The organism is Nonomuraea sp. NPDC049655, assembly GCF_044465465.1.
Taxonomy (GTDB): domain Bacteria; phylum Actinomycetota; class Actinomycetes; order Streptosporangiales; family Streptosporangiaceae; genus Nonomuraea.
Map to the genome: position 1 here is coordinate 225780 of NZ_JBITLS010000014.1, position 57671 is coordinate 283450.

Below are 57671 nucleotides of genomic sequence, written 5' to 3' on the forward strand. Positions count from 1 at the left end.
GGGCACGAGTCCTGCGTCTGGGCCGGGGACTTCACCTCCGGCGACGGGCGGATCCGGCGGCGCGACGTCGAGCTGTACGGCAGCGACCGCGGCACCCTGGCGGCGGGACAGGCCACCGCGGCCGTGGACACCGGCCGCCTGACCCGCGTCTACGGGCCGGAGGGCTCGGACGAGTGGCTGTTCACCGCGCTGCTCACGCTGGCCGGGGCGGCCGTGCTGACGGTGGCGGCCAGACGGGCGCGCAGGCCGTACCGCCCGGCGCCTGAACCCGTGCCTGAACCCGTGCCTGAACCCGTGCCTGAACCGCGCACTTGAACCCCGCGGTGCCGCGTGCGGGCGATCGCCCGTACGATTCCTCCAGCGTTTTCCGGATCTTGTGAGGTTCGTGTGTTCGGGATCATCCGTCCGTGCGGTGAGCACGGGTGCGCGGCGGTACGCGCGGCGTGGCGGGCACACCTGTGCGGGCTCTGCCTGACACTGCGGGACGGGCAGGGGCACGCCGCCCGGCTGACCACCAACTACGACACGCTGATCCTCTCGGTGCTGACCGAGGCCCAGCTCCCGGCCGCCGTGCCGCACCGGACGGCCGGGCCGTGCGCGCTGCGCGGGTTCCGCTCCGCCGACGTGGTGGACGCCCGCGGTCGCGGCGCCCGGCTGGCGGCGGGGGTGTCGCTCGTCCTGGCCGCGGGCAGGCTGCGCGACCAGGTGGCCGACGGGGACGCCGCCCCGGCCACGGCTCCGGCCCGCCGCCTGCTCGCGGCCCGCTGGCAGGCGGGCGGCGCCAGGCTGGCGTCCGGCGTCGGCTTCGACACCGCCGTGTTGTCGGCGACGGTCGACCGGCAGCTCGAACGCGAGCGCCGGGCCCTGGCCATCCCCATGGACGTGCTCGACCTCACGGCGCCCGCCGAGGAGGCGGTGGCGGCGGCCTTCGCCCACACCGCGCTGCTGGCCGGACGGCCGGGCAACGCGGCGGCGCTGGCCGAGGCCGGCCGGTTCTTCGGCCGCATCGCACACCTTCTGGACGCCGTCGAGGACCAGGCGGCCGACGACGAGCGGGGCGCGTTCAACCCGCTGACCGCCACCGGCACCGGCCGCGAGCGGGCGCGGCAACTGTGCGACGACGCCGCCCACGGGCTCGCCCTCGCCGTGGCCGACCTGGAGCTGGACGAGCGGCACCTGGTGGAGCGGCTGCTCGGCGCCGAGGTGCGCCGGGCGGTCGAGCGCTCGTTCGGCGCGGCCTCCTACCGGCGTCCCGGCTGGATCCGCAGGTCGGGGGCAGGGGTGGCGACGTTCCTGACCTGCGGGCTCTGGCGGCCGAGGTGGAGCAAGAAGGCCGGGCGGCCCTGCTGCGAACGCTGCTACCTGGACAACTGCAGCAGCTGCGACTGCCCCGACTGCGGCGGCTGCTGCGACTGCGGCTGAGCCGGCGGCCGGGGCGGCGGCGAGCGGGTCAGGGAGCCGAGATGTGCAGGACCTCGCCCGCCTTGTGGTAGCCGACGCGGGCGTAGACGCGGCCCGCGGCGTCGTCGGCCGGGGTGAGGAACGGCATGGTGATGCCGGCGTCGACGCCCGCCCTGGTCAGCAGCGCGGTGACGGCTCCGCCGATGCCGCGCCGCCGGTGCGTGTCGCGCACGGCGATGCCGGCGACCTCGGCCACGCCCTCCTGGGGGCCGCCGAGCTGCCCGGCGCCGACGACCTCGCCGGTGGCGACGTCGGTGGCCGCGGCCACGAGGCCGCCGCGGTCGAGCACGCCGCGCAGCCGCGCGACGTCGTGCTCGGTGGCCTCGGGCGCGTCGAAGGCCGCGTTCATCACCCGCGCGACCTGCCACAGGCCCGGGTCGTCGGTCACCAGCGCGAGGCGTACGGCGGCGTCGGCGGGCGGCTCGGCAAGCGACCCGGCCGGGCACACCAGCAGCGGGAAGCGCCCCTCGACGGCGAACCCGGCGGCCAGCAGGGCGTCCTCCACCTTGGGCGCGACCTGCGGCACGTACTCCAGCCGGGGTGTCCTGCCGCGCTCGCGGAAGGCGGCGGCCAGCGCGGCCACCTGCTCGCCGGTGGGCGCGAGGTCGTCGTCGGGGATGGCGTAGTTGAACGGCGGCGCGTCGTCGTGCTCGTCGAAGCGGATCAGGAACGGCCCGGCCCGGTGTGCCCGGGTTCCGGCCGCCGCTCGAAGGTATGCGTGCACGCGGGCGCCCAGCAAGTGAAGTCCTCTCGGTTGACGTGACCGTCACAAGGTAGGGCCGCGCCCACCGCCGGACAAGCGGTTTTCCACCTGCGACCGCCGCGGGTCAGGCGGTCAGGCGCATGTCCTCACCTCGGGCGCCCCCGGAGGGTCGCCGGGTCACCAGCGGTCGAGATGCAGCACCTCGTCGAGCGGCTGCCGCGCGGCGGGCCGGAAGCTCTCCCCCGTGAAGTACGCGGTGGGCAGCAGCACGCCCTGGCGCACCTCGGCCGGGATGCCGAGCAGCTCGGCGATCTCGCTCTCGTACTCCAGGTGCAGGGTGGTCCACGCGCTGCCCAGGCCGCGGGCGCGGGCGGCGAGCATGTAGCTCCACGCGGCGGGCAGCAGCGAGCCCCACAGCCCGGCCTGGTTGCCCTCGGGCAGGCGGCCGCCGGGCAGCTCGATCGCGCCGATCACCAGCACCGGGACGTCGCCCATGTGCTCGGCCAGGTAGGCGGCGCTGCCGCTGACGCGCTCCTGGACGGCCGCGCGCGCCGGGTCGTCCCGGAACATCGAGCGGGCCGAGCCGTCGGAGGTGTGGTAGCTGTTCCACGACCGCCGGTAGTAGTCGCCGATCACCTTGCGCCGCTCGGGGTCGGTGACCACGATCCAGTGCCATCCCTGCCGGTTGCCGCCGCTCGGCGCCTGGAGCGCGACCTCCAGGCTCTGGCGGACCAGCTCCGCCGGGACCGGGCGGGACAGGTCGAGGCGCCTGCGCACGCTGCGGGTGGTGGTGAGCAGGGTGTCCGGGGCCAGTGGTTCGATCGTCATGGGCTCATCATGTCAACGCGGGCCGCCGGAATCCCGTAGCCCGTACGGCCCGGCCCGGGCCTGATTTTTCCGCGCCCCTGGACGTATGATCACGCCAGCCGGACTCGCCCGACGCAACCGAAGGAGCCGACCGTGGCCGACGACGAGCAGGACGCGCCCGCCCTCGGCGTGGACACCACCAAGCCCAGCGTCGCCCGGGTCTACGACTACATGCTCGGCGGCAAGGACAACTTCGAGATCGACCGCGAGGTGGCCCAGATGGCGCTCCGGATCGCCCCGGACGCCCCGCAGGCGGCCCGGTCGAACCGGGACTTCCTGGCCCGCGTCGTCCGCGACCTGGTCGTCGAGGCCGGTATCCGCCAGTTCCTGGACATCGGGTCGGGGCTGCCCACGCAGGGCAACGTGCACGAGATCGCCCAGGCGGCCGCGCCGGGCTGCCGGGTGGTCTACGTCGACCACGACCCGATCGTGCTGGTCCACGGCCGGGCCCTGCTGGCCGTCGACGACAGCACCACCGTCATCGAGGCCGACATCCGCCGCCCCGACGACGTCCTCGACCACCCCGAGACCAGGCAGCTCCTCGACCTCGACGAGCCGGTGGGCCTGCTGCTGTTCGGGATCCTGCACCACCTGTCGGACGAGGAGGACCCGGCCGGCATCGCCGCGCGCCTGGTCGGACGGCTCGCGCCCGGCAGCCACGTCGCCGTCTCGCACTTCCACAACCCGATGGAGGAGCGCCCGGAGGTGTCGCGGCAGGCGTTCGAGGCCGAGCGGCTGTTCAACGACACCATGGGCACCGGGCGCTGGCGCACCCGCGAGGAGATCCTCGGCTTCTTCGACGGCCTGGAGCTGCTGGAGCCGGGCCTGGTGCCGCTGGCCGAGTGGCGGCCGGAGCCGGGCTACCGGCCGGCCCTGGGCATCACGTACCACACCTTCCTGGGCGGGGTCGGGCGCAAGCCGTGACGGTCAGCAGACCGCGTCCGGCAGGGCGATCGGCACCTGCTGCCGGTCGCCGGGCGTGAAGCGGCGGCCGAACACCTCGCACAACCGGGCCCGCCAGCTGCCGGGGTCGAGCCGGAGCAGGTCGGTGGAGTAGCCCGTGCGGCCGTCGCCGCCCTTGAGGCGCAGCAGCAGCGAGCCGTCGGGCGAGATGTCGAGGAAGTCCTGGGCCTGGCGGAAGGTGTAGCCCTCCTCGTAGGACACCCCGGTCCCGCCGAGCCCGTAGACGCTGATCTCCCGCTCGCGGAACAGGAACAGCCGGCCCGCGTTCTCCGGCATGATCGAGGTCATGCGCTCGCCGCCGCGGATGTTCTCGCCCGACGAGCGCAGCGGGCCGAGCACCTTCCTGAGCGGGTGGGTGAGCCACACCTCGGGCAGCATGCCGCTGCGGAACAGCAGCAGGTGGGTGCCCGTGCGGTCGAAGACGAACCCGCTGACGACGTCGGCGCCCACGGTCAGCCGCCGGTCCTTGACCTCCTCGCCGGTACGCAGGTCGATCGTGCGCAGATGGTCGGCGCCCTGCACGGCGACCATCAGGTGGCCGGCGCTCCACGGGCTGACCTGCACCTCGGTGACGACCGCGCCGGGGCCTGCGACGTCGAAGGCGCTCTTGCGGCGGCCGGTGGCCGGCTCCCAGCGCTCCAGGCGGCGGCCGGCGACGGTGAACAGGTCGCCGTCCTTGAAGAAGTAGGTCAGGTGCGTGCCCTCGGGCGGCCGGGCGGTGGTGACCTCGGTGAGGGGGGACAGCGAGGGCAGCGCGCGGACGGCGACCCTGGTCGGGGCGACGGCGTCGGCGAGCAGGCGTCCCGACTCGTCCGCCACGGGGTCGCCGTCGGCGTCGAGGCCCTTCGGGCTCTTGGCGCGGGAGACGTCGGCCAGGGTGCGCTGCGGATCGCCGGTCTCCATGAGGCGCAGCCGGGCGCCGCCGTCGGCCTGGGCGACCATCCGGGTGCCGCCCTGGAGCAGCGCCGGGTTGCCGATGAGCTGCTCGCCGTCGCGCAGCGCGGTCAGCACCAGGGTGTCGGGCGACCTGGTGAGCAGCTCCTGCGCGCCGGGCGCGCCCACCAGCGCGACCGGGGCGGCACTGGTCTGGGCGTCGATCCAGGCGCGCGACAGGGTGCGGCCGGCGGCCAGGTCGACCAGCTCCCAGCCGGCGGCGCCCTGCTCGGCCACGCGCCTTCCCTCGCGGTCGACGACGAACGCGCCGCACGGGCGTCCGGCCTGGAAGCCGCCCAGCCGCTCGCCGTCGCGCACCGCGAAGCCCGTGTACGTGGCGGCGCGGCCGTCGTCGCTGCTCCGGCAGGTCACGGCGGTGGCGCCGTCGCCGGAGACGGCCAGGCCGTCGGCCGGGCCGAGCTCGCGGATGGTCAGCTGCCGCCACACCGGGCTGCCCTTGCTGCTGTACACCTTGGCCACGCCCTTCTCCCGGACGACCAGGGTGGTGGCGTCGGGGCCGAACCGGACCAGGTCGGCGGGCAGGTCGTACACCCAGGTGCGGGGGGTGCCGGCGGCGCCGAGCGACTGGAGCACGAGCTTCTTCGGGCCCGCGGTGACGATCCAGCCGTCGTCGCCGTCCGCCCTGACGTCGGCGACGGGCTCGTCGGCGGCGAGCTCGCCGGCCGGGGCGGGCCGGTCCTGGCGGGCCAGGACGTGGCCCTGGTCCAGCAGTTCGCCGTCGCGCGGGTCGACGCGGTGCCAGACCATGCCGCCGTCGTCGAGGGCGTAGGCGATCAGGCCGCCGTCGGCGGAGACGGCGGGCCGGCTGGTGCCGCCCCGGTCGGGCAGGTGGACGGGCCGGTAGCGGCCGTCGGGGCCGCGGGTGAACAGCGTGGCGCGGCCGGCGGCGGAGGTGGTGGTGGCCAGCAGGACGCGGGCGTCGTCGCTGGCGTCGGCGGCGGTGATCGAGCCGAGCGCGCCCGTGGCCACGCCTTTGGTGTACCGGTGTTCGACGTAGCGCTGCAGGAGCTGGGCCCTGGCCTCCTGGGTGGGGGCCGCGCGGTAGGCGCCGACGGCGAGCAGCGACGACAGCTCGGGGTCGCGTTCCGCCAGGTCGGCCGAGGCGCCCGCCAGGGCGCGGGAGCGGGACTCGGCGGCCCGCTGCTCGCCGATCCGGCCCTGGTAGAACGTCCAGGCGACCAGCGAGAGGACCGTCAGCAGCGCCACCCCCGCGCCGGTGATCGCGCTCCGGCGGCGCAGCGTGCGGCGTCGCTGACGGCGGCGGCCCTGGCGCAGGTAGTCGTGCTCGTCCTCGGTCAGGTCGGCGGGCCGTTCGGCGAGCCAGCGGGCGGCGGCGGCCAGCTCGGGCGGGCCGGGGAGCCGGTCGGGATCGCGCCCGGCCTGCCGCCAGCGGCCCATGTCCTGGTGGAGCAGGTCGCGCCATTCGAGGAACTTCAGGTCGGCGGCGACGATCCCGGCCAGCCGGTGCCATTCGGTGATCAGCGCCTCGTGGGCCAGTTCGACGGTCTGGCGGCCGTCCGCGCCGGTGTCCATGACGAGCAGCCGCCCGGCGGCCAGCCGGCCGGCGGTCCGCCAGCGCTGCTCCCCCGCCTCCTCGCGGGTGACCCGGCGGCGCAGCGGCGCGTGCGCCCCGGCGGTGACCCGGACGAGCCGGGACAGCAGTTCCTCCCCGGCCGCGGTGTCCTCCTCGGGCACGCACGCCGCCCAGACCTGCTCGGCCTGCGCGCCCAGGGCCCCGCGCACGCCGCGGCACGCCTCGTAGGAGGTGTGGGTGATGCGGCCGCCCTCCTGCTCGTGCCAGAGGCGGTCCAGCAGGAAGCCGATCAGCGGCAGGGCGCCGGGCGCGCCCCCGGCGTCACCCAGGATGCGGTCGACCAGGCCGGGGTCGTACGTCACGGCGGGGACGGCGTCCAGCGGCGCCTCGACGGCCTGCCTGAGCTGGTCGCGGGTCATGGGGGTGAGCCCGTAGGTCTCGCGGCCGAGCGCGCCGCCGAGCGCGGGGTGGGACAGGGCGGCGGGCAGGAAGTCGGCGCGCAGCGTGAACAGCACCCGCACGGCCGGGCAGGCGCGGGCCGCGGCCAGCAGCACGGCCGCGTCGTCGGCCTGCTCGGGGTCGCCGACCAGCAGTTCCTCGGCCTGGTCGACGACGAGCAGCAGCCCGGTCGCGCCGGTGTCGCGCAGGACCTGGGCGACGACGTCGGGCAGCCGGCCGTTCCGCAGCGGCTCGCGCAGCGCGTCGGCCCTGGCCAGCGCGTCGGCCCCGGTCAGGCCCGGGTGCGACAGGGCGGCCAGCTCGGCGGCGAGCGCGTCGGGCCAGGACCGCACGGCCGAGGGCCGCAGGACGACGACCTGGCAGCCCTGGCGGCGCATGGCGGGCACGACCCCGGCCAGCGCCAGCGACGACTTGCCGCAGCCGGACGGGCCGGTGAGCGTGACCTCGGGATGGGTCTGGAGGAGGCGGGCGATCCGGGCGGTCTCCACGTCGCGGCCGAAGAAGACGGCGGCGTCGCCCTCGCGGAAGGCCGACAGCCCGCGGAACGGCGAGGCCGGCCGTACGGTCCCCGCCAGGGCGGGGACGGCGCGGGTGAGCGACCGGGTGGGGATCACGAACGCCTGGCGGGGCCCGCCGGGCTGGGCCGCGACCACCATGCCGACGACGTCGCCGAGCTCGACGTCCCAGACGGGGCTGCCGCTGAAGCCGCTCTCGATCGGCACGCCGCGGGGGTCGTCGGGGGCGCACTGGAGCCAGCCCTGCTGGGTGCCGCCGAGCAGCCGCCCGGTGTGCCAGCCGCCGCCGCGCAGGCCGTGCGGGAACCCGGCGACGACGACCCGGTGGCCCCACAGGCTGCGCGGCTCGGCCATGCGCAGCGGGCGCCCGCCCGGGGGCGCGGCGTCCAGGCGCAGGACGGCGATGTCGCCCGAGCCGTCGGCGGCGGTGTGGACCCAGTGCTCGACGTGGGCGCGCACGGGCGCGGGGTCGCCGGCGAAGGGCAGCTCGACGGTGACCCAGGCGTCCGGCGGGGGCGGCCCGTCGGCGTGGCCCAGGGCGCCGGATACGACGTGCGCGCAGGTGAGGGCGCGGTCGGGCGCGATGAGGAAGCCCGCGCCCGCCACGGCCCCCTCGGGGCCGCGCACGCGCAGGACGGCGAGGTTCAGCGCCTCGTCGGGCCCTGTCTCCATCACTTACGGTCACCGCCCGTCACTCCAGGTCGTCAGTCGAGCCAGTATGGCCGCTGGACGTGGGCGGTGTTTGCCGTTCCTTGACATGCGAGAAGGGCGTCCCCCCGCGGGGAACGCCCTTCTCGTCGTGCGCGCGTGCTACTTCTTGACCGACACCGGGGCCGTGCCGGTGTCCTGCTGACGCCAGGCACCCGTGTCGAACGCCACCGGAGCAGCCTTCCTGCCCACACCGTCACCCCACTTGGTGACCACATACTGGATCTTGATGTGACCCTCGCCCTTCACACCGTCCACACCCAGCGTGTCCGGATTGAACCGGCCACCGGTCAGCTCGGCGAACGTCTTGGCGTCCAGGTCCAGCATCACCCCACGACTGGAGGGGTCACCAGGACCACGGTCACCCACGAAGAACGGCAGCTTCTTACCCTGATAGACCACGTAACCCTCGGTCATCAGCGGCCACGACGGCGAAGCCGCCAGCCCCTTCTGCATCGGCTTGCCGGCCGCCGGCAGACCCGTGTCACCAGCACGACCCGAGGAGTCGTCCCAGAAATAGGACGCCGTCGTCGAACCGGCCAGCACACCCCGACCGTTCACATCCGCATCAGCATGCGCGGGATGAGCGGCGGCACCGATCGTCAGCGCCGACAGAGCAGCGGCGGAAAGCATGGCGAAAGAACGCAGGCGAGCAGTCATCAGCAGTCTCCTTGGTGACATCGATCATCAGGGGGGCATGCGCTCGCTTGACTCAGACAAGACATGAACGCCGTAGCCGGGCACAAACGCCATCGGTCGCTACGTGGAGCGCAATGGGGGCGGACCCAGATGGGCCACTCACCCGCCAATAGGTAGACACTAACCCAAGAAACGGACAAACGCAAACCAAACACCCTAAAACGGGCAAAGATCTACCCCTGAACCGTAAACCCCGGGCAAGCGACCCCAACATGGGCAAAAGCCCAGGTCACTGTCGCGGGGTGTCCGTATGTAAACCCCGGGCAACGCGCGGGCATTCCCGGCCCCCGCGAACGCCATGACCTGGGCATGAGCCGCGCGGCGGTCACGGCCTCCGGTAGTCGGCCGCCACCCCCACCAGCGAGATCAGGCCCGCGGCGAACTCCATCGCCTCGGCGTGCCCCTCCTCGAACGGCGGCTGGAAGCCCACGCCCTCCCACGTCCGCGCGGTCGGGTTCCACAGGTCGGCGCCGACCTCGAAGTCCCAGCCGTAGACGCCGTGGTCGTACCAGAGCTCGTCGGCGGAGTTGCCGGCCGCCGAGTAGAGCACGTCGGTCACCGGCCCGGTCTGCTGGGGCCAGATGACCGTGCCGCGCTCGGCGGCGATGGCCTGCTCGATCGTGCGGGCCGAGCGCATGAAGTACGCCTCCTCCTGGGCGCTCGGCCTGGGCAGCGCCACGCGACCGTCGAGCTTGTACGCCCCGGGCGGCCACATGAAGTACCCGCCGTAGCTGTGCACGTTCATGGCGAACCGGATGTTGCGGTACGTCTCGGCCAGCCACATCACGTTGCGGCTCTCCGGCTCCGAGTGCTCGGCCGGACCGGCGTACGTGCCGCTCTGGCAGTTGGCCGAGGCGCCGAAGTAGCCGTCGGACAGGGAGCCGACGGCGTAGTTGCGGTTGACGTCCACGCCCCAGGTGTTGCGCTGCGCCGGGTCGGACTGCGCGGCCGGGCAGTGGTTGGTCATGTTCTTCCGCTGGCCGTTGAAGTCGTAGAAGCTGTAGTTCGCGCCGTCGGGGTTGACGGTGGGGACGATGAAGATGTCGGTGCGCTGCAGCAGCCTGCGGGTGGCGGCGTCGTGGGCGTAGTTGCGCAGCAGCCGCTCGGCGGCCTCGACGGTGACCAGCGGCGCCACCCATTCCCTGGCGTGCTCCTGGGCGTAGGCCAGCACGCCGGTGCGCGAGCCGTCACGGTGGACGCCGACGCGCAGCGCCAGCACCCGCATGGGCTTGCGGGAGACGTCGGCGGGCGCCTTGAGGGAGTCGGTGAGCCGGGTCGCGGCGGCCGCGGCCATGACGCCGGCGCCGGGGTCGGTGCGGTAGACGGCGGCCTTCAGCCCGGTGCCCGGCGCGGCGTTGATCGCGGCGACGACCTGGGCGGCGGTGCTGACCGGCGTGCCGGAGCCGTCGGTGGCCAGGCTCACCGTGACCTGCTTGCGGGCCACGCTCACCTGGAGCGGCCGGTCCGGCGCGCCCGGCGCGGCCAGCTCGACGGACAGGTCGTTGCCGCCCTCGGAGCCGTAGGCGTCGGAGGTGACCACGATCGCGGCGCCGGGCGGCGTGCCGATCAGCGCCTGGGCGTGGCGGCGGTAGCCGTTGGTGAGGTTGGGCAGCGGGATGACGTCGGTGAGCGACGGGTACCGCCGGTGCAGCGCCTGGATGCGCTCGTTGAGCTGGGCGGGCGGCATGTACTGGGTGACGAAGTCCTTCTGGTAGCCCGGCGCCCGGTGGTCGGGGCGGTCCCCGTCGGGCCATTCCCGGACGCGGGCCTCGGCCGTGCCGCCGGTCGCCGAGGTGACCGTGACGCGCTGCGGCTCGGCCGGCACCGGGGCGGGCGTGCCGAACTGGTGGCCCAGGTAGGCGCCGGCGTCGACGTACGGGACCATCGCGACCTGGCCGGTGGCGCCGCCGCGGCCCGTCCAGGTGGCGGTGAGGGCCGCCGTCTCGCCCGCGCTGCTGCTGGCCTCGACCGACAGGAAGTACCCGTCGCGGGACTTGTACCAGACGGCCCGTTCGATGACGATCTGGTCCTGCGCGGCGGTGGCGGACGGCGCCTGCCGGGCGGCGGGCGGCGTGCCGGACGCCAGGCCCACGCCGATCGCCCTCAGCTCGGCGAGCTTGCCGGCCGTGAGCACGGCGTCCACCTGGACGCTGCCGTCGGCCTGCGGACGGACCCGCTCGGTCAGGTCGGCGCCGGAGGCGACCAGCCGCTCCATCGCGGCCCTGTCGGGCACGGAGAGCGTGACCAGCGACGCCGGCTCGGGATCGCCCGGCCCCGCCACCGCCGGCAGCGACGACGGCCCGGAGGCGAGGAACGTCGAGACGACGATCATCAGGATGACTGCGGACGCCCTCAAGCCACGCATCGGCTCCTCCAGGATCACCGGTATCCCGATCATTGAAAGCCGACTTGACCCAACCGGCAAGACCCAGTTTCACCCTTCTGTGGAGGCGGCGACGTCCCGAATCGCCGTGACGACCAGATCGGGCTGCCGATACTGCACGTAGTGCTCGGAGGTGCCGGCCACCACCACCCGCCCGCGCGTGGACCTGGCGGCCACCCGCCGGGCCTGGTCGAGGGCGCTGCGCGGCCCGCCGGCCGGGATGACGACCACGACCGGCGGCCCGCCCGGCCCCTCCGCCGTCCCGGCGACCTCCCGCGCGCTGTCCAGCGAGGCCCACGCCTCGGCCCTGGCCGCGGCCATGCTGCCCGGCCCGTAGACGACGGGGGCGGCGGCGCGCGCCGCCGGGGTGGCGTCGCCGGGCACCAGGAGATCCCCGGCCAGCCGGAGCAGGCCGATCCTGGCCAGCGCCTGGTTGGCGGTGAGCTGGGCGGCCAGCAGCGGCCGGGACACCCGCATGGCCGCCACCGCCTCCTCGTCGGTGGCGTCGATCAGCACCAGGCCCGCCGTCACCTCCGGATACCGGGCGGCGAACAGGCGGACGATCTGGCCGCCGTAGGAGTGCCCGGCCAGGACGTACGGGCCGGGCTCGCCCGCGGCGGCGAGCAGCGCGCGCAGCTCCCTCGCCGCGCGGCCCGCCGTTCGCGGCCCGGGGCCCTCCTCGCTCCAGGCGTAGCCGGCCCGGTCGTATGAGCACACGCGCAGCCCGGCCGACAGCCGCCGCTGGACCACCTCCCAGCTCGCGCTCGACTCGACCAGGCCCGCCTCCAGCACCACCACCACCGGGCCGCCGGCCCCCGTGCAGCGCAGGTGCAGGCGGTGGCCGCCGACGTTCACCAGGCGGCCCGGGGGCGGGTGGCGCGTGGCGTCGCCGCGCCGGGCGGCGGTCTCGTAGCCGAGCCCCGCGCAGGCGGCCGCCAGCAGCAGCCCCGCGCACCAGGCGGCCAGCCGCCGCGCTCTTCTCATGCCACCGAATCTAGGGAGCCGGCCGCCGGGTTTCCTCGTCCTGGCGGGCGAACGCGGGCTGGGAGCGGGGTCCTGGAGGGCCGTCCTTCAGCGGGAGGAGGCCGCGCGGCAGGCCAGCTGGAGGGCCAGGCGTTGCCGCGGGTCGGCGAGGTCGGCCTGGAGCAGGGTCTCGATGCGGCGCACGTTCCTGCTGACGGCGTTGCGGTGCAGGTGCAGCTCCTCGGCGGCGCGGGCGGGCGAGCCGTTGTGGTCGAGGTAGGCGCGCAGGATGGCCAGGAGGTGGGCGGCCCGCTCGCCGCCGAGGTCGAGGATCGGTTGCAGCAGCTCCCTGACGGCGTGCTGGGCGGCGTCGGAGGCGTACCACTCCTCCAGCATCCGGTCGAGGCCGGCCAGGTCGTAGGTGGCCAGCGGCAGGGTGCTGCGGCGCAGGGCCGTACGCGCCTCGGAGGCGGAGGTGCGCAGGCCGACCAGGCCCTGGTTGGCGGTGCTGACCCCGCAGCGCAGCTCGGCGCCCGCCGGGCGGACCCGTTCGAGCAGGCGGGCGGCGTCGCGCACGGCCTCGCGCAGGCCCGCCCTGCCCTGGTCGCGCCGCTGGCTGCGGACCACGATCAGCGCGTCGCCGGCGAGCGCGGCGTTCCAGGCGGCGCCGCCCAGCTCGCGGGCCGCGCGCACGGCCCGCGAGGCGGCGGTCTCCAGCAGGGCGTAGCGTTCCTGGCCGCCTTCGGCCGGGCCGTCGGCGGGGGCGTCCGGGGTCTTCGCGGGGTCCTTCGCGGGTTCCAGGCGCAGGACGACGTGCCAGTCGTCGATCGGCAGGCCGAGGGCCCTGGCGCGGGGGGCCAGCTCCTGCGCCTGGTTCTCGGGGGCGACCAGCAGCTCGGTGAGGAGCTGGGCGCGGGACCGTCCGGGCAGCTCGTCGGACGGGCCCGCGGCGGCGGCCAGGGCGGCGACCCTGAGCACGATCCCGGCGGCCCGGTCGAAGTGCGTCCCGGCGGGCCCGCCGGCCTGGGCGGTGAACGCGCCGCCGTCGGCCCGGACGGGACGGCCGAGAGCCGCGCCGGCCGCCTCGGCGATGCGCTCGGGGACGCCGCCCGCCCCCGCCACGGCCTCCGCGGCGCGCGCCGTACGGACCAGCGCCTCGGCGGCGTCGCCCGCGATGGCCCGGTCAATGGCCACCACCAGCTCCGCCAGGTCGCCGCCGTCGGCCGCCAGCAGCGCGACCCCGCCGCGCTCGGCCAGCGCGGCGGCGCTCCGGTCGACCGCGGCCTCCAGGACCTCCAGGGCCTGCCCGGCCTCCGCGGTGAGCACGAGCGCCACGGCGCCGGCCGCGGCGGCGTCGCGCAGCGCGACGTCGAGCCGGTAGCCGGCCGCCTGCCGGGAGGCCGCGCCGGTCAGGACCAGCACCGACCCCGGCGGCTGGCCCGCGATCCCGCCCAGGTCCGCCACCAGGCGCACGCCGGAGGCCGCCGCCGGCGCCTCCGGCCCGGCCAGCGGACGCAGCTCTTCCAGCAGGAACATGCCATCAGTGTGCCATCGGCACACGAAGCCCGGCAAAAAGGTGCGGCTGGAACATCCGCCCTCGACCTGCGGCTTCGTAACCTCGACAGCATGGACATCGACACCGGGCTGCTGCCCGCCTTCGCCCGCGGCTGCGCCGTGCTGGGCTCGGGCGGCGGCGGTCCCGTGACCATCGCCCGCGCCGCGGCGCTGCAGGCGCTGGAGGACCACGGGCCGGTACGCGTCGTGCAGCCCGCCGAGCTGGACCCCGAGCTGCTGGTCATGCCCGTGGGCACCGCGGGCTCCTCGGCCGTCATGTCCGAGCGCGTCGGCGGCACCGACGAGCCCGTCTACCTGCGCGACAAGATCGAGGAGCTGTACGGCGCGCCCGTCGGCGCGGTGCTGGCGAGCGAGATCGGCGGCGCGAACGGCTGCCTGGCGGTGGCCTGGGCGGCCCGCGTCGGCCTGCCGCTGGTGGACGCCGACGGGATGAGCCGCGCCTTCCCCCGCATGGACCAGACGGTGATGCAGCTGCGCGGCATCGCGCCCACCCCGGCCGTGCTGTGCGACGAGCGCGGCCGGACCGTCGTCGTCGACCGGGTGACCGGCGGCTGGCTGGAACGGCTGGTACGGGCGTCGCTGGAGGCGTTCGGCGGCCAGGTCGCGACCAGCGAGTACATCATGCGCGGCGACCAGGTGGCCGGCGCCACCGCGCTCGGCTCCGTCACCCGGGCCGTGCGCCTCGGGACGCGGCTGCCCGACCCGCTGGTCACCGGCAAGGTCGCCGAGACGGCCGGGTCGATCCTGGTCGAAGGGCTCGGGTACGACCAGGGGCGGCTGGTGCGCGTCCAGGCGGGCAGCGAGTTCCTGGCCGTCGTCGAGGACGGCGTGCCGCTGGCCGTGGTGCCCGACGTGATCGCGATGCTGGACACGCGTACGGGCGAGGTCGTGCAGGCCGAGCAGGTCCGGTACGGGCTGCGGGTCAGCGTGGTGCGCGTCCCCTGCGACCCGGTCTGGCACACCCCCGAGGGGCTGCGGCTGGCCGGGCCGACCGCGTTCGGTCTCACCGGACTTCCCACCCCTCCCCCACCCCAGGCGCCCCCCGCCGCCGCGACGCCGGAAACCCCGGCGGACACGGCCTTCAGCCCCTCCCCCACCGGGTCCACCGGGTCCACCGGGTCTTCCGGGCCTTCCGGGCCCGCCGGACGGGAGGTGGGGGCGTGAGGGCCGGGGTGGACGTCGGGCCGACCAACACCGACGCGGCCGTCGTCGCCGACGACGGCCAGGTGCTGGCCACCGTCAAGATCGCGTCGATCCCCGGCGACCCGGTGGCCGGCGTGCGCGCCGCGCTGGCCCGCCTGCCGATGGACGGCGAGCCGGCCCAGGTCGCCGTCGGCCTGCGTGGCGCCGCGACCGCCGTGACCAGGCGGTCCGGGCTGCGCAAGGTGGCCGTGCTGCGCATCGCGGGCGTGTCGGCGACCGCGGTGCGCCCGCTGTCCGGCTGGCCGCCCGACCTGCGTGCCGCGGTGAACGCCGGCACCGCCGTCGTGGACGGCGGCGGCGGCCTCGACCGCGAGGACCGCACGCCCCTCGACCGCGACGCCGTGGCCCGCTTCGCCGCGGGCGTGGCCGGCACCGCGCAGGCCGTCGCCGTCGCGGGCCTGTTCTCGCCCCTGGACGGCGAGCAGGAGCGCGAGGCGGCCGAGATCGTCCGGGCGGAGCTGGGCGAGGGCGTGCCGATCGCGCTGTCGGCCGACCTCGGCTCGCTCGGCCTGCTGGAACGCGAGAACGCGACCGTGCTGGACGCCGCCCTGTCGGGGTTCGCGGGCGCGGTCTCCGGCGGGCTGGCCACCGCGCTGGCGGGCCTGTGCCCGGGGGCGGCGGTGTTCGTGACCCGCGGCGACGGCACGCTGATGAGCCTGGAGCACCTGGCCCGCCATCCCGGGCTCAGCCTGGGCAGCGGCCCGGCGAGCGTGCTGCGCGGCGCCGGTGCGCTGACCGGGCTCGGTGACGCGGTGGTCGCCGACGTGGGCGCCACCCGCGTCCGGGTCGGCGTGCTGGCCGGCGGCTATCCGGAGGAGGCCGTGGGCGGCGCGGACATCGGCGGCGTGCCCGTCGGGCTGCGCATCCCCGGGCTGATCAGGGTGCCGCGGCCGGTCGACCCGACCGAGCTCGCCGAGGCCGTGGACCGGCTGCAGCCGGGCGCCGGGCTGCTGCCGCTCGTGGTCGTGGGCGGCGGTGAGCACGCCGTGCCGGAGGGGCTGCATCCCGAGCACGGGCCGGCGGCCGGCGCCATCGGCGCGGCGGTCAGCCCGGTCGGCGGCCAGTACGAGCGCATCGTCCGCCTGCCGGACCGCTCGGCGCTGGCGGCGGCGCTCGAACCGGTCGCGGAGGAGGCCAGGGCGGCGGCCGTGCGCGCCGGGGCCGATCCGCGGCGGGTGCGGGTCATCGGGGTGGAGGAGATCCCGCTCGCCTACCTGCCCGGCCCGTTCGTCCGGCTGCGCGCCCGCGCCGCCGGGCCGCCCTCGCTCCTGTGACCGCCCGCCCTTTGACCGGCTGTCTGACCAGCCCTGAGACCTGCCCCGTGACCAGCCCTGTGACCAGCCCTGTGACCGCCTGCTCGTGAGCCTCCGCTCGTGAGCCCCCGCCACGACCCCCCGACGCGAAGGAAGACCACCATGACCGACTCCGACTACCCACTGGAGCGGGTGCCGCAGGCCGCCCGCTACTCCTGGTTCAACGTGGCCGTGCAGCGGTTCGGCCAGCTCTCCGACCTGACGCAGTTCCTGCTGGGCGCCACGCTCGGCGCCGGGCTGTCGTTCTGGGGGGCGTTCTGGGCGTTCACGCTCGGCTCGGTGATCCTGGAGGTGGTGTGCATCTTCGTCGGCATCGCCGGGATGCGCGAGGGCCTGTCCACCTCCATGCTGGCCCGCTGGACCGGCTTCGGCCGGTACGGCTCCACGATCATCGGCGTGATCATCGCCCTGAGCCTGTTCGGCTGGTTCGGCGTGCAGACCGCGGTGTTCGCCTCGGGGCTGCACTCGATCATGTCCTGGCTGCCGCTCTGGGCGTGGGCCATGATCGCCGGCATCGGCGTGACGCTGCTGGTCATCCGCGGGTTCAAGGCGATGGGGATGACGGCGTTCATCACCGTGCCGGCGTTCCTCGGCCTGGCCGGCTGGGCGATGTGGGTGGAAATTTCGCGACATGACCTGGGGTCGCTGGTGGCCTCGCCGCCGTTCGGCGAGCCGATCAGCATCGCGACCGGCGCCACCATCGTGGCCGGCTCCTACATCATCGGCGCGGTGACCACGCCCGACATGACCAGGTTCAACCGCAACACCGGCGACGTCGTCAAGCAGACCCTCGTCGGCATCTCCCTCGGCGAGTACGTGCTCGGCCTGGCCGGCGTGCTGCTGGCCTACGCGGTCAAGTCCTCGGACGTGATCGCGATCATCACGGCCTCCTCCGGCGTGATCGGCGTCATCGTCCTCATCTCGGCCACCGTGAAGATCAACAACTGGAACCTGTACTCCGCCGCGCTCGGCCTGCTCAACGCCGTGGAGTCCACGGTCGGGGTGCGGCTGAACCGGGTCGCCGTCACCATCGGCATCGGCGTCCTGGGCAGCGTGCTGGCCGCCGCCGGGATCCTGGAGCGCTTCACCGACTTCCTGCTGATCCTCGGCGTCATCACGCCCCCCGTCGCCGGGATCATGGTCGCCGAGTACTTCGTGGTGCGTCGCTGGCGCCCGGTGCTGGACGCCTCGCGCGCCACCGGCACGCTCCCCGAGACCGAGCCGACGTGGGTGCCCGCCACGCTGGTCATCTGGGCCGCCGCCGCGCTGGTCGGCTGGCTCAGCGACCACTACCAGTGGATCGGCATCCCCGCCCTGAACTCCCTGATCCTCGCGGGCCTGGGCTACGTCGTCGCGGGCCGGCTCGGCCTGGTCCGCGGCACCCGCGAGGTCCCCGTCGAGCGGCCCGCGCTCACCGTCTGAGAATCGCGCGGCCCCGCGCTCACCGTCCGAGAGCCGACCGGCCCGCGCTCACCGTCCGAGGGTCGCGCGGCCCGCGCTCACCGTCCGAGAAGAGAGTCCTCCTTCATGCGAATCGGCATCGACGTGGGCGGCACCAACACCGACGCCGCCCTCATCGGCGACGACGGCCAGGTGCTGGCCACCGTCAAGTCCCCCACCACCGCGGACGTCACGGGCGGCGTCGCCGCGGCCCTGGCCGGCCTGGGCGCCACCCGGGTGTCCGCGGTGATGATCGGCACCACCCACTTCGTGAACGCCCTGGTGGAGGCCGCCCGGCTGGAGCCGGTCGCGGCCGTCCGGCTCGGCCTGCCCGCCACCGCCGCGCTGCCGCCGCTGGTGGACTGGCCCGACCGCCTGCGCCAGGCGGTCGAGGGCGCGGTCTACCTGTGCCACGGCGGCTGCGAGTACGACGGCGCCCCCATCTCCCCCCTCGACCCGGACGAGCTGCGCGGCGTCGCCGCCGACATCAGGCGGCGCGGCCTGCGCACGGTCGCGATCTCCTCGGTGTTCTCCCCGGTCAGCGACGCCCACGAGCGCGAGGCCGCGCAGATCCTGGCCGCCGAGCTGGGCCCCGAGGTGCACCTGTCGCTGTCCTGCGAGATCGGCCGGGTCGGCCTGCTGGCCAGGGAGAACGCCACGATCGTGAACGCCGCCCTGCGCCCGCTGGCCGGCCGGACCGTGGCCGCCTTCGGCGAGGCGCTGCGGGTGGCCGGGATCGACGCGCCGCTGTTCCTGTCCCAGAACGACGGCACCCTCATGGACGTGGACCAGGCCCGCCGCTACCCGGTGGCCACGTTCGCGTCTGGGCCGACGAACTCGATGCGCGGCGCGGCGTACCTGTCGGGGCTGACCGACTGCGCGGTGGTGGACATCGGCGGCACCACGTCCGACGTGGGCATCCTGGTCGGCGGGTTCCCGCGCGAGGCCGCCGGCGAGGCGCTGGTCGCAGAGGTGCGCACCAACTTCCGCATCCCCGACGTGCTGTCGATCGGCATCGGCGGCGGCTCGCTGGTCGCCGAGGACGGCACCACCGGCCCGCGCAGCGTCGGCTACCGGCTGACCGAGGAGGCGCTGGTGTTCGGCGGCGGCACGCTGACCGCCACCGACCTGGCCGTGGCCGCCGGGCTGGCCGACATCGGCGACCGCGACAGGGTCGCGCACGTCGACCCGCAGCGCCCGCTCAAGCTCATCGCCGAGCGCGTCTCGGAGGCGGTCGACCGCATGCGCACCTCGTCCGCGCCGCTGCCCGTCGTGCTGGTCGGCGGCGGCAGCGTGCTCATCCAGGAGCTGCCCGGCTTCGACGACGTGCGCCGCCCGGCGCACTTCGAGGTGGCCAACGCGGTCGGCGCGGCCATCGCCCAGGTCGGCGGCGAGGTGGACCGGGTCTTCTCCGGCCCCCGCGAGCGCATCCTGGAGGAGGCCAAGAGCGAGGCGATCATCCGCGCCGAGCGCGGCGGCGCCCGCGCGGGCAGCGTGCGGATCGTGGACGTGGAGGAGCTGCCGCTCGCCTACCTGCCCGGCGACGCCACCCGGATCAGGGTGAAGGCCGTCGGCGACCTGGACCTGGAGAAGATCGATGCGTGAGATCGGAATCGACCGGCTGGACGACATGGCGCGCGGCGCCGGGATCCTCGGCACCGGCGGCGGCGGCGACCCGTACGTGGGCAAGCTGCTGGCCCGCGAGGCCATCCGCCGGCACGGCCCCGTGCCGCTGGTGGCCATCGACGAGGTGCCCGCGGACGCGACCGTCGTGGCGGTCTCGGGCATGGGGGCGCCGACCGTGCTGCTGGAGAAGCTGCCGGCGGGCACCGAGGAGCTGACCGCGCTGCGCGCCCTGGAGGCGGTGCTCGGCCGTCCGGCCACGCACATCGTGCCCATCGAGGTCGGCGGCGTGAACTCGATGATCCCGATCGCCGCCGCCGCGCAGGCGGGCCTGCCGATCGTGGACGGCGACGCGATGGGCCGCGCCTTCCCCGAGGCGCAGATGGTGCTGCCGACGCTGATCGGCGTGCCGAACACGCCGATGGCCCTGGCCGACGACAAGGGCAACACGCTGGTGCTGGAGACGGTGTCCAACGTGTGGGCCGAGCGCCTGGCCAGGGCGGCGTGCGTGCAGATGGGCTGCCAGGTCTCCTGCGCCGACACCGTCATGCGCGGCGACCAGCTGCGCGACGGTCTGGTGCCGGCCACGCTGACGCTGGCCGAGGACCTGGGCCGGGCCGTGCGGCTGGCCCGCGCCGGGCACGCCGACCCGGTGGCGGCGGCCCTGGACGTGCTGGGCGGCCTGAAGCTGTTCACCGGCAAGGTCGTGGACGTCGAGCGCCGCACCACCGGCGGCTTCGCCCGCGGCCAGGCCCGTCTGGAGGGCACCGGCACGCTGGAGCTCAGCTTCCAGAACGAGCACCTGCTGGCCCGCCGGGACGGCGAGATCGTGGCCACCACGCCCGACCTGATCTGCGTGCTGGACACCGACTCGGGCGAGCCGGTCACCACCGAGGCCATGCGCTACGGCCTGCGCGTCACGGTCATCGCCGTGCCCTGCGACCCGCGCTGGACCTCGCCGGGCGGCCTGGAACTGGCCGGGCCGCGGTACTTCGGCTACGACTGCGACTACCGGCCGCCGGCCACGACCCCGGCGTAGACCCAGCGGCCGTCCAGCCGGACGAACCTGCTGTGCTCGTCGAGCACGCCCGGCACCCGCCGGTTGACGAAGTGGGCGCGGAACCGCACGGTGCCCTCGGTGTGGACGGGGCTGCCGCCGGTGCTCTCCAGCACCTCCAGCTCCGTCCACGCGACCTTCCTGTCGAGGTCGAGGCGGGCCGGGCGGTCGGCGGGATGCCAGGTGGCCATGAGATAGGCCTCGTCGCCCACGGCGAACGCGCTGAACCTGGACCGCATGAGCGACTCCGCGGTGGGGGCCGACCCCTCACCGCGGTGGTATCTCCCGCAGCAGTCCGCGTAGGACGCGGGCAGACCGCAGGGGCATGGACGAGGAGGCATGCCCCCCATTGTGCCGCCCTCGCGCCGCCTCGCGCTCCGCCCGGCACGGGCGTGCGGGTCAGAGGCGGGCGGCCAGCTCGGTCAGGGTGGCGCCGAGCGGGGCGTCGAGCAGAAGGTCGGCGTCGGCGTCGGCGCCGGTCGGGCCCTGGTTGACGATGGCGACGGGCAGCCCGAGCTCGGCGGCCCTGGTGACGAAGCGCAGCCCCGACCTGATCGCCAGCGACGACCCCAGCACGAGCAGCGAGCGCGCCCCGCCCACGAGCGCGAAGCACTCCGCCACCCGATCCCTCGGCACGTTCTCGCCGAAGAAGATCACGTCGGGCTTGAGCAGACCGCCGCAGGAGACGCAGTCGACCACCTGGAACCCGGCGACCTGGGCGTCGGTGAGGGCGGCGTCGCCGTCGGGGTTGACGCGGCCCTCGGCGGCCCAGCGCGGGTTGGCCGCGCTGAGGCGGCGCTCCAGCTCGGCACGCGGGGTGCGTTCGCGGCACGACAGGCACACGACGCGGTCGAGGCCGCCGTGCAGCTCGATCACCCGGCGCGCCCCGGCGGCCTGGTGGAGCCCGTCGACGTTCTGGGTGACGATGCCGGCCAGCAGGCCGCGCCGCTCCAGCTCGGCCACCGCGCGATGGCCGGCGTTGGGGGCAGCCCGGCCGATCTGCCGCCAGCCGACGTGGCTGCGCGCCCAGTAGCGCCGGCGCGCCTCGGCGCTGCCGGTGAAGCGCTGGTACGTCATCGGCTCGGCACGCCGGGACCGCCCGGTCGGGCCCCGATAGTCGGGAATGCCGGACTCGGTGGACAGCCCGGCCCCGCTGAGCACCACGACGCCGCCACCGGCCACCAGCTCGGCCAGCGACGCCATCGCCGGTGCCGCCACGGGCGCCGTCGCGGGTGCCGTCACGGGTGCTGTCGCAGTCTCTTGCACACCATCCATAATGCCCGGTCAGAGATAGTTGCTGAGCTCGATCAGGTTCCCGTCGGGGTCCCGCAGGTAGACGCTCCTGATGGGGCCGAGCGCTCCGGTCCGCTCCACAGGGCCCTCCTCGATCCCGACGCCGTGCCGGGCCAGCTCGTCCATGACCGTCTCGACGGGGTCGGCGGTGATCAGGCACAGGTCGGCGCTGCCGGGCACGGGCCGGGCCGCCTTCGGCTCGAACTCGCGTCCCGCCTCGTGCAGGTTGATCTTGCTCTGCCCGAACGCCAGCGCCCGCCGCCCCGCGCCGAACGTCACCGCCTCCATCCCCAGCACCGTGGTGTAGAAGCGCACCGCGGCCTCGACGTCGGCGACGGTCAGCACCAGGTGGTCCAGGCGGTCGATCCTCATGTGGTCCCTCGCTCCTCGATCGGCTCTCCATCCCATAGTCTCCGCATCTCGGGACACATGCGCAGCAACTCCCCCAGCGGCCCGCGGCCCGCGACGCGGCCCCGGTCGAGGACGACCACCTGGTCGGCGCGTTCGAGCGCGGCCCGGCGGGAGGAGACCACCAGCAGCGTGGCGGGGCCGTACCGGGCGACGCGCTCCCACAGCAGGTTCTCGGTCCCGACGTCCAGGGCGGACGACACGTCGTCCACGACGAGCAGGTCCGGGGCGCGGACCAGGGCGCGGGCGGCGGTGGCGCGCTGCACCTGGCCGCCGGACAGACGCACGCCCCGGGGGCCGACGACGGTCTCCAGGCCGTCCGGCATGGCGGCCAGGTCGTCCTCGAAGGCGGCCAGTTCCAGGGCGCGGGCCAGGTCGGCGTCGCCCGCGGGCAGGCCGAGGAGCAGGTTCTCGCGCAGGGTCTCCGAGAACAGGCGCGGGATCTGGCTCGCGTACGCCGCCCGTCCCGGCACCAGGAACGCGCCCGGGTCGGGCACCGGGCGGCCGTTCCAGGTGATCGCCCCCGTGTCGAGGGGCAGCAGGCCGAGTACGGCGCGCACGAGCGTGGTCTTGCCCGCGCCGACGGCCCCGGTGACGACGGTGAACGTGCCGCGCCGGAGCGTCAGATCCACGTCGTGCACCCCGCGACCACCGGGGTGCACGACGCTCAACCCACGTACCTCCAGCACCTCCAGCGTCGTCGGCGCGGTCGGCGGCCCCTCCCCGCCCGAGGGCGGTTCCATGGGCGGTGCGGGGAGGCGGGGGGCGCGCCTCAGGGGCGACCTTCCCGAAGGCGGGGGCGAGGTGGGACTGAGGTGCGGGCTCGGGGGCGGTCCTTCCGGGCCTGGGGCGGGACGGAGGTGGAGGGGGTGGTCGCGGGTCAGGTCGGGGGTGTCCTGGTGGGGGGCGAGCAGGGCGGTCAGGCGTTCGGCGGAGACGTCCGCCCTGGGCAGGCGGTACAGGATGGAGCCGATGGTGCGGGGCAGCGCGGTGAGCCAGCCGACGTAGCTGGTGAACAGCGCGAGGTCGCCCACGGTGAACTCGCCGCGCCGCATCGCCCCGGCGGCCAGCAGCAGCACGACGCCGACGCCCAGCTCGACCGTGGTGCCCGTGGCGGCCTCCAGCAGGTCGGTGGCCAGGCGGCTGCCTACGGCGGCGTCCCGGCGGCGGGCGTTGAGCGTGCGCAGGCGGTCCAGCGCCGCCCGCTCGGCCCCGGCCGTCTTCAGCGTGAGCACGCCGCCGAACAGTTCGCCGACGAAGGCCGTCACGCCCGCGCCCAGTTCCCTGGCCCGCTGGTGCCGCCGTCTGATCACCCGTCCCATGAGCCTGCTCAGCACGCCGATCGCGAGCATCGGCACGACCAGCGTCACGGTGACCACGGGGTCGATCGAGACCATGACCGCCAGCGCCACCCCGCCGAACAGCACGCCTCCGGCCAGGGGGACGGACTCGTCGGCGAGCTCGACCAGCTCGGCCACGTCGTCACGCAGCCGGGCCAGCGACTCGCCCGGGGAGCGCGGCAGCCGGGCGGCGACCGGGCCGCGCGCGGTCAGCACCGAGCCCAGGACGTTGGCGCGCAGCAGCGTGGCCGCCGCGTCCCACCAGTAGGAGCCGTAGGACCAGGCGAACACCAGGACGATCCCGCGGACCAGCTCGACGCCCGCGAACGCCGCGCACAGCCACAACGACTGCCGCAACGTCGCCGGGCTGTGCCCGCTGATCTGGTCGAAGAGCTGCCGCAGCACGAGGCCGCCGCCGAGCGGCAGCACGTGGACCGGCAGCCACAGCAGGATCTGCAGCGCGTACAGGCGCACGTCGAAGCCGATCAGGCGGCCCGCCACCGCCAGGGCCCGGCGCGCGCTCACCGGCTCGTCCCGGCGGGGTCCGGGAGCCGGCCGAGCCTAGCCCGGCGCGCGTTCACCGGCTCACCCCCGCGGCGTCCAGGAGCCGGCCGAACCTGCTGCCGGGGTCGGCGGCCAGGTCGGCGCGGCGGCCGTACTCGACGAGCTTGCCGCGTTCCAGCACGGCGATCTTGTCCACGTGCGCCAGCGAGGAGAGCCGGTGCGCGATGAGCACGCCGCTCCGCCCGTCCAGCAGCCGCCGTACGCCGTCCTCGACGTGCCGTTCGGTGGCCGGGTCGAGCCTGCTGGACGCCTCGTCCAGGATCACCAGGCCGGGGTCGGCCAGGAAGGCCCGCGCGAAGGCCAGCAACTGGGCCTCCCCCGCCGACAGGCCGCCCGGCTCGCCGTCGAGCCCGCCGGGCAGCGCGGCCGGCCAGTTGCCCAGCCCCACCCCGGCCAGCACCTCCAGCAGGTGAGCGTCGTCGTGGCGGGGGTCGGTCAGGGCGCCGAACAGCGTGAGGTTGTCGCGGACGCTGCCGTCGAACAGCCGTACGTCCTGGGTGACCACGCCGACCCGGCGGCGCAGCGACTCCGGGTCGCACTCGCGCAGGTCGAGGCCGCCGATCTCGACCGTGCCGCCGGTCGGGTCGTACAGGCGCAGCAGCAGCTTGGCGAGCGTGGTCTTGCCGCTGCCGGTGCGTCCGACCAGGCCCAGGCGTTCGCCGGGGGCCAGGGTGAGGGTGATGCCCGACAGCGCGGTCTCGCCGTCGTCGGGGTAGGCGAAGCTCACGTCGTCCAGCCGCAGGCCGAGTGCGCCCGAGGCGGGCAGCGGCCGGGGCACGGCGCGGACGGGCAGCGCGGGCCGCTCGGCCAGCAGGGAGCCGATGCGGGCGAACCCGGCCAGCGCCCCCTGGAACTGCCTGAGCTGGTCGATCAGCCGCTCGAACGGCGTGCGGATCATCAGGGTGTACTGGAAGAGCAGCACGGCGGTGCCGACCGTCAGCGCCCCGGCGTCCAGCAGCCAGGCGGCCAGGGCGAGCATCAGCGCGGTCCCGGCCGCGAACGCCACGTTCGTGGCCGCGAGCAGGCCGCCCGCGATGCGCGAGCCGTGCCACTCGGCGCGGAACCAGGCCCCGGCGACCTGGTGGAAGCGGCCGAGCGCGTGCCCGCCCGCGCCGTTGGCCCGCAGGTCCTCGGCTCCGGCCAGCCGCTCTTCGAGGTGGCCGTAGAGCGCGGCGCTCGCCTCCCGCGACCGGGTCGCCGACGGCACGGCGAGCCGCTGCGCGCCCGTCATGGCGAGCCCGGTCAGCAGACAGTAGGCCAGCAGCGCCGCGCCCAGCCGCCAGTCGACGGTGAACACGACGGCGAGCACGCCGGCCAGCAGCAGCAGCCCGGCCACGACGTCGAGGACGAAGGCGACGACGAAATCGGCCACGGCCGCCACGTCGCCGTCGACGCGTTCGATCAGCTCGCCGGGCGAGTGGCGGGCGTGGAAGGCCAGGTCGAGGCCGAGCACGTGCCCGGCCAGGTGTTCGCGCAGGCGGTTGGTGCCGTCCCAGGCCAGGCGGCCGGCGAGCCAGGCGGCGGCCATGCGGGCGGCCTGACCGGCGGCGGCCAGGGCGAGGTAGCCGAGCGCGATCACGATCAGGTGGCGCAGCCCGGCGCCGCCGGCGGCGTCGTCGACGAAGCGGCGGGTGACGTGGGGCGCGGCCAGCGGCAGCGCGGTGGCCGCGGCGGTGGCGGCGCCCAGCGCGAGCGCGGCGCGCGGGCCGGGCCGCAGGTGGCGCAGGGCCTGCCGGGCGGGTCTAGCTACATGCGGACGTGTCCTGGTGAGCGGGGATCTCAAGAAGCGTCATGCCCTCTGTAGAGGTGGGTGTCCTGTGCTGGGAGGTCATGAACGCTGTCCTCATCGATCCGCTCCTTCGTCCGGCGATCGGTGCCGCCGGGAAGTACAACAGCCGCCCGCGCCGCGCCGCAACCGGTTTTGGCCGCCTACGGGATCTATACGCCGCCTATACAGCCGCTGCTCACGCTGAGCACCGAACGGCCTTACACCCCCCGCGGAGGTTGGACGGTGTTGAAGAAACCCAGGCGGCTGACTCCCTTACCGCCGCTCGTCGTCCTGTTGCTGACATCCACGGCCCTCGTGCCGCTTCCCGCGCGGGCCGCCCCGCCCGCGCCCGCCAAGGCGCGGGCGGCGGTCGCCTGCCCGGACGAGATGCCCACCGAGATCTCCGCCCGGCTGGCCGCCGCGGTCTGCGGCAAGCGGATCAGGGCGGTCTCGCTGACCACCGAGACCGACGAGTTCTTCGTCAACCCGGCCGGCACGGTCACCCAGGAGCACCGCTACCGCCCGGTCCGGGTCAAGCGGGGCGAGGCGTGGGTGCCCGCCGACCCGACGCTCGCGGCGAGCCAGGACGGCACGGTCGCGCCGAAGGCCGCAGCGGTCTCCTACAGCTTCTCCGGCGGCGGCGACGGCCCGCTGGTCACCGCCGCCGAGCGGGGCACCCGCCTCACGCTCGGCACACCGCTCGGCTCCCTGCCCGAGCCGGTGCTGGACGGCGCCACCGCCACCTACCCCGACGTGCTGCCTGGCGTGGACCTGGTGCTGACCGCGGACGTGGACGGCTTCGCCGAGAAGCTCGTCGTCAAGACCCGGCAGGCCGCGGCGAACCCGGCGCTGAAGGAGCTGACGTTCGCCACGTCGGTGAAGAAGGGCGAGGTCAGGACCGACAAGCACGGCAACGTCTCGATCCTCGACGCCAAGGGTGAGCCGGTGTTCGGCTCGGCGGCGCCGGAGATGTGGGACGCCGCCACCGAGTCGGCCATGACCCGCAACCCGGCCACCCCGGTGCTGGCCGCCCAGCCGGGCCGGCGGGCCAGGATGGGCGTGCGACTGTCGGGCCGCGAGCTGCGCGTCACCCCCGACGCCGCGCTGCTGGCCGACCCCGCCACGGTCTACCCGGTGACGATCGACCCGAGCTTCACCTCGGCCAAGTCCGGCTGGACGTACGTGGACTCGGCCTATCCCACCAGCGCGTACTGGAACTCGGCGAACGACGCGACGGCCGGCACCAGCAACGGCGGCGGCTACAAGCGGCGCTCGTTCTTCAACATGGGCCTGTCGGGCCTGGCCGGCAAGCACATCACGGCGGCCACGTTCAACATCAAGGAGACGTGGGCCTGGTCCTGCTCGGCGCGGAACGTCGAGCTGCACAGGACCGCGGCCGTCGGCTCGGGCACGACGTGGAACAACCAGCCCGCCTCGAACCTGAACATCGGCGCCAAGAACGTCGCCTACGGCTGGTCGTCGGCCGGTCAGGGCGGCGCGTCGAGCTGCCCGGCGGCCTGGGTCGGCTGGGACGTCACCAGCGCGGTGCAGAGCGTGGTGAGCGCGAACGGCACGTCGGTCACCTTCATGGTCAAGGCCGGCAGCGAGACCGACAACTACTACTGGAAGCGCTTCGCCAACAACCCCAACATCGCGATCACCTACAACTCGCTGCCGGGCACGCCGTCGGCCCTGGCCGTCGCGCCCTGCTCGGTGTGCGCCAGCCCGGCCGTGGTGGGCGCGGCGCAGCCGACGCTGTCGGCCAAGGTGAGCGACGCCGACGGGCAGGCGCAGCGGGCCGACTTCGAGATCTGGACGGCCGACCACGCGACCAAGGTGACCGGCGGCTCGGCCGCGAACGTGGCGAACGGCGCCACCGCCTCCTGGAAGGCCGGCACGGCCCTGGCGAGCACGTCGTACGCCTGGCGGGTGCGCTCGCACGACGGCACGGACTACGGCCCCTGGTCGGCGTGGTTCGCCTTCACGGTGGACGCCGCCCCGCCGCCCGCCCCCGAGGTGTCCTCGAACGACTACCCGGAGGACGCCTGGGCCAAGGGCGCCGGTCAGGCCGGCCAGTTCACCGTCACGCCGGCCTCGGCCGACGCGTCCTCGGTGTTGTGGTCGTTCGACGGCGGCGCACAGCAGTCCGCCGCCAATTCCGGCGCGCCGCACACGGTGAGCTGGACGCCGCCCGCCGACGGCCCGCACACGCTCAAGGCGTGGGTCAAGGACAAGGCGGGCAATCTGTCGGAGGCGACGACGTACGCGTTCAACGCGGGCGGCTCGGCGGTCACCTCGCCCAAGGACGGGCAGTCCACCGCCCGCCGGACGGTCCTGTCGGCCACCGGCAGCGCGGGGCTGAGCGCGGTCGCCTTCTCCTACCGGCGCGGCGAGGCCGACTCCTGGCACCAGGTGCCCGCGGCCGACGTGCGCAGGAAGTCCGACGGCTCGGCGGTCGCCTGGCCGGTGGCGATGAGCGCGGGCGCCTCACCCGAGCTGCTCTGGGACACCACGCACACGCTGACCGAGGACGGCTCGATCGAGATCAGGGCCGAGTTCGTCACCTCCTCGGGCACGGCCGCCTCCCAGCCGGTGGACCTGGTCGTGGACCGGGACGGCGAGGGCGCCTCCACCCAGCCGGTCGGCCCCGGCTCGGTCAACACGCTGACCGGCGACTTCAGGATGGCCGCCACGGACGCCAACGTGTACGGCATCGGCCTGATGCGCTCGTTCTCCTCGCGTGACCCGCGCAAGGGCTCGGCGCTGCCCGGCGTGGCGGCGATCTTCGGCACCGAGTGGACGCCGACCGGGCTCGCCCAGTCGGGTCAGGGCACGTTCGCCCAGCTCCGGGCCACCTCCGCCACCTCGGTCGAGCTGAGCGGCGAGGGCTCTGCGGTGGCCTTCACCAAGAACGCCGACGGCTCGTACGAACCGCAGCAGGACGCGGCGAGCCTGAAGCTGACCTTCGACGCCGCGGCCGACCGCTACACCCTGTCGGACACGAACTCGGCCGAGCGCACGGTGTTCGCGAAGGTGGACGCCGCCGCGCCGATCTACCTGGTGCGGGCGGTCTACCCGGCCAGCGGCAAGGGCAGCACGGCGTTCGTGTGGCAGTCGGTGACCGGCTCGGACGGCAAGGCGCTGGCCCGGCCGGTCAAGATCATCGCGCCGTCGTACACGCAGGCCGACTGCGACGTGGACACGCTGGCGAGCCTGCCGCAGGGCTGCCGCCTGATCAAGCTGGACTATGCCACGACCACGACCGCGGGCGCGCAGCTCGGCGACGTGGCCGGGCAGGTCAAGGCGATCAGCCTGTGGGAGGGCGGCGCGAGCGCGCCGCTGGGCCTGTCGGAGTACCGCTACGACGACCTGGGCCGTCTGCGCGAGCAGTGGAACCCGGCCACCCCCGACATCAGGACGCGCTACGACTACGACCTCGGCGGCCGGGTGAACCGCTACACCCCGCCCGGCGAGCTGCCGTGGACGTTCGGCTACGGCAAGGCGGGCAACGCCGACACCGCCGCGGACGGCATGCTGCTCGCGGTCTCCCGCCCGACGCTGCGGCCCGGCACGCCGAGCGAGACGAACGGCACCGCGGTCACGTCGGTGGTCTACGACGTGCCGATCAGCGGGACGGGGGCGCCGTACGGGATGAGCGAGACGGCCACGGCCGCCTGGGGGCAGAGCGACTCCCCGGTGGACGCGACCGCGATCTTCCCGGCCGACCAGGTGCCGGCCAACCACACCGGGCGCGGCGGCCTGGCCGCCTCCGACTACGGCCGGGCCACGATCACCTACCTGAACGCCTCCGGGCAGACGGTCAACCGGGTGGAGCCCGGCGGCGCGGTCTCCACCAGCCAGTACGACGCGCAGGGCAACACGGTGTTGTCGCTGTCGGCCGGCAACAGGGCGCTCGCCCTGGCCCAGACGCCGGACGCGGGCGCCGAGCTGACCCGGCTCGGGCTGCTCAACGCCTCGCCCGCCGACCGGGCGCGGCTGCTGGCCGAGGAGTCCGCCTACAGCTCCGACGGGCAGCGGATGGTCTCCGAGCTGGGCCCGCTGCACCTGGTCACGCTGAACGGCACGCAGGTCGCGGCCAGGAAGCACACGGTCAACACCTTCGACGAGGGCCGGCCGGCCGACGCCAAGGTGTCGAACCTGGCCACGACGGTGGCGGTGGGCGCGTACGTGCCCGGCGCGACCTCGGACGCCGACGTGCGGACGAGCCGGACATACTACGACTGGAACACCGGCAAGAGCGTCAGGACGGTGGAGGACCCCGGCGGCCTGGCGATCACCAAGACGACCGCGTACGACTCCGACGGCCGGGTGGTCGCCACCACGATGCCGAAGTCGTCGGGCGACGACGCGGGCACCACGACCAGCGAGTACTACACGGCCGACGGCGCCGGCGCGTGCGGCGGCAAGGCCGAGTGGGCCGGGCAACTGTGCCGGACGAGGTCCAAGACGGGCGTCGGCGACAGCGGCACCCGTCCGGCCGAGCTGGTCACCAAGGTGTACGCCTACGAGCCCGGCGGCCGCGTGTCGTCGGTGACCGAGACGGCCAACGGGGTGACCAGGACCACGACGACCACGTACAACCCGGCGGGCGACATCGTGAAGACCGTCGTGTCCGGCGGGGCCGGGACGGCGGTGCCCGAGGTGAGCACCACCTACGACGCGGCCGGGCGCGGGGTCAGGACCACGGCCTCCAACGGCACCTCGATCACCCGCGAGTACGACGCGCTGGGCCGCCAGACGTCCTACACCGACGCCGACGGCGGCGTGACCAGGGTCGAGTACGACGCCCTCGACCGCATCACCAGGAAGACCGACGGCGCGCCCTCGACGGTCACCTACGCCTACGACGACGTGCGCGGCGCGCTGGCCACCATGACCGACTCGGTGGCCGGGACGTTCACCGCCACGTACACCGTCGACGGCTCGATCAGCCACGAGAGCCTGCCGGGCGGCCTGTCCTACGACCTGGCCCGGGACCCGTCCGGCGCGCCGGTCTCGCGGGTCTACCGGACGGCGGCGGGGACGCGGCTGCTGGACGACTCGGTGACCTGGTCGATCCACGGCCAGCAGGTGAGCCACAACGGGCTGTCCGCCCAGAGGATCGGCTACGACAGGCTGGGCCGGATCGCCTCGGTGGACGACACCGTGAGCGGCCTGTGCTCGCGCCGGGCCTACGGCTACGACGCCAACTCCAACAGGACGGGGCTGACCACGAGCGCCTGCGACGGCTCGGGGGCGGTCACCGAGAACCACGCCTACGACGGCGGCGACCGGCTGGCCGACGCCGGCTACGAGTACGACGCCTACGGCCGCACCACGGCCACGCCGGCCGGGCTGAAGGCGGAGTACTACACCACCGACCTGGTCCGGCAGATGACGTCGGGGGCGGTGCGGCAGTCGTACACGCTGGATCCGGAGCTGCGCCGCAACACCACCACGCTGGAGCAGCTGTCCGGCGGCACGTGGAGTGCGGCCGGCAAGCGGGTCGAGCACTTCGACGCCGACGACGACACGCCCGCCTGGGTCGTGGAGGGCGGCGCGGTCACCAGGAACGTGCACTCCATCTCCGGCGGCCTGGCCGCGGTCACCTCGGCGACCGGCGACGTGCGGCTGCAGCTGACGAACCTGCACGACGACATCAACGTGGTCTACGCCGACGGCGTGCCGCTGGCGCTGGACTTCGACGAGTTCGGCAACCCGCGCGCCGGTCAGCCCGCGATGCGCTACGGCTGGCACGGCGCGGCCGAGCGGGCCGCCGACACCCCCGACGGCACGATCCTCATGGGCGTGCGGCTCTACCAGCCCAAACTGGGACGGTTCCTGCAGACCGACCCGGTGGAGGGCGGCAGCGCCAACGCCTACGACTACGCCAACCAGTCGCCGACCTCCAACGCCGACCTGGACGGCAAGAAGTGGTACTGGTGCACCAACTTCTGGCACTTCGCCTTCAACCACTGCGGCGTCAGCTACGCCTACTACCACGGCAGCTGGCGTTACGTGCAGTGGAAGAAGACGCCGGCCGGCTGGTGGGTGCGCGGCGTGTACTACGACTACTGCACCAAGTCACCCGACAAGCCGCTCGGCTACGACTTCCGCCAGGCGTGCATGATGCACGACTACGGGTACGCCCTGCGCAACATGGGGTATATCCATAGCAAGTACCAGGTGGACTACATCTTCTATTACGTCCTGTACTGGGGCGTCTGCTCCCACTACTTCTTCAGGGGGACATGTCGCCGCATCGCGTACGCGTACTTCCTTTCGGTGGTCGCCTTCGGCCACCCGTGACCTAGGATGAGCCACCGGCGGGAGCTACCACGAAAGGCTCCCGCCGGTGCCTTTTTCTCCCGGTCGGCGCAGGGTTGACGGGAGTCGGACGTTGATGCACATTGAAGCAGCTTTGATCTTCCTTGTGCACCAACGTCCTTGCGGGGAGCGCGATGGAGTTCGCCGTACTTGGGCCGCTTCACGTCTCGGATGACCAAGGGCCGCTGCCGCTCGGCGTCGGCAAGCAGCGCACCCTGCTGGCCGAGCTCCTGTGCCGGGCCGGCCGCCCGGTCTCCCCCGCCACGCTCGTCGAGGCCCTGTGGGAGCAGCGCCCGCCGCGCACCGCCGCCGACAACCTGCGCCTGTACGTGCACCAGCTCCGCCGGACGCTCGGCCAGGACCGCATCACCCGCACCGACGCGGGTTTCGTCCTGGCCGTGCACCCCGGCGAGCTGGACGCCGAACGCTTCGAGACCCTGGCCGGCCGGGGCGGCGACGCGCTGTCCGGCGGCGACCACGAACAGGCCGCCGCGCTGCTGCGTCAGGCGCTGGCGTTGTGGCGCGGGCCCGCCTACGCGGGGCTGAACCTCACCGCCGGGCTGCGCGACCACGCCCGCCGCCTGGAGGAGGAGCGCCTGGCGGCCCTGGAGCACCGGATCGAGGCCGACCTGGCCCGCGGCCTGCACGCCATGCTGATCGCGGAGCTGACCGAGCTGGTCGCCGAGCACCCGCTGCGCGAACGCCCGCGCCGCCAGCTCATGCTCGCCCTGGCCCGGTCGGGACGGCAGGCCGAGGCGCTGGCCAGCTACCGCGAGGCCCGCCGGGTGTTCGCCGCCGAGCTGGGCCTCGACCCCGGCGCCGAGCTCAACCGCCTGCACCAGGCCATCCTCACCGGCACCCTCGACCCGGCCCCCGGCGGCGCGGCCGGCGCCGCCGGGCCCGCGGCGCGCTCCCCCGCCCAGCTCCCGACCGACATCTCCGACTTCACCGGACGCGGCGAGCAGCTCGCCCAGCTCACCGCCCTGCTCGGCGACGAACCGCCGCAGGGCCCCGGCCAGGTGCGGGTGTGCGTGATCGCGGGCATGGGCGGCGTCGGCAAGACCACGCTGGCCGTGCACGCCGCGCACCGCATCGCCCGCCACTACCCCGACGGCCAGCTGCACACGAACCTGCACGGCGCCGAGGCCAGCCCGGCCGACCCCGGACAGGTGCTGGCCGCCTTCCTCACCGCGCTCGGCGTGCCGCGCTCCACGCTGCCCGAGAGCGTGGACGAGCGGGCCGCGCTGTTCCGCAGCAGCCTGGCCGAGCGGCGCATGCTGATCGTGCTCGACAACGCCGCCTCCGAGCAGCAGGTGCGCCCGCTGCTGCCGGGCACGTCCGGCTGCGCCGTCATCATCACCAGCAGGGCCAGGCTGAGCGGCCTGTCCGGGGCGGCCCTGATCGAGCTGTCGGTGCTGCACCTGCGGCAGGGCGTGCGTCTGCTGGCCAGGATCGCCGGCGCCGGGCGGGTGGAGGCCGAGCCGGAGGCGGCGGCGGAGATCGTCCGGCTCTCCGACGGGATCCCGCTGGCCGTGCGGGTGGCCGGGGCCCGGCTGGTGGCCCGGCCGCACTGGCCGCTGACCCGGCTGGCCGGGCAGCTCAAGGACGAGCGGCGGCGGCTCGACCAGTTCGCGACCGGCGACCTGGCGGTCCGGGCGAGCCTGGCGCTCAGCTACGTGGGGCTGGAACCGGCCGCGCGGCGGGCCTTCCGGTTGCTCGGCACGCTGGAGGCGCCCGACTTCGCCGGATGGGTGGCGGGCGCGCTGCTGGACCTGCCCGTGCCGGTGGGCGAGGAGCTGGTGGAGTCGCTGGTGGACACCCAGCTCGTGCTGATCAGCGGCGTCGATCCGGCCGGGCAGCCGCGCTACCGCTTCCACGACCTGGTCCGCCTGTACGCCCGCGAACGTGCCGAGCTGGAGGACCGGCCCGAGGCGGTCGCGGCGGCGCTCGGCCGGGCCTTCGGCGGCTGGCTGGCGCTGGCCGAGCAGGCGACCGAACGCGTCCAGGGCAGCTCCTCGGCCATCATCCACGGCTCGGCCCCGCGCTGGAGCTCGCCCGACGGCACGCCGCTGGAGATCCGGCAGGACCCGATGGCCTGGTTCGACACCGAGCGCACCGCGCTGGTCGCGGCGATCCGCCAGGCGTGCGCGCTCGGCCTGGCCGAGGTCGCCTGGGACACCGCCTGCTGCGCCGAGCGCTACTTCGACGTGAGCGGCCTGTTCGACGACTGGCGGGCGCTGCACGAGCGGGTGCTGGCCGCCTGCCTGGCCGCCGGCGACCGGCTGGGCGAGGCGGTGATCCGGCGCGGCCTCATGCACGCCACCACCTGGACCGAGACCGGCGGCGCCATGGCCGCCCAGTACGACGGCGCCGAACGCCTGATCGCCATGTTCACCGAACTGGACGAGCGGCGCGGCCTGTCCGACGCGTACGTGCTGCGCGCCTGGGGCGAGGCGGCCCGGGGCGACATGGCGCAGGGCCTGCGCTCGGGCCGCATCGCGCTGGAGCTGGCCGAGCGCAGCGGCCACCAGGGCGGCGAGGCCAGGGCGCACGTGTGCATGGCCGTCGCCTACGGCACCAGGGACATCAGGATGGCCATCGTCCACCTGCTGCGCGGCCTCGACCTGGCCACCAAGCTCGGCAACCCCCGCTTCGAGGCCACGACCCTGCAGTTCCTCGGCCTGGCCCACGCCCACGCCAAGGAGTTCGAGGCGGGGCTGGAGTACATGGTGCGGGCGCTGGCCATCTACCGGCAGATCCGCGACCCGCTGCTGGAGACGATGGGCCTGGTCGCCCTGGCCAAGCTGTACGCCGGCCACCACGACCCGCGGGCCAGGGCGGTCGCCGAGGCGGCCGAGCTGCTGAGCCGCTCCCACCGGCTGGCCCACCACCGGGCCGACGCGCTGTGGGTGCTGGGCGGGGTGGACCTGGCCGAGGGCCGGGTGAAGGAGGCCGTCGCGCACCTGGAGGAGTCGGTGCGGCTGTGGCGCGCGCGGGGCTGGCAGGAGTTCCTGGCGGGGGCGCTGGACAGCCTGGCCGAGGCGTACACGGCGGCGGGCGACCCGGCGGCCGCGGCCACGGCCCGGCGGGAGGCTCGCTCGCTTGCCGGTTCTCCTCAGGCGGGTTGAGTATCCGAGCGCTCGTGTCCCCGTCCCCGCCGCGGGCATGCTGGCCGTCAGGACCAGTGTGAGGAGAGAGATGCCGCGTTCCGCCCTGCTGTGGGCCGTGATCCTGATCGCCGGAGGCGTCGCCGCCGTGGCCGTGTGCGTGCTCACCGCGCCCGCGGTCGCGCCCGGCGCGCCGAAGGACGTCCTGGACTCCCCGGCGCTTCTGCCGGCCTTCGCCGCGCTGGCGGTCCTGGCCGGGCTGGCCGCGTGGGCCGTCCCGCATCCGTTGTGGGGGGCCGTCGCCGCCGCGCCGTTCTTCGTGCACTTCGCCGCCGGGGTGGTGAGCGAGCTGCGCGGGGGCGGGCAGGGGTTGTGGCCGGTCGGGCTGATGTTCCTGATCGGCCTGACGTTGCTGCCCCTGGCCGCCTCGCTCGTCACGTCGCTGATCGCCAGATCCCGCTGAGCCCCACGGCGACCGTACTGCGTACGGTACGATCGCCTACCCGCTCCGCATTTGATGTGACAAGAAGGGATTCCGTGGCCTCCAGCGCCAAGTCCGACGCCGTACGCACCCGATCCGCCGATCACACCGCCGCCGACAGCCACGACGTCATCCAGGTACGCGGCGCCCGCGAGAACAACCTCACCGGCGTCGACCTCGACCTGCCCAAGCGCCGCCTCACCGTGTTCACCGGCGTGTCCGGCTCGGGGAAGTCCTCGCTCGTCTTCGACACGATCGCCGCGGAGTCCCGGCGGCTGATCGACGAGACGTACACCACGTTCGTCCAGAACTTCATGCCGAGCCTGGCCCGTCCCGACGTGGACTCGCTGCGGAACCTCAGCGCGGCGATCATCGTGGACCAGGAGCGGATGGGCACCAACGCCCGCTCGACCGTGGGCACCGCCACCGACACCTACACGATGCTCCGGATCCTGTTCAGCCGGCTGGGCTCCCCCCAGGTGGGGCCGCCGTTCGCGTTCAGCTTCAACCGCGCCGAGGGCATGTGCCCCGAGTGCGAGGGGCTCGGCAAGGTCGCCGGCGTCGACGTCGACGAGCTGGTGGACCGGGACAAGTCGCTGAACGATGGCGCCATCAAGGTCCCCGGGTACGCGGTGGACACCTGGTACTGGCAGATCATGGTCGGCTCGGGCCTGTACGACCCCGACACCAAGCTGCGCGACTTCACCCCCGAGCAGTGGGCGGACCTGCTCGACAAGCCCGCCACGAAGATCAAGTACGGCACCAGCAACTTCACCTACGAAGGGCTGGTCACCAAGGTCAAGCGCCAGTACCTGGCCAAGGACCGCGAGTCGATGCAGCCGCAGGCGCGCGCCTTCGCCGACCGGGCGCTCAAGCTGACCGGCTGCACCGCCTGCGGCGGCTCGCGCCTGAACGAGGCCGCCCGGTCCTCCCGCATCGACGGCCGCAACATCGCCGACTGCTCGGCCATGCAGATCAACGACCTGGCCGAGTTCGTCAAGGGCATCGGGGACCCGAGCGTCGGCCCGGTGCTCCAGGGGCTGCGCGACACGCTGGACTCCCTGGTCGAGATCGGCCTCGGCTACCTCAGCCTCGACCGCGAGTCCGGCACGCTGTCGGGCGGCGAGGCCCAGCGGGTGAAGATGGTGCGGCACCTCACCTCCAGCCTGACCGACGTCACCTACGTCTTCGACGAGCCGACGGCCGGGCTGCACCCGCACGACATCCAGCGGATGAACAACCTGCTGTTGCAGCTGCGCGACAAGGGCAACACCGTGCTCGTGGTCGAGCACAAGCCCGAGGTGATCGAGATCGCCGACCACATCGTGGACCTCGGTCCCGGCGCGGGCACCGGCGGCGGCCGCATCTGCTACGCCGGCGACCTCGACGGGCTGCCCGGCTCGGGCACCCTGACCGGCCGCTACCTCGGCCACCGGGCCGCGCTGCGCGCCTCCGTCCGCCCGGCGAAGGGGCATCTGGAGGTGCGCGGCGCCACGCTGCACAACCTGCGCGGCGTCGACGTGGACATCCCGCTCGGGGTGCTCACCGTCGTCACGGGCGTGGCGGGCTCGGGCAAGAGCTCCCTGATCCACGGGTACGTGTCCGGCCGCGAGGGCGTGGTGGTCGCCGACCAGTCGCCGATCCGCGGGTCACGGCGCAGCAACCCGGCCACGTACACGGGCGTGCTCGACCCCATCCGCACGGCGTTCGCCAAGGCCAACGGGGTCAAGCCGGCCCTGTTCAGCGCGAACTCCGAGGGCGCCTGCCCGGCCTGCAAGGGCATCGGCCTGATCTACACCGAGCTGGCGATGATGGCCGACGTGGCCTCGGTGTGCGAGGCGTGCGAGGGGCGCCGGTTCACGCCGGAGGTGCTGACGTACCGGCTGCGCGGCAAGAACATCAGCGAGGTGCTGGAGATGCCGGTGGCCGAGGCCCGTGCGTTCTTCCCGAGCGGCCAGGCCAGGACGATCCTCGACCGCCTCGACTCGGTCGGCCTGGGCTACCTCGGGCTCGGCCAGCCGCTCACCACGCTGTCGGGCGGCGAGCGCCAGCGGCTCAAGCTGGCCATCCACATGGCCAAGAACGGCACCACGTACGTGCTGGACGAGCCCACCACCGGCCTGCACCTGGCCGACGTGGACCAGCTCCTGGCCCTGCTCGACCGGCTGGTGGACGACGGCAACACGGTCATCGTCATCGAGCACCACCAGGCGGTGATGGCCCACGCCGACTGGATCATCGACCTGGGTCCCGGGGCGGGCCACGACGGCGGCCGGGTGGTGTTCACCGGCACCCCGGCCGAGCTGGTGGCCAAGGGCGACTCGCTCACCGCCGTGCACCTGCGCGACTACGTGGGACAGGCGTGATACGACGCCCCCTGGGCCACCGGGCTCAGGGGGCCCGCCCGCCGGACCGGGCGACGCCCGGGGGCCTCAGACGGCCAGGCGGGCGAGGATGCGGGCGAACTCCGGCGGCGGGGCCACCACCAGCCTCGTCTGCCCCTGCTGCAACACGATGTCGGCCTTGATCAGCGTCAGCCGTCCCTGGTGCCACCAGTAGACCTGCGCGCTCAGCCCGCCGGTGCGGGCCGCGTGCACCCGCAGGCGTTCGATGGCGCGCACCACCCCGATGCCGTCCACCGGGCGCACCAGCACCGTGTACGGGTCCGGCAGCACCACCAGCACCCCGTCGGCGGGCACCGTGAGGTGGTCGCCGAGCCAGCGCAGGTGCGTGGCGGCCGACGGGTGGGCGCCGGTCAGCCGGGTCACCGGCGTGCCGCCCAGCTCGATGCGCTCGACCTGCAGCCGCTCGGCCCGCCGGACGTTCGCCACGGCCAGGTCGAGCGCCTGAGCCGTCGGGACGGGCCAGCAGCCGGCCTCCTCGGGCCGCACCAGGCGTGAGCCGACGGTCAGCAGCTCCACCAGGTCGGCGTTGAGGTGCCGCCCCACCACCCGGGTCAGGTCGGGGACCTCGTCCACCGCCTCGACCCGGGTGCGCAGCAGGGGCGCGGCCTGGTCGAGGTCGCAGGCGTCGTAACGCTCGTCGGCGGTGGCCAGGGCGTGCGCGAGGTGCTCGGAGACCAGCACCGGCCAGTCCTCCCTGGCCCGGCGCCCGGCCTCGCGGCGCAGCCCGGTCAGCCTCACCACCAGCTCCGCGACGCCGTCGCCGCGCAGGGTCAGCGACGCGCCGTCGCGGGCGAACTCGCACACGAACCCCAGGGACTCCGCGACGAGGCCGAGCAGGGAGTCGAGGTCGACGTCCTCGATCGGCCGGCGGGAGGGCTCCCGGTCACGCCTGAAGAAGCTCACACACCGTCCCCTCTGTCGGATTCGTCCCTTTAGGTGTCTTCCTACCTTGCCTGCTCGCCGTCGCGGAACGGACCAGCCAGGGAGCACGATTCGGTATCGATAACCCCAAGCTCCCCCAGCCACACGCTCATCTGTGGTGACCCGTGCCCCACCGGAAGCCCGGCCACCACGGGCACCCCGAGCGGCGCGAGCCGGTCGGCCAGCACCGGGTACGGATCGCCGCAGTCCACCCACGACCCGAGCGCGATCCCCCGCACGCCGTCGAACGCCCCGGCCTGCAGCAGCTGCGTCAGCATCCGGTCGATCCGGTACGGCTCCTCCCCGATGTCCTCCAGCAGCACCAGCTTGCCGTCGAACGAGGGCTGGTACCGGGTGCCGCACATCGAGGCCAGCAGCGACAGGTTGCCCCCGGTGAGCACGCCCTCGGCCCGTCCGGGCACCAGCACCCGGTCGCCCCGCACGGTCGCGCTCTCCCCGGCCAGCGCCGCCCACAGGCTCTCCCACGAACGCGGCTCGGGGCCCTGCTCGGCGGCGATCGTGTCGCAGGCCGTCATCGGCCCGTGCAGCGTGGGCACGCCCAGCTCGATCGCGAAGGCGTTGTGCAGGGCCGTGATGTCGCTCGACCCGACCAGCACCTTGGGCCCGGCCGCGCGCATGGCGTCCCAGTCGAGCAGGCCGAGCAGCCGGGCCGCGCCGTAGCCGCCCCGGCCGCAGAACACCACCGACACGGCCGGGTCGCACCAGGCGGCCTGGAGGTCGGCGGCGCGGGCGGCGTCCTGGCCGGCCAGGTAGTCGAGATCCTGGCGGTCGAGCGCGTGCGCCCCCGCCACCACCTTCAGCCCGAGGGCCTCCAACCGCTCGACGCCGCGCTGGAACAGCACAGGTGAGGGCGGCCCCGACGGCATGACGATCGCGACGGTGTCACCTTGCTGCATCGGTCAACTCCTGCACGCCTGGGAGCGCCGGGGCCCGGGTAAGCACCGAAACGCTGATTGGCTCGTTCACCTGCCAAACGGTGTCACACTTGTGGTCCAGTATGCGACTTCCGCCCCACATCCTCGTGGTCAACGGCATCAAGGTCCGCAGGCCCGTCTTCCTGCTCGGCGCCCCGCACTCCGGCGCGGACCTGCTGGCCCGCGCCCTCAAACGCTCCCCCGGCTTCCACGTCACGACGGGCCGCGCGAGCGTGGCGCACGTCGTGTACGCCTTCGCCCGCAAACCGTCCATCGGCCGCACGTCGGGCGCGGTGCGCGTGCTGCGCGACGCGCTGGCCGAGTCCTGGCAGGTCTCCCCGCGCTCGTGCGGGCAGTGCGCCCAGCCGTGCCGGGAGGCGGGCGGCGTGACCGGCAGCGGGCCGTGCGTGGAGCCCGGCGAGGTGACGCGGTTCGGCGACGGCAGCCCCGACCTGCTCTACAGCGCGCCCGTGCTGCTGCAGGCGTTCCCCGACGCCCGGTTCGTCCAGCTCATCAGGGACGGCAGGGACGCCGTCGCCGGCATGCTCGCCGACCCGGCGTGCCTGGCCTGGTTCAAGCCCGCGATGCTCTCCGACAGCACCGAGTTCCCCAACGCCTTCCTCGGCGTCAACAAGGACGAGCACCTCGACCGGTGGAAGGGCATGCCCGCGGCGGGCAAGGCGGCGCTGCGCTGGCGCAGCGCCGTGCGGCTGAGCGCCGAGCTGCGCCGGGAGCTGCCCGAGCGGCAGCTGCTCACCATCCGCTACGAGGACCTGGCGCTCAAACCCGCCGACACGCTCGCCGCGCTCACCGAGTTCCTGGAGACGCGGGTGTCCAAGATCGCGCTGTACGGCTCGCGCGTCCCCGAGGTCGGCGCCTGGCGGGCCCGGCTGCGGCCGGCCGACCTGGAGCTGGTGGAGAAGGTCGCCCGGCAGGAGCTCACCCGGCTGGGCTATCTCCCGAGCTGAACTGGGTGCGGTAGAGCTCGGCGTAGTGGCCGCCGCGCGCCAGCAGCTCCTCGTGCCGGCCCCGCTCGGCCACGCGCCCGTCGTGCACGACCAGGATCTCGTCGGCCTCCCTGATCGTGGACAGCCGGTGGGCGATGACCAGCGACGTACGGCCGTGCAGGGCCGTCTTGAGCGCGAGCTGCACGGCCGCCTCGGACTCGGAGTCGAGGTGCGCGGTCGCCTCGTCGAGCACGACCACGCGCGGCGCCTTCAGCAGCAGCCTGGCCAGCGCGAGCCGCTGCTTCTCGCCGCCGGACAGCCGGTAGCCGCGGTCGCCGACGACGGTGTCGAGCCCGTCGGGCAGCCCCTCGACCAGGTCGCCGATCTGCGCGGCCCGCAGCGCGTCGCGGATCTCCTCCTCGCTCGCGCCGGGCCTGGCGTAGCGGAGGTTGGCCCCGATCGTGTCGTGGAACAGGTGGGCGTCCTGCATGACGACGCCGACGGTGTCGCGCAGCGAGTCGAGCGTGGCCTCGCGCACGTCGAGCCCGTTGATCCGGACGGCCCCCTCGTTGACGTCGTAGAGCCGGGAGACCAGGGAGGTGATGGTGGTCTTGCCCGCGCCGGAGTGGCCGACCAGCGCGATCATCTCGCCGGGCCGGGCGGTGAAGGAGACGCCCTTCAGCACCTCCTGCGACGGGCCGCCGGAGTCCTGGCGGGCCACCGACTCCAGGGAGGCCAGCGAGACCTCCTCGGCCGCCGGGTAGCGGAAGCGCACGTCGTCGAACTCGATGGTGACCGGGCCCTTCGGCACCGGACGCGCGCCGGGCCGCTGCGCGACCATCGGCTTGAGGTCGAGGATCTCGAAGACGCGGTCGAAGCTGACCAGCGCCGTCATCACGTCGACGTGCACGTTGGACAGGGACGTCAGCGGGCCGTACAGGCGCATCAGCAGGGCGGTCAGGGCCACCAGCGTGCCCAGCTCGAAGGCGCCGCCGACGGCGAGCACGCCGCCGATGCCGTAGACCAGCGCGGTGGCCAGGGCCGCGACCAGGCCGAGCGCGACCCGGAAGACCGTGCCGTACATGCCGACGGTCACGCCGACGTCGCGGACGCGCCCGGCCCGGGCGGCGTAGGTGGCCGCGTCGTCCTCGGGCCGGCCGTAGAGCTTGGCGACCATCGCGCCGGCCACGTTGAAGCGTTCGGTGGTGACCGAGCTCATCTCGGCGTCGAGCTGCATCTGCTCGCGGGTCAGCGCGGACATGCGCCGGCCGACGTACTTGGCGGGCACGATGAAGATCGGCAGCAGCACCAGCGCGACCAGCGTGACCTGCCACGACAGCGCCAGCATCGCGCCCAGCACCAGGACCAGGCTGACCACGTTGGACACCACGGACGACAGCGTGCTGGTCAGCGCCCGCTGGGCGCCGATCACGTCGCTGTTGAGCCGGCTGACCAGCGCGCCGGTCTGCGCCCGCATGAAGAAGGCCACCGGCATGCGCTGCACGTGGTCGAAGACCTCGGTGCGCAGGTCGTAGATGAGCCCCTCGCCGATGCGCGCGGAGAACCAGCGCTGTGCCAGCGTCAGCGCGGCGTCGAGGACGGCGAGCGCGGCGATGGCCACGGCCAGGCCGATCACCACGTCGGTGCGGCCGGTCAGGATGCCGTCGTCGATGATCGCCTTCATCAGCAGCGGGTTGGCCACCACGATCACCGCCCCGGCCACCACGAGCAGCAGGAACGCCGCGATCTTCCTGAGGTGCGGGCGCGCGTGCCTGCCGATGCGCCGGACCGTGCCCGGCGCGATGCGCTGCTTGGTCACCGAGCCGTCGCGGCGCAGTGACATCCAGACCTGAGGGCCGAAGCCCCCTCCCATCATCGCCATACGGGGGATCCCTCCTCCTCCCCCGGATTCAGCGTCGCGAGGACCTCCGGCGATTCCGCGATCCGCTCACGGCGAACCGGAGCCCCGCCTCCGGCCGGCCGTCCTAACGCGGGCCGAACAGGGCTTTGATGCGCTTGGCCTGCTCCCTGCCCTCGGCCGCACTCTGCTCCTCCAGGGTGCGCGCCCGCGCCCCCTGGAGGAGGCGCTTCGTCGCCACCGCCGCGTCCCGGTTCGTCGACAGCAGCTCCGCGATCTTGTTCTGTACGGTCTTGTCCAGGTTGCCCCCGGCGACCACCTGCTCCGCGAGGCCGATGCGCATGGCCTCCTCGGCGTACACGTTCCTGGCGGTCAGGCAGATGTCGATCGCCTTGGCCAGTCCGACCAGCTCGACCAGCGGTTTGGTCCCCGTCAGATCAGGGACCAGGCCCAGTGCGGGCTCTTTCATGCAGAAGGTGACGTCGTCGGCCACGATGCGCAGGTCACAGGCGAGCGCGAGCTGGAACCCCGCGCCGATCGCGTGCCCCTGCACGGCGGCGATGGAGACGATCTCCGGGCGGCGCAGCCACAGGAAACCGTCCTGTGCCTGACGTATGCGCTGCTCGAAGGTCTCGCCGTCGGTTGCGGCGGCCGAGCTGAACGAGCCCTGTCCGGGCACTCCCTCCGGTGTGAACATCCGCAGGTCGATTCCTGCCGAGAAGGACGGTCCCTCACCTTTCACGACGACGACGCGCACCTGTTCGGGAAGGCTCTCCCCGATGCGAGCCAACGCCGACCATGTCGCGAACGTCTGGGCGTTGCGCTTTTCCGGCCGGTCCAGCGTGATCGTCGCTATCTCACCGTCCACCTCATGGCGAAGCCCGATCTCCGCCAGCCTTTCGGCAGAGACGTCCTCCGCGTTCCCCCCGCGCTGTGGTGCCTGTGCTTCCGCCATCGCCTGCTCCCTGTGTCCGGTCGCGCACGGGGTGCGCCACCAAGGCTGACCGTCGCGCCCGAGCTTACAGAATATGATTCTGGCTCGGGCGCGACAGCGGCTGACTAGGGACGGGCGGCTGCGGTCGCACGTTCCGAGACAGCCGTCAGCGCTTGGTCTTGCCTCGAGTCGCCCCGCCGCGCCCGCGCAGAGTCACACCGGACTCGCTAAGGATGCGGTGGATGAACCCGTAAGACCGACCGGTCGAAGCGGCCAGGGCGCGGATGCTCTCGCCCTGTGCGTAGCGCTTCTTGAGATCGCCGGCCAGTTTTTCCCGGTCGGCCCCGGTGACCCGGGTGCCCTTCTTCAGTGTCTCGGCCACGAGTACCTCCTGTAGTGCCGGACTTCCGCAGCGTTACTCCGCCATGATCAGTCATTTCAGCGGGATCGGCTACCTACTCCACGGGAAAAGATCCGTACCCACTCAAATTAAGATCAGGCAAGTGCCACAAGATCGGAAAATTCGTCGCTCCACGCGTCTTCAGTTCCGTCAGGCAGCAAGATCACCCTATCCGGTGACAAGGCGTCAACGGCACCCTCGTCATGGGTGACGAGGACGATTGCTCCTGAATACGACCTCAGAGCGTTGAGAACCTGCTCGCGGCTGACCGGATCGAGGTTGTTCGTGGGCTCGTCGAGCAGCAGGACGTTGGCGCTCGACAGCACCAGGATCGCCAGCGCGAGCCGGGTCTTCTCGCCGCCGGACAGGACACCGGCGGGCTTGTCGACGTCGTCGCCGGAGAACAGGAACGAGCCGAGGACCTTGCGCAGCTCGGTGTCGGTGAACTCGCCGCCCGCCGAGCGCATGTTCTCCAGGAGCGTGCGGGAGGGGTCGAGGGTCTCGTGCTCCTGGGCGTAGTAGCCGACCTTCAGGCCGTGGCCGGGCCGCAGCTCGCCGGTGTCGGGGGACTCGATGCCGCCGAGTATGCGCAGCAGCGTGGTCTTGCCGGCGCCGTTGAGGCCGAGGATGACGACCCTGTGACCTCGGTCGATGGCCACGTTGACGTCGGTGAACACCTCCAGGGAGCCGTAGGACTTCGACAGGCCCTCGGCCATGAGCGGCGTGCGGCCGCACGGCAGCGGCTCGGGGAAGCGCAGACGGGCGACCTTGTCGCTCTGGCGCTCCTCCTCGGTGCCGGCCAGCAGGCGGTGGGCGCGGCGCATCATGTCCTGGGCCGCCTTGGCCTTGGTGGCCTTGGCGCGCATCTTGTCGGCCTGGGCCAGCAGCGCGCCCGCCTGCTTCTCGGCGTTGGCGCGCTCGCGCTTCCTGCGCTTCTCGTCGGTCTCGCGCTGGGCCAGGTAGGCCTTCCAGCCGACGTTGTAGTGGTCGATCACCGAACGGTTGGCGTCGAGGTGGAGGACCTTGTTGACCGTGGCTTCAAGAAGGCCGACGTCGTGACTGATGATCACCAAGCCACCTTGATGAGAGCGCAAAAAATCACGAAGCCACCCGATTGAGTCCGCATCTAGGTGGTTTGTCGGCTCGTCGAGAAGGAGAGTTTCCGCTCCGCTGAAAAGAATTCGCGCCAATTCCACGCGGCGCCGCTGACCGCCGGAAAGCGTTTGCAACGTCTGGCCGAGGACCCGGTCGGGCAGGCCGAGGCTGGAGGCGATGGAGGCGGCCTCGGACTCGGCCGCGTAGCCGCCGAGCACGTGCATCTGGTCTTCGAGCCTGCCGTACCGCTTGACGGCCTTCTCGCGGGTGCGCTCGTCGGCGGAGGACATGCCGATCTCGGCCTCGCGCAGCTTGCGCAGGACCTCGTCGAGGCCGCGCGCGGACAGGATGCGGTCGCGGGCCAGCACCTGCAGGTCGCCCGTACGGGGGTCCTGGGGCAGGTAGCCGATGCTGCCGGAGGAGGTGACCGAGCCCGCGGCGGGCAGCGCCTCCCCCGCGAGCACCTTGGTCAGGGTGGTCTTGCCCGCGCCGTTGCGGCCGACCAGACCTATCTTGTCGCCGGGGTTGACCCGGAAGGAGGCGTTCTCGATGAGCAGGCGCGCGCCCGCGCGCAGCTCGATGTCACTGGCGATGATCATATTGGCGGACACTCCCGAGCTAGGAAACGAGGATTGGGCGTGCGACCGCCGGTCAATCGGGAGTATGCATACAGATCAGTGTAGGGCCCCCGTGCCAGGCGCTACCTCTGCTTATAGGGGCTCCAGGTGCCCTCCGGTACGCGTGGGACAGGGGTCGTCAGGCCGGCAGCGCGGTCGCGGCGCCGGCGGCCATCCCGTCGAGCATGAGGTGCAGGTACTTCTCCGGACGGGCGGCCACGGGGGCGGGCAGCCCGTCCGGGTGGCAGGTGAAGACGTTGAGCAGGCTGACGACGTCCTCCCAGGTCACGTCGGGACGCATGCCGCCCTCGGCCTGGGCCCGGCGGACGAGCCCCTGGAGCAGCCCCAGCCAGCGTTCCTTGCTCTCGGCGAACTCCGCCGTGCCCGCGATGGCCTCCTCCGGCAGGTGGGCCAGCGCGGCGGCCAGCGCGACGCGGCCGGGGGCGGCGGCCCACTGCACGAAGCCGCGCAGCGCGCTCCAGGCGTCCCGCTCGCCGTCGACGGCGTGCTCCAGGGCCTCGGCCAGCGACTGGACGTAATGCTCGCCCAGCGCGGCGATGAGCGCGTCGCGGTCGGGGAAGCGGCGGTAGAGGGTGCCCACGCCGACGCCGGCCTGCCGCGCGATGAGCTCCATGGGCGCGTTGACGCCGCGCTCGGCCATCACCCGGGCGGCCGCGTCGAGGATCTTGACCAGGTTCCTTCTGGCGTCCGCGCGCACGTCCCGACCTCCTAAGTGGACGAATTGTTTCCGCTTAGTGTACCGTCCAGGCAACCGGACGAAGAGATTCCACTTAGGAGGCCATCATGATCGTGATCACCGGCGCGACCGGGTCCATCGGCCGGGCCCTGGTCGCCCAGCTCGCCGGCGAGGACGTGCTCGCGGTGTCGCGGACGCCCGCCGACCTGGGCGTGCCGCACGCCGTCGGCGACTTCACCCGGCCGGAGACGATCGGCCGGCTGCTGTCCCCCGGCGACCGGCTGTTCCTCAACAGCTCGCCGTTCCCCGGGTTCGCCGAGCGGCTCAACGAGGTCGTCGACCTGGCCGCCGAGGCGGGCGTGGCGCAGATCGTCGAGGTCTCGGTACGCGACGCAGCCCCCGGCGCCGCGCTCAGCGCCGGGCCCCACGGCGAGGTCGACGAGCACCTGCGGGCCTCCGGCGTGCCGCACGCCGTGCTGCAGCCGACCGGGTTCATGCAGAACCTGCTCGGCGAGGTGCGCGGCGACCGCTTCCACGGCTCCTGGGGCGCCGGCGGGATGAACTACATCGACGCCAGGGACATCGCCGCGGTGGCCGCCGCCCTGCTGACCCGGCCGGTGGGCGCGTCGGGCTCGTACCTGCTGACCGGGCCCGAGTCGCCCACCCACGAGGAGATCGCGGCGACGATGACCCGCGTGCTGGGGCGTCCCGTGTCCTACGTGGACCTGCCGGTGCCCGAGATGGCCACGCGGCTGGCCGGGCAGGGGATCCCTGAGCCGTTCGCCACCGAGCTGGCCACCACGCAGGCGACGCTGAGCCGGACCGGCTGGGCGGAGATCACCACCACCGTCGAGGACGTCACCGGCCGCCCGCCCCGCACCCTGGCCGCCTTCGTCGCCGACCACGCCGACGCCTTCCTCCCGGCGTCCTGACCACCTCGACGAACCCTCAGGGCTCAGGACGGGTCGACCACCCGGATCCGGACGGCCCGGAACCGGGCGGGCGCGTCGCGCAGGACCGCGAGCCTCGGGTCGGGCACCACCAGGAACGGCTCGCTCTCCAGAGCGAACACCGGCGCGAGCCGCCGGTCGCCGCGCAGCGCGTCGACCGCCCGCCGGTCGCCGCCGAGCACCACCGCCTCCAGCTCGCCGAGCCGCGGCACGAGCACCCGCGCCGCCGTCTCCGCCGCGCTGTCGAAGGCCTGGGCCGCCTGTTTCTGCCGCCTCCTGGCGAAGCGCTGCTGCGACCACCCGCCGGCCGCCGTACGTCCCTGCACCAGCCGGGAGCCGACCTTGGAGTCCAGCAGCTCGGCGCCGTGGAACACGCCGGCCGCGTACCCGCCGAGCCGGACCAGCAGCACGCCCACCCGCCGCGCGGCCTGCGCGTGCGCGGCCAGCCTGGTCACGTGCGGCGGGCCGGGGGTCATGGGCGGGAACGGCACGTGCAGCTCGGCCAGCGCGCCGTCGGCGGCGGTCAGGCGGACCACGCGGTCGTCGCCGGCGGCCTCGAAGGGGCCGTGGCGGCCGGCGAACCCGTCGATCCAGGGGTGCACGCGCTCGGGCGGCACCGTGACCCAGCGGCCGCCGCCTCTGGCCGGACGCGCGCTCATGCGGGAAGGGTAACCGAACGACATTCCCTTCACGAGAAGGGGGGAACTATAGCGGAAATGTCGGTGAACTTCGTTTCGGGGGGCTTCTGCCGAAACCGTGCCGGTCGGATCATCTGAACGTGTCCTCCCTGCTCACCAGCCCTGTAGTGGATCTCGACAACGGGGCCGTCATCGCGCAGCCCGCCGTCGTCGACCCGGCGGGCGTTCTCCGGGCGGCTCCGCTGCCCATGGTGCTGCCACTGCCCCTGCACGTGGTGCTCTCGGGCGCCGGGGCGCTGGCGCCGCTCCACGAGGCCCTGCGGCGGGCGGGCAGGCATCCTCGTGAGGCGATCCTGATGCTCACCGGAACGTGCCAGGAGCAGGACCGCCGCCTGCTGAAGGTCAGCCTCGACGGGCTGCGCACGATCGGCTACCTGCTGGGCTTCGCCGACGTCGGCGCGGGCGGCCCGGCGCTGGACGTCGTCACCGACTCCGCGCCGTACCTGCTGGCACTGGACGAGGAGCTGGTGACCAGGTTGCCCGGCGACCACCGGGCGGCGGCGGTGGCGCGCGCGGTGGTGACGCTGGCCCGCGGGATCGGCGCGCACGTGCTGGCCCCTGGCGTCGAGCGCGAGGGGCAGGTGGCGGTGGCCCGCGGCCTGGGCGTGCGCCTGGCCCACGGCCCGCTGCTGGCGCCCGGCCCCGACGGCAAGATCCGGGTGCCGCTCCCGGTGGCCGACGAGTCGCCGGACACGCTGATGCTCGGCCCGCGCGTGCAGGAGCTGCTGGTCCCGGCGGTGACGCTGCCGGCCGGGGCCAAGGCGGAGGAGGTCGTGGCGGCGTTCGGGCACGAGCCCACGATCACCAGCGTGATCCTGGTGGACGAGTACCAGCGCCCCAAGGGCAGCCTCGACCGCAGCCGCTTCCTGCTGTCCTTCGCCGCCCGGTACGGGCACGCCCTGCACGGCGCCAAGCCCGCCCAGCGCCTGGCCGACCCGCCGCGCACGGTCCCGAGGACGACCCCGGCCATCGCCGCCATGCAGGCCGCCGGCCGGGACGCGGCCCGCATCTACGACGACCTGGTGGTCACCGACGAACTCAACCGCTGCCTGGGCATCGTCCGGGTGTCGGACCTGATCCGCCAGATCGCCGCCATGCGGACCTGAGACCCGGCTAGACCCAGCCCTGGGCCTTGGCCCGCCGCACGGCCTCGATGCGGTTGCGCGCGTGCGTCTTCTGGATGGCCGAGGACAGGTAGTTGCGCACCGTGCCCTCCGACAGGTGCAGGCGGCGGGCGATGTCCCCGATCGTGGAGCCGTCGGCGGCGGCGGCCAGCACGTCGCGCTCGCGCGCCGACAGCGGGTTGGGCCCCGCGCTCAGCGCCGCCGCGGCCAGCCCCGGGTCGATGACCCGCTCCCCCGCCTGCACCCGGCGGATGGCCGCCGCGAGATCCTTGGCCGGGCTGTCCTTGACCAGGAACGCCACCGCCCCCGCCTCCATCGCGGTGCGCAGGTAGCCGGGCCGCCCGAACGTGGTCAGGATCATCACCCGGCAGCCCGGCACCCGGGCGGCGATCTCGGCGGCGGCGGTCAGGCCGTCCTTGCCGGGCATCTCGATGTCGAGCAGCGCGATGTCGGGGGTCGCGGCGACCGCGACGGCGACGGCCTCGTTCCCGTCGGCCGCCTCGCCGACCACCTCGATGTCGGGCTCCAGGCCGAGCAGCGAGGCCAGCGCACCGCGGATCATGCCCTGGTCCTCGGCCAGCATCACCCGGATCACGCGGCCGTCCCCACTCTGACCGGCACCAGCACCCGCAGCCGGAACCCGCCCTTGGGCGCGCCGCCGGCCTCCATGGTGCCGCCCGCGCCCGTCACCCGTTCGCGCAGGCCGCTGAGCCCGCTGCCGGTGCCCTGCGGCTCGCCGCCGCGTCCGTCGTCCATGATCTCCAGGGTGGCGTGTTCGCCGTCGCACGTCACCTGGATCTCGCAACGGGCGGCCCGCGCGTGCCGTACGACGTTGGTGACGCCCTCGCGCACCGCCCAGCCGAACAGCCCGTCGAGCAGGTCGGGCAGCGGCGTGCCGGACACCCGCACCTCGGCCCGCACGCCCGCCGCCCGCAGCACCGATCGGGCGCCGTCGATCTCCTCCGACAGGCTGCGCTGCCGGTAGCCGGTGACCGCCTCGCGCACCTCCACCAGCGCCTGCCTGGCCACGGACTCGATGTCGGCGATCTCCTGCCGCACCTGCGGCGACTCCTCGGCCAGCCGCCCGGCCAGCTCGCTCTTGAGCACGATCAGCGACAGGCTGTGGCCCAGCAGGTCGTGCAGGTCGCGGGCGATGCGCAGGCGCTCCTCCGTGGCCGCCAGCCTGGCCACCTCGCCCTGCGCCTCGTGCAGCCTCAGCGTCAGCACCCGGCTGTTGCGGATGCTGATGAACAACACGCCCAGCGTGACGACCTGCAGCCCCAGGACGACGACGCCGGCGAACTCGTCGCCGGTCAGCACCCCGGCCGCCACCACCACCGCCAGGTTCACGCCCACCCCGGCCAGCGCCCAGGCGGGCGGGAGGGTGAACCCGTAGAGCACGACCGTGTAGACCGGCAGCGTGAGCCAGGCGCCGCCGAAGGCGAACGCGCTGACCACCGCGATCATCGCGGTCACCCCGAGCAGGGGGAAGGTGGCGCGCGAGCGCTCGTGGAAGCTCTTGGCGCTGATCACCGTGCCGGCGAAGCAGCCGATGAACGCGACCAGCGCCACGGCCCCCCAGATCGCCCGGGCGCCCGTGACGCCGCCCGCGACGATCTCGGCGATCGGGAAGACGAGATAGACCATGCCGACGGACATCCCGAGCAGCCGCCGCCTGGGCGACGGCCGCCCGTCACCGAAGTGCAGCTTGTCGGCGAAACTCATGCCCGAACAGTAGCCCGGCGGTACAGGTAGGCGGCAGCCCCGCCCAGGACGACCGCCCATCCGCCGACCACCAGCACGTCGGTCAGCGCGACGCCGTTCCCGGCGACGATGCTCCAGCCGAGGCTCGCGTAGTGGTAGGAGGGCATGATGTCGGCCACGGTCCGCATGGTGTCGCCGAACACCTCGGGCGGGAACCACAGCCCGCCCGCGATGGCCAGGACGAACATGCAGATCATCGCGGCCGGCTGCGCGGCGTCGGCCGTCAGCAGCGACCCGATCGCCAGGCCCAGCGCGATGAACGGGATCGTCCCCAGCCACATGGCCAGCAGCAGCGGCACCCACCGGCCGACCGGCATCGACACGCCCTGCTGAACGACCCCGACGACGGCCACCAGCAGCAGCGAGGGCAGCACGAGCAGCATGGCGGTGCCGAGCTTGGTGGCGATGATCATCCAGTTGGGCAGCGGGGTGATCTGGAGCTGGCGCAGCCAGCCGGACTGCCGTTCGGTCGCCCACGGCACCGCCGAGCTCATCATCGACGAGGCCAGCGCCCCGTAGGCGGCCATGGAGACCATCAGCACGACGCTGTAGCTCACCCCGGCGCCGTCGGTCTGCTTGCCGTAGATGTTGGCGTTGATCAGGTACAGCACGACCGGGAAGATGACCACGAAGATGATGTAGCGCCGGTTGCGCAGCATGCGCATCGCCTCGGTCTTGGCGTAGAACAGCATCAGGACTCCCTGGTGAGCGCGAGGAAGGCGTCTTCGAGGTCGGCGCCGGTGAGCTGGAGGCCCCGGACGTCGAGCTCGGTGCCCCGGAACAGGGCGGCCACGGTCGCGTCGGGGTCGGAGGTGTGCAGCGTGGCGGTGCCGGCCGCGACCTCGACGGCGGTGACGCCGGGCAGCCGGTCGAGCCCGGCCGCGGGCTGGTCGCCCAGCGTGAAGCGGACGACCTGCCCGCCCACGCCGGCCTTGATCTCGGCGGCGGTGCCGTCGGCGGCCAGCCGGCCGCGGGCGATGACGATCACCCGGTCGGAGTGCTCGTCGGCCTCCTCCAGGTAGTGGGTGGCGAACAGCACGGTCCTGCCGCCGGCGGCGTAGTCGTGCATGCTGGCCCAGAACCGCAGCCTGGACTCCACGTCCATGGCCGCGGTCGGCTCGTCGAGCAGCAGGATCTTCGGCGCGCCCGCGATGGCCAGGGCGAACCTGACGCGCTGCGTCTGGCCGCCGGACAGCTTGTTCGCGCGCCGCTTGACCAGGTCCGACAGGTCGGCCAGCTTCAGGATCTCGGCCAGCGGCAGCGGGTTGGGGTAGAGCCGGCGGACGAGGTCGATGAGCTCCTTGACCGACAGCTCGGGGATGAGGGCGCCGTTCTGGAGCATCGCGCCCAGCTCGCCGGAGCGCACCGCGTGGTCGGGCGTGCGGCCGTGGATGGTGATCGTGCCGCTGGTGGGGCGGAGCAGGCCGAGCAGCATGTTGATCGAGGTGGACTTGCCCGCGCCGTTGGGCCCGAGCAGGGCCACGGTCTTGCCCGGCTCGATGGCGAGCGAGAGGTCGTCGACGGCAAGCACGTCCCCGTAGCGCTTGCTGACCTGGTCGAACACGATGGCGTTCATGTCAGCAAACGCTACGGGCGCGGCTTTTCCCCCGTTAGTGTGATCCTTCCGGGGTTGACGGTGACATTTGTCAGAGGCGGCAGGCGTAGATGTCGGTGACCAGGATGGCCCGCGCGCCGATGTCCCAGAGCTGGTCCATCACCTGCTGGTGGCCCTTGCGCCGGACCATGGCCCGGACGGCGACCCAGCCCTCGCGGTGGAGCGGCGAGACCGTGGGCCCCTCCATGCCGGGCGTGAGGGCGATGGCCTCCTCGATGCGCTCGGCGCGGATGTCGTAGTCCATCATGACGAAGTCGCGGGCGTGCACGACGCCCTGCAGGCGGCGGACGAGCTGGCCCATGCCCGGCGTCTCCGGCGCGCTCTGCCGCTTGATCAGCACGCCCTCCGAGCGCATGATCGGCTCACCGAACACCTCCAGGCCGACGTTGCGCAGCGTGGTGCCGGTCTCCACGACGTCGGCGACCGCGTCGGCCACGCCGAGCCGGATCGCGGTCTCGACGGCGCCGTCAAGCTTGATCACGCGGGCGTCGACGCCCTGGTCGGACAGGTACTTGTCGAGCAGCCCCGCGTAGGAGGTGGCGATGCGCTGCCCGTCGAGGTCTTTTACCGACGACATCGTGCCCGCCTTGGCGGCCAGGCGGAAGGTGGAGCCGCCGAAGCCGAGCGGCATGATCTCCTCGACCGGCGCGCCGGAGTCGATCAGCATGTCGCGGCCGGTGATGCCGAGGTCGAGGGTGCCCTCCCCGACGTAGACGGCGATGTCGCGGGGACGCAGGAAGAACAGCTCGCAGCCGTTGTCCTCGTCGACGACGACGAGCTCCTTGCTGTCCCTGCGGGACCGGTAGCCGGCCTCCTTGAGCATGTTCTGGGCGGCTTCGCTGAGCGCGCCCTTGTTCGGTACGGCCAGACGCAGCATGTTCGGGTCTTCTTCCTCACTCATGGTCGATGGGACGCCGGGGCGGGCGCGAGGCGCCCTAGAGATGCTTGTACACCTCGTCGAGCCCGATGCCCTTGGCGATCATGAGCACCTGCACGTGGTAGAGGAGCTGGGAGATCTCCTCCGCCGCCCTGTCGTTCGACTCGTGCTCGGCGGCCATCCAGCTCTCGGCGGCCTCCTCGACGACCTTCTTGCCGATGGCATGCACGCCGGCGTCGAGCGCGGCCACGGTGCCCGAGCCCGCGGGCCTGGTACGCGCCTTGTCTGACAGCTCGGCGAACAGCTCTTCGAAGGTCTTCATGGTCTCTCTCGTCGGTCGGTTGGCGTGCCTGACAAGCCTAGTCTGCGCGCGACGGTGACGCCGCCCGGAGTCCGCCACGCGAGACGTCCGCTTCCTGCCCGTCGTCCGGGCGCCGCTTGATCTCCGGAGGGCCGTTCTAGGCTGGTGGTCATGGACATCGCGACCGTGGGCAAGCTCTGGGACGCCGACCCGGGCTGGCTCAACACCCCTTCGTACGGCCTTCCGCCCCGCCCGGCCTTCGAGGAACTGCAGGCCGTGCTCACCGAGTGGCGGCACGGCAGCGGCGACTGGGCGCCCTGGGACGCCTCGGTCGGCCGGGCCCGCACGGCCTTCGCCCACCTGGTCGGCGCCGAGCCGGCCGACGTGACGGTCGGCTCGACGGTGTCGCAGATCATGTCCACGGTGGCGACCGCGCTGCCGCCGGGGGCGCGGGTGCTGGTGCCGGAGATCGAGTTCACCAGCAACCTGTTCCCGTGGGCGGTGGCGGCCGAGGTCGAGACCGTGCCCGCCGAGCGCCTGGCCGACGCCGTCACGGGCCGGACCGACGCCGTCGCCTTCAGCCTCGTGCAGTCGGCGACCGGCTACGTGACGCCGCTGCACGACGTCGTCGCCGCCGCCCGCGCCCACGACGCGCTGGTCATCGCCGACGGCTCCCAGGCGTGCGGGTGGTTGCCGGTGTCGGTGGCCGACGGGATCGACGTGCTGGCGTGCGCGGCCTACAAGTGGCTCATGGCGCCGCGCGGGGCCGCGTTCGGCTACCTGTCGCCCCGGGTGCGCTCCCTGATGCGGCCGCTGGCGGCCAACTGGTACGCCGGCGACGATCCGGGCGGCTCCTACTACGGGCCGCCGCTGCGGCTGGCCTCCGACGCCCGCGCCTTCGACCTGTCGCCGGCCTGGTTCTGCTACGTCGGCGCGGCGCCCGCGCTCGAACTGCTCAACGAGATCGGCGCCCAGCGCGTCCACGAGCACGACGTCGAGCTGGCCAACCGGTTCAGGGCCGGGCTGGGGCTGGAACCGTCCGACTCGGCGATCGTGTCGGTCGAGGCGCCGGGCGAGCGGCTGGCGGCGGCCGGCATCCGCGCCGCGGTGCGCGCCGGCCGGGTCCGCGCGGGCTTCCACGTCTACAACACCGTCGACGACGTCGACCGCGCTCTTGACGTCCTGACCTCGTAGCACGTCCTGACCTCGTAGCACGTCCGGGAACGACGAAGCCCGCCGCCCCTCCCCTGCGGGAGGTGCGACGGGCGGTCGGTCGTTCAGTCGGCGTCAGCGCTCGAAGCGGCGGCCGCCGTTGTTGCGGCGGAACCCGGCGTTGCCGCGCTCCTCGGAACGGAAGCCGCCGCCGGAGCGGAAGCCGTCGCGGGGGGCGCGCTCGTCGGAGCGGGCGGGCCGGTCACGGTCGCCCGAGAACGGGCGGCCACGGTCGGCGCCGAAGCGGCCGCGGTCGTCGGAGCGGAAACCGCCGCCGCCGCGTTGGCCGTCACGGTACCCGCCGCCACGGGGCGCCTCGGACCGGTAGCCACGGTCGTCCTGGCGGAACGCCGGGCGGTCGTCGGAACGGAAACCACCACGGTCGTCCTGACGGGCAGGACGGTCGTCGGAGCGGAAACCGCCGCGGTCGTCCTGACGGGCGGGACGGTCGTCGGAGCGAAAACCGCCGCGCGGCCGGTCGCCACGCCTGCGGTCGTCGCCGAACGTGCGCGGCTCGGCCGGACGCTGCCCGCCGCCGAACGGCCGCTCGCCCTCGGCGTGCCGGCGCGGACGACGGTCCTCACCGGACTCCTCGTGACGGCGCGGACGACGGTCGTCGCCGCCGGCGAAGGTGCCGTCCTCGTGCCGGCGCGGACGGCGCTCGCCGTCGAACTCGCGGCGCGGACGACGCCCGCCCCGGCGCTCGGCGCCGCCGTGACCGCCCTCACGGCGCGGGCGCAGCGGCTTGCGGACGTCGGGCTCCCACACGGGGATGGCCTCGCCGCTCGGCGTCCGGGCCCCGGCCACCTCGGCCAGCCGGGGGTGCCCCGGGGTGGCCTTGAGCCGGAACGGGTGGATGCCGGCGCGCCTGGTCAGGGCGTCGGTCGAGCGGCGCTCGTTGGGCAGCACCAGGGTGACGACGGTGCCCTTCTCGCCCGCGCGGGCGGTACGGCCGCCGCGGTGCAGGTAGCTCTTGTGGTCCTGCGGCGGGTCGACGTGCAGCACCAGGCTGATGTTGTCGACGTGGATGCCGCGGGCCGCGACGTCGGTGCAGACCAGCACGTTGATCGAGCCCTCGCGGAACTCGGCCAGGATGCGGGTGCGCTGGTTCTGGCGCTTGCCGCCGTGCAGGCCGCCGGCCTTGATGCCGACCCGGGCGAGCTGCTTGCACAGCCGGTCGACGCCGTGCTGGGTGCGGACGAAGATGATCGTACGGCCCTCGCGGTTGGCGATCTCGGCCGTGACGTCGAACTTGTCGTCCCGCGTGACCTGCATCACGTGGTGCTCCATGGTGTCGACCGGCGAGGTCGCCGGGGCCACGGAGTGGGTGATCGGGTCCTTGAGGAAGCGGCGCACCAGCTTGTCGACGTCGCCGTCGAGGGTGGCCGAGAACAGCAGGCGCTGCCCGTCGGTGGGGGTCTGGGCCAGCAGCTCGGTGACGACGGGGAAGAAGCCGAGGTCGCACATGTGGTCGGCCTCGTCGAGGACGGAGACCTCGACCTGCGCCAGCGAGCACTCGCCCTGCCGGATCAGGTCGCCCAGGCGGCCCGGGGTGGCGATCACGATGTCGACGCCGCGGCGCAGTGCCTCGATCTGCTTGCCCATGGACATGCCGCCCACGACGACCTTCATCCGCAGCCCGAGGCCGCGGCCGAGCGGTTCGAGCGCGTCGTGCACCTGAAGGGCCAGCTCACGGGTGGGCACAAGGATCATCGCGCGCGGGTGTCCGGCGGCGGGCCGCACCCCCGCGATGCGAGCCATGGTCGGCAAACCGAAGGCCAGGGTCTTGCCCGAGCCGGTCTGGCCACGGCCCAGGACGTCATGGCCGGCGAGCACGTCGGGGATCGTCGCACTCTGGATGGGGAACGGGCTGTCGATGCCCTGCTTGGCCAGACCGCTGATGAGCGGCTTGGGAAGGCCGAGCAGTTCGAACTCCGACGGGCCCGTCTCGGGGGCGGTCTCGTCGAACGCGGGCATGACAGAGTCAAGCATGGTCACGAAATTCGTGCCTTTCAGTCGAAGTGGCGCGTCACTTCTGCGAAAGGACGAGCCGGGACATACGGCCTGATGCCGTACAAGTTGCAGTACGCCCGCCATCGAGGCGGGACTTCACAGGGGGGATACACCGGGGCACCGGCCGCAGGCGGCGCGATGACGCGAGATGAGGCGTCTGGTGTATACCTGGTGCCAACGCCGGGGATGGTATCGGCTATTCCCTGGCTGGGTACGGACCTTCCGAAACCCCTCCTTGGCACACTGAAACGGCTGACGCCCAACGCCAGCCGTTACAGCTAGAAAGATCAGACGTTGAAGCCTAGCATACGGAGCTGCTCACGCCCCTCGTCAGTGATTTTGTCCGGACCCCACGGCGGCAGCCAGACCCAGTTGATCTTCACGTCGGAGACCATGCCCTCCAGGGCGGAGTGGGCCTGGTCCTCGATGACGTCGGTCAGCGGGCAGGCCGCGCTGGTCAGCGTCATGTCGATGGTGGCCACGGGCTGACCGGCGTCGGACGGGTCGAGGTTGAGCCCGTAGATCAGCCCCAGGTCGACGACGTTGATGCCGAGCTCGGGGTCGACGACGTCTTTGAGCGCCTCCATGACCTCCTCGACA

General features: G+C 73.7%; 44 protein-coding genes (2 of these 44 cut by a window edge). 16 read left to right on the forward strand and 28 right to left on the reverse strand.

Annotated elements, in window-relative coordinates:
* Together ACIBQ6_RS38440 and ACIBQ6_RS38445 are read left to right on the forward strand one after the other, a co-directional pair.
* Nucleotides 1–315, forward strand: the 3' portion of a protein-coding gene (locus tag ACIBQ6_RS38440; protein ID WP_397218112.1) for a hypothetical protein. 171 nt of this gene lie to the left of the window's left edge; 315 of the gene's 486 nt are visible here — the last part of the coding sequence; its start codon lies beyond the left edge, outside the window; it ends in the stop codon at nucleotides 313–315.
* A gap of 72 nt (nucleotides 316–387) precedes the next feature.
* Nucleotides 388–1422 (forward strand): DUF5685 family protein, encoded by a 1035-nt coding sequence (locus ACIBQ6_RS38445; protein WP_358303033.1) that lies wholly within the window; start codon nucleotides 388–390, stop codon nucleotides 1420–1422.
* 28 nt (nucleotides 1423–1450) lie between these two features.
* On the opposite strand, the gene ACIBQ6_RS38450 is transcribed toward ACIBQ6_RS38445, so the two are convergent.
* Entirely contained in the window at nucleotides 1451–2185 is a 735-nt protein-coding gene (locus ACIBQ6_RS38450; protein ID WP_397218114.1) for a GNAT family N-acetyltransferase, read from the reverse strand.
* A gap of 156 nt (nucleotides 2186–2341) precedes the next feature.
* Entirely contained in the window at nucleotides 2342–2992 is a 651-nt protein-coding gene (locus ACIBQ6_RS38455) for a nitroreductase family protein (RefSeq protein WP_358303027.1), read from the reverse strand.
* A 132-nt stretch (nucleotides 2993–3124) separates the two neighbouring features.
* Between ACIBQ6_RS38455 and ACIBQ6_RS38460 the strand changes: the two genes are divergently transcribed.
* Nucleotides 3125–3955, forward strand: a complete 831-nt coding sequence (locus ACIBQ6_RS38460) for an SAM-dependent methyltransferase (RefSeq protein WP_397218116.1) — start codon at nucleotides 3125–3127, stop codon at nucleotides 3953–3955.
* Nucleotides 3956–3958: 3 nt separating this feature from the next.
* On the opposite strand, the gene ACIBQ6_RS38465 is transcribed toward ACIBQ6_RS38460, so the two are convergent.
* From ACIBQ6_RS38465 to ACIBQ6_RS38485, 5 genes are all read right to left on the reverse strand, one after another.
* Nucleotides 3959–8128 (reverse strand): trypsin-like peptidase domain-containing protein, encoded by a 4170-nt coding sequence (locus tag ACIBQ6_RS38465; protein ID WP_397218231.1) that lies wholly within the window; start codon nucleotides 8126–8128, stop codon nucleotides 3959–3961.
* A gap of 138 nt (nucleotides 8129–8266) precedes the next feature.
* Nucleotides 8267–8824: a hypothetical protein gene (locus ACIBQ6_RS38470; RefSeq protein ID WP_387680090.1), complete on the reverse strand. Its 558-nt coding sequence runs from the start codon at nucleotides 8822–8824 to the stop codon at nucleotides 8267–8269.
* A 364-nt stretch (nucleotides 8825–9188) separates the two neighbouring features.
* Nucleotides 9189–11219, reverse strand: coding sequence for a M14 family zinc carboxypeptidase (locus ACIBQ6_RS38475; protein ID WP_397218118.1), 2031 nt, complete (start codon nucleotides 11217–11219; stop codon nucleotides 9189–9191).
* A 78-nt stretch (nucleotides 11220–11297) separates the two neighbouring features.
* Nucleotides 11298–12230, reverse strand: coding sequence for an alpha/beta fold hydrolase (locus ACIBQ6_RS38480; protein ID WP_397218120.1), 933 nt, complete (start codon nucleotides 12228–12230; stop codon nucleotides 11298–11300).
* An 87-nt stretch (nucleotides 12231–12317) separates the two neighbouring features.
* Entirely contained in the window at nucleotides 12318–13745 is a 1428-nt protein-coding gene (locus ACIBQ6_RS38485) for a PucR family transcriptional regulator (RefSeq protein WP_397218122.1), read from the reverse strand.
* A 90-nt stretch (nucleotides 13746–13835) separates the two neighbouring features.
* On the opposite strand from ACIBQ6_RS38485, the gene ACIBQ6_RS38490 reads away from it, so the two are divergent.
* The 5 genes from ACIBQ6_RS38490 to ACIBQ6_RS38510 all read left to right on the forward strand — a co-directional run bounded on the left by ACIBQ6_RS38490 (nucleotide 13836) and on the right by ACIBQ6_RS38510 (nucleotide 20402).
* Nucleotides 13836–14948, forward strand: coding sequence for a DUF917 domain-containing protein (locus tag ACIBQ6_RS38490; RefSeq protein ID WP_397218124.1), 1113 nt, complete (start codon nucleotides 13836–13838; stop codon nucleotides 14946–14948).
* The gene (locus ACIBQ6_RS38495; protein WP_358300034.1) at nucleotides 14945–16261 is read left to right on the forward strand and encodes a hydantoinase/oxoprolinase N-terminal domain-containing protein; all 1317 of its coding nucleotides are present in this window, start codon (nucleotides 14945–14947) and stop codon (nucleotides 16259–16261) included. Before ACIBQ6_RS38490 ends, ACIBQ6_RS38495 begins: the two co-directional genes overlap by 4 nt.
* Before the next feature lie 141 nt (nucleotides 16262–16402).
* The gene (locus ACIBQ6_RS38500; RefSeq protein ID WP_352329663.1) at nucleotides 16403–17722 is read left to right on the forward strand and encodes a cytosine permease; all 1320 of its coding nucleotides are present in this window, start codon (nucleotides 16403–16405) and stop codon (nucleotides 17720–17722) included.
* A gap of 105 nt (nucleotides 17723–17827) precedes the next feature.
* Nucleotides 17828–19345, forward strand: a complete 1518-nt coding sequence (locus ACIBQ6_RS38505; RefSeq protein WP_358300037.1) for a hydantoinase/oxoprolinase family protein — start codon at nucleotides 17828–17830, stop codon at nucleotides 19343–19345.
* Entirely contained in the window at nucleotides 19338–20402 is a 1065-nt protein-coding gene (locus ACIBQ6_RS38510; RefSeq protein ID WP_358300040.1) for a DUF917 domain-containing protein, read from the forward strand. Before ACIBQ6_RS38505 ends, ACIBQ6_RS38510 begins: the two co-directional genes overlap by 8 nt.
* On the opposite strand, the gene ACIBQ6_RS38515 is transcribed toward ACIBQ6_RS38510, so the two are convergent.
* From ACIBQ6_RS38515 to ACIBQ6_RS38535, 5 genes are all read right to left on the reverse strand, one after another.
* Nucleotides 20372–20659, reverse strand: coding sequence for a YchJ family metal-binding protein (locus ACIBQ6_RS38515; protein ID WP_358300042.1), 288 nt, complete (start codon nucleotides 20657–20659; stop codon nucleotides 20372–20374). The genes ACIBQ6_RS38510 and ACIBQ6_RS38515 overlap by 31 nt on opposite strands.
* A gap of 160 nt (nucleotides 20660–20819) precedes the next feature.
* Entirely contained in the window at nucleotides 20820–21623 is an 804-nt protein-coding gene (locus ACIBQ6_RS38520; protein WP_397218233.1) for an NAD-dependent protein deacetylase, read from the reverse strand.
* Between the two features lie 81 nt (nucleotides 21624–21704).
* Nucleotides 21705–22085, reverse strand: a complete 381-nt coding sequence (locus tag ACIBQ6_RS38525; protein WP_397218127.1) for a VOC family protein — start codon at nucleotides 22083–22085, stop codon at nucleotides 21705–21707.
* On the reverse strand, nucleotides 22082–23986 hold the full coding sequence (locus tag ACIBQ6_RS38530; protein ID WP_397218129.1) for an ABC transporter ATP-binding protein: 1905 nt from the start codon (nucleotides 23984–23986) through the stop codon (nucleotides 22082–22084). The genes ACIBQ6_RS38525 and ACIBQ6_RS38530 overlap by 4 nt, the downstream gene beginning before the upstream one ends.
* 52 nt (nucleotides 23987–24038) lie before the next feature.
* Nucleotides 24039–25808, reverse strand: a complete 1770-nt coding sequence (locus tag ACIBQ6_RS38535; protein WP_397218131.1) for an ABC transporter ATP-binding protein — start codon at nucleotides 25806–25808, stop codon at nucleotides 24039–24041.
* 228 nt (nucleotides 25809–26036) lie between these two features.
* Here ACIBQ6_RS38535 and ACIBQ6_RS38540 point away from each other — a divergent pair, with 228 nt between their 5' ends.
* The 4 genes from ACIBQ6_RS38540 to ACIBQ6_RS38555 all read left to right on the forward strand — a co-directional run bounded on the left by ACIBQ6_RS38540 (nucleotide 26037) and on the right by ACIBQ6_RS38555 (nucleotide 38074).
* A complete protein-coding gene (locus ACIBQ6_RS38540; RefSeq protein WP_397218133.1) occupies nucleotides 26037–32102 on the forward strand; it encodes a phospholipase A2 in 6066 nt (2021 codons plus the stop codon).
* Nucleotides 32103–32254: 152 nt separating this feature from the next.
* Entirely contained in the window at nucleotides 32255–35248 is a 2994-nt protein-coding gene (locus ACIBQ6_RS38545; RefSeq protein ID WP_397218135.1) for an AfsR/SARP family transcriptional regulator, read from the forward strand.
* A 70-nt stretch (nucleotides 35249–35318) separates the two neighbouring features.
* Entirely contained in the window at nucleotides 35319–35690 is a 372-nt protein-coding gene (locus tag ACIBQ6_RS38550) for a hypothetical protein (RefSeq protein WP_397218138.1), read from the forward strand.
* Nucleotides 35691–36148: 458 nt separating this feature from the next.
* Nucleotides 36149–38074, forward strand: coding sequence for an ATP-binding cassette domain-containing protein (locus ACIBQ6_RS38555; RefSeq protein ID WP_397218235.1), 1926 nt, complete (start codon nucleotides 36149–36151; stop codon nucleotides 38072–38074).
* 66 nt (nucleotides 38075–38140) lie between these two features.
* Here the strand turns inward: ACIBQ6_RS38555 and ACIBQ6_RS38560 are convergent, their stop codons facing one another.
* Both ACIBQ6_RS38560 and ACIBQ6_RS38565 read right to left on the reverse strand, forming a co-directional pair.
* Nucleotides 38141–39016, reverse strand: coding sequence for a hypothetical protein (locus tag ACIBQ6_RS38560; protein ID WP_397158883.1), 876 nt, complete (start codon nucleotides 39014–39016; stop codon nucleotides 38141–38143).
* 41 nt (nucleotides 39017–39057) lie between these two features.
* A complete protein-coding gene (locus tag ACIBQ6_RS38565) occupies nucleotides 39058–39951 on the reverse strand; it encodes an LD-carboxypeptidase (RefSeq protein ID WP_358300076.1) in 894 nt (297 codons plus the stop codon).
* A 101-nt stretch (nucleotides 39952–40052) separates the two neighbouring features.
* Here ACIBQ6_RS38565 and ACIBQ6_RS38570 point away from each other — a divergent pair, with 101 nt between their 5' ends.
* Nucleotides 40053–40937 (forward strand): sulfotransferase family protein, encoded by an 885-nt coding sequence (locus ACIBQ6_RS38570; protein WP_397218140.1) that lies wholly within the window; start codon nucleotides 40053–40055, stop codon nucleotides 40935–40937.
* Here ACIBQ6_RS38570 and ACIBQ6_RS38575 read toward each other — a convergent pair.
* The 5 genes from ACIBQ6_RS38575 to ACIBQ6_RS38595 all read right to left on the reverse strand — a co-directional run bounded on the left by ACIBQ6_RS38575 (nucleotide 40909) and on the right by ACIBQ6_RS38595 (nucleotide 46538).
* Nucleotides 40909–42798 carry an ABC transporter ATP-binding protein gene (locus tag ACIBQ6_RS38575; RefSeq protein ID WP_358300082.1) on the reverse strand — a complete coding sequence of 630 codons (1890 nt, stop codon included), beginning with the start codon at nucleotides 42796–42798 and terminating at the stop codon, nucleotides 40909–40911. The genes ACIBQ6_RS38570 and ACIBQ6_RS38575 overlap by 29 nt on opposite strands.
* A 103-nt stretch (nucleotides 42799–42901) precedes the next feature.
* Nucleotides 42902–43729 (reverse strand): enoyl-CoA hydratase/isomerase family protein, encoded by an 828-nt coding sequence (locus ACIBQ6_RS38580; RefSeq protein ID WP_397218142.1) that lies wholly within the window; start codon nucleotides 43727–43729, stop codon nucleotides 42902–42904.
* Nucleotides 43730–43874: 145 nt separating this feature from the next.
* Nucleotides 43875–44090: a helix-turn-helix domain-containing protein gene (locus ACIBQ6_RS38585; RefSeq protein WP_352363545.1), complete on the reverse strand. Its 216-nt coding sequence runs from the start codon at nucleotides 44088–44090 to the stop codon at nucleotides 43875–43877.
* A gap of 113 nt (nucleotides 44091–44203) precedes the next feature.
* Nucleotides 44204–45802: an ABC-F family ATP-binding cassette domain-containing protein gene (locus tag ACIBQ6_RS38590; RefSeq protein ID WP_358300088.1), complete on the reverse strand. Its 1599-nt coding sequence runs from the start codon at nucleotides 45800–45802 to the stop codon at nucleotides 44204–44206.
* A gap of 157 nt (nucleotides 45803–45959) precedes the next feature.
* Complete coding sequence (locus ACIBQ6_RS38595) at nucleotides 45960–46538, reverse strand: TetR/AcrR family transcriptional regulator (protein ID WP_397218144.1); 579 nt, start codon at nucleotides 46536–46538, stop codon at nucleotides 45960–45962.
* A gap of 86 nt (nucleotides 46539–46624) precedes the next feature.
* Between ACIBQ6_RS38595 and ACIBQ6_RS38600 the strand changes: the two genes are divergently transcribed.
* On the forward strand, nucleotides 46625–47449 hold the full coding sequence (locus ACIBQ6_RS38600) for an NAD(P)H-binding protein (protein ID WP_397218147.1): 825 nt from the start codon (nucleotides 46625–46627) through the stop codon (nucleotides 47447–47449).
* A gap of 23 nt (nucleotides 47450–47472) precedes the next feature.
* Here the strand turns inward: ACIBQ6_RS38600 and ACIBQ6_RS38605 are convergent, their stop codons facing one another.
* Nucleotides 47473–48126: an acVLRF1 family peptidyl-tRNA hydrolase gene (locus tag ACIBQ6_RS38605; RefSeq protein ID WP_397218150.1), complete on the reverse strand. Its 654-nt coding sequence runs from the start codon at nucleotides 48124–48126 to the stop codon at nucleotides 47473–47475.
* 119 nt (nucleotides 48127–48245) lie between these two features.
* Between ACIBQ6_RS38605 and ACIBQ6_RS38610 the strand changes: the two genes are divergently transcribed.
* Nucleotides 48246–49271, forward strand: coding sequence for an EAL domain-containing protein (locus ACIBQ6_RS38610; protein ID WP_358300100.1), 1026 nt, complete (start codon nucleotides 48246–48248; stop codon nucleotides 49269–49271).
* Nucleotides 49272–49278: 7 nt separating this feature from the next.
* Here the strand turns inward: ACIBQ6_RS38610 and ACIBQ6_RS38615 are convergent, their stop codons facing one another.
* The 6 genes from ACIBQ6_RS38615 to ACIBQ6_RS38640 form a co-directional block, all read right to left on the reverse strand.
* Nucleotides 49279–49884 (reverse strand): response regulator transcription factor, encoded by a 606-nt coding sequence (locus ACIBQ6_RS38615; protein ID WP_358300103.1) that lies wholly within the window; start codon nucleotides 49882–49884, stop codon nucleotides 49279–49281.
* Nucleotides 49881–51014 carry a sensor histidine kinase gene (locus ACIBQ6_RS38620; protein ID WP_397218153.1) on the reverse strand — a complete coding sequence of 378 codons (1134 nt, stop codon included), beginning with the start codon at nucleotides 51012–51014 and terminating at the stop codon, nucleotides 49881–49883. The genes ACIBQ6_RS38615 and ACIBQ6_RS38620 overlap by 4 nt, the downstream gene beginning before the upstream one ends.
* Nucleotides 51011–51745 carry an ABC transporter permease gene (locus tag ACIBQ6_RS38625; RefSeq protein ID WP_358300109.1) on the reverse strand — a complete coding sequence of 245 codons (735 nt, stop codon included), beginning with the start codon at nucleotides 51743–51745 and terminating at the stop codon, nucleotides 51011–51013. Before ACIBQ6_RS38625 ends, ACIBQ6_RS38620 begins: the two co-directional genes overlap by 4 nt.
* Nucleotides 51745–52629, reverse strand: a complete 885-nt coding sequence (locus ACIBQ6_RS38630; RefSeq protein WP_397218155.1) for an ABC transporter ATP-binding protein — start codon at nucleotides 52627–52629, stop codon at nucleotides 51745–51747. Before ACIBQ6_RS38630 ends, ACIBQ6_RS38625 begins: the two co-directional genes overlap by 1 nt.
* Before the next feature lie 70 nt (nucleotides 52630–52699).
* Complete coding sequence (gene hisG, locus ACIBQ6_RS38635; protein ID WP_352325534.1) at nucleotides 52700–53545, reverse strand: ATP phosphoribosyltransferase; 846 nt, start codon at nucleotides 53543–53545, stop codon at nucleotides 52700–52702.
* A gap of 58 nt (nucleotides 53546–53603) precedes the next feature.
* Nucleotides 53604–53867, reverse strand: a complete 264-nt coding sequence (locus ACIBQ6_RS38640) for a phosphoribosyl-ATP diphosphatase (protein ID WP_189652386.1) — start codon at nucleotides 53865–53867, stop codon at nucleotides 53604–53606.
* Nucleotides 53868–54017: 150 nt separating this feature from the next.
* Here ACIBQ6_RS38640 and ACIBQ6_RS38645 point away from each other — a divergent pair, with 150 nt between their 5' ends.
* The gene (locus tag ACIBQ6_RS38645) at nucleotides 54018–55040 is read left to right on the forward strand and encodes an aminotransferase class V-fold PLP-dependent enzyme (protein WP_358300115.1); all 1023 of its coding nucleotides are present in this window, start codon (nucleotides 54018–54020) and stop codon (nucleotides 55038–55040) included.
* A 93-nt stretch (nucleotides 55041–55133) separates the two neighbouring features.
* On the opposite strand, the gene ACIBQ6_RS38650 is transcribed toward ACIBQ6_RS38645, so the two are convergent.
* The gene (locus ACIBQ6_RS38650) at nucleotides 55134–57050 is read right to left on the reverse strand and encodes a DEAD/DEAH box helicase (protein ID WP_397218157.1); all 1917 of its coding nucleotides are present in this window, start codon (nucleotides 57048–57050) and stop codon (nucleotides 55134–55136) included.
* Nucleotides 57051–57358: 308 nt separating this feature from the next.
* Nucleotides 57359–57671, reverse strand: the 3' portion of a protein-coding gene (locus ACIBQ6_RS38655) for a metal-sulfur cluster assembly factor (protein ID WP_352325530.1). 47 nt of this gene lie beyond the right edge of the window; only the last 313 of its 360 coding nucleotides appear in the window; the start codon falls outside the window, past its right edge; it ends in the stop codon at nucleotides 57359–57361.

What these genes read in the sequence shown, in the direction of transcription:
- ACIBQ6_RS38520 (WP_397218233.1), bottom strand. Translation starts at nt 21,623, where the DNA reads ATGGCGTCGCTGGCCGAGCTGGTGGCCGGTGGCGGCGTCGTGGTGCTC.
- ACIBQ6_RS38455 (WP_358303027.1), bottom strand. Translation starts at nt 2,992, where the DNA reads ATGACGATCGAACCACTGGCCCCGGACACCCTGCTCACCACCACCCGC.
- ACIBQ6_RS38490 (WP_397218124.1), top strand. Translation starts at nt 13,836, where the DNA reads ATGGACATCGACACCGGGCTGCTGCCCGCCTTCGCCCGCGGCTGCGCC.
- ACIBQ6_RS38645 (WP_358300115.1), top strand. Translation starts at nt 54,018, where the DNA reads ATGGACATCGCGACCGTGGGCAAGCTCTGGGACGCCGACCCGGGCTGG.
- ACIBQ6_RS38580 (WP_397218142.1), bottom strand. Translation starts at nt 43,729, where the DNA reads ATGGCGGAAGCACAGGCACCACAGCGCGGGGGGAACGCGGAGGACGTC.
- ACIBQ6_RS38500 (WP_352329663.1), top strand. Translation starts at nt 16,403, where the DNA reads ATGACCGACTCCGACTACCCACTGGAGCGGGTGCCGCAGGCCGCCCGC.
- ACIBQ6_RS38625 (WP_358300109.1), bottom strand. Translation starts at nt 51,745, where the DNA reads ATGCTGTTCTACGCCAAGACCGAGGCGATGCGCATGCTGCGCAACCGG.
- ACIBQ6_RS38515 (WP_358300042.1), bottom strand. Translation starts at nt 20,659, where the DNA reads ATGCGGTCCAGGTTCAGCGCGTTCGCCGTGGGCGACGAGGCCTATCTC.
- hisG (WP_352325534.1), bottom strand. Translation starts at nt 53,545, where the DNA reads ATGCTGCGTCTGGCCGTACCGAACAAGGGCGCGCTCAGCGAAGCCGCC.
- ACIBQ6_RS38570 (WP_397218140.1), top strand. Translation starts at nt 40,053, where the DNA reads ATGCGACTTCCGCCCCACATCCTCGTGGTCAACGGCATCAAGGTCCGC.
- ACIBQ6_RS38620 (WP_397218153.1), bottom strand. Translation starts at nt 51,014, where the DNA reads ATGAGTTTCGCCGACAAGCTGCACTTCGGTGACGGGCGGCCGTCGCCC.
- ACIBQ6_RS38510 (WP_358300040.1), top strand. Translation starts at nt 19,338, where the DNA reads ATGCGTGAGATCGGAATCGACCGGCTGGACGACATGGCGCGCGGCGCC.
- ACIBQ6_RS38630 (WP_397218155.1), bottom strand. Translation starts at nt 52,629, where the DNA reads ATGAACGCCATCGTGTTCGACCAGGTCAGCAAGCGCTACGGGGACGTG.
- ACIBQ6_RS38465 (WP_397218231.1), bottom strand. Translation starts at nt 8,128, where the DNA reads ATGGAGACAGGGCCCGACGAGGCGCTGAACCTCGCCGTCCTGCGCGTG.
- ACIBQ6_RS38525 (WP_397218127.1), bottom strand. Translation starts at nt 22,085, where the DNA reads ATGAGGATCGACCGCCTGGACCACCTGGTGCTGACCGTCGCCGACGTC.
- ACIBQ6_RS38485 (WP_397218122.1), bottom strand. Translation starts at nt 13,745, where the DNA reads ATGTTCCTGCTGGAAGAGCTGCGTCCGCTGGCCGGGCCGGAGGCGCCG.
- ACIBQ6_RS38505 (WP_358300037.1), top strand. Translation starts at nt 17,828, where the DNA reads ATGCGAATCGGCATCGACGTGGGCGGCACCAACACCGACGCCGCCCTC.
- ACIBQ6_RS38565 (WP_358300076.1), bottom strand. Translation starts at nt 39,951, where the DNA reads ATGCAGCAAGGTGACACCGTCGCGATCGTCATGCCGTCGGGGCCGCCC.
- ACIBQ6_RS38545 (WP_397218135.1), top strand. Translation starts at nt 32,255, where the DNA reads ATGGAGTTCGCCGTACTTGGGCCGCTTCACGTCTCGGATGACCAAGGG.
- ACIBQ6_RS38600 (WP_397218147.1), top strand. Translation starts at nt 46,625, where the DNA reads ATGATCGTGATCACCGGCGCGACCGGGTCCATCGGCCGGGCCCTGGTC.
- ACIBQ6_RS38640 (WP_189652386.1), bottom strand. Translation starts at nt 53,867, where the DNA reads ATGAAGACCTTCGAAGAGCTGTTCGCCGAGCTGTCAGACAAGGCGCGT.
- ACIBQ6_RS38575 (WP_358300082.1), bottom strand. Translation starts at nt 42,798, where the DNA reads ATGGCGATGATGGGAGGGGGCTTCGGCCCTCAGGTCTGGATGTCACTG.
- ACIBQ6_RS38650 (WP_397218157.1), bottom strand. Translation starts at nt 57,050, where the DNA reads ATGCTTGACTCTGTCATGCCCGCGTTCGACGAGACCGCCCCCGAGACG.
- ACIBQ6_RS38470 (WP_387680090.1), bottom strand. Translation starts at nt 8,824, where the DNA reads ATGACTGCTCGCCTGCGTTCTTTCGCCATGCTTTCCGCCGCTGCTCTG.
- ACIBQ6_RS38550 (WP_397218138.1), top strand. Translation starts at nt 35,319, where the DNA reads ATGCCGCGTTCCGCCCTGCTGTGGGCCGTGATCCTGATCGCCGGAGGC.
- ACIBQ6_RS38605 (WP_397218150.1), bottom strand. Translation starts at nt 48,126, where the DNA reads ATGAGCGCGCGTCCGGCCAGAGGCGGCGGCCGCTGGGTCACGGTGCCG.
- ACIBQ6_RS38480 (WP_397218120.1), bottom strand. Translation starts at nt 12,230, where the DNA reads ATGAGAAGAGCGCGGCGGCTGGCCGCCTGGTGCGCGGGGCTGCTGCTG.
- ACIBQ6_RS38555 (WP_397218235.1), top strand. Translation starts at nt 36,149, where the DNA reads ATGCTCCGGATCCTGTTCAGCCGGCTGGGCTCCCCCCAGGTGGGGCCG.
- ACIBQ6_RS38590 (WP_358300088.1), bottom strand. Translation starts at nt 45,802, where the DNA reads ATGATCATCGCCAGTGACATCGAGCTGCGCGCGGGCGCGCGCCTGCTC.